The organism is Shewanella sp. 2_MG-2023 (assembly GCF_030548905.1).
In the GTDB taxonomy this organism is placed as follows: Bacteria; Pseudomonadota; Gammaproteobacteria; order Enterobacterales; family Shewanellaceae; genus Shewanella; species Shewanella electrodiphila.
On the sequence record NZ_JAUOSO010000026.1, the window covers coordinates 1 to 44,737 of the forward strand.

The window sequence follows — 44,737 nt, forward strand, 5'->3', positions numbered from 1 at the left end:
AACATCAAATTCAGCAACACAAACACACAAGTTGCCGGTCTACCAAACATCAAGTTTAGCAACACAAACACACAAGTAGCTGGCCTACCAAACATCAAATTCAGCAACACAAACACACAAGTTGCCGGTCTACCAAACATCAAGTTTAGCAACACAAACACACAAGTTGCCGGTCTGCCAAACATCAAATTTAGCAACACAAACACTCAAGTAGCTGGCTTGCCAAACATTAAATTTGCAGAAACTAATATACATGTAGCAGGTTTACCAAACATTAAATTCAGCAACACAAGCATTGCTTAAGGAAATCATTATGTTTAATTCATTAAAGAAAGCCCTTGGTATTGCTCAACCACAACGTAAAAAGGTAAAGCTACCTGAAGGTTTAGAACATTTAGAAGTCATTAAAGCTAAAGCTTGGTGGAGTTAAATTTGCGTAATTTAACAATCAACTATAGCCAATAAAAAAGGGAGCAAATGCTCCCTTTTTTATTGGTGTTACCAATTCAGAAATGATTGGTCTGCTCACTCTCAATAGAGAGCTTTCTAAGCAATAAGTATTTGTGACTATTAAATAACGGATACGCTAATGGCCCCATTAACAATCCCGCCAATGACCACCTTTTAACAGCCATACCGTTACTAAAAGCCTGGTTACCTAGGTAATAGCCTGATGCACACGATAATAAGATAAGTAGAAATATCACTGAAACCTCTATAATTCATTCAGTTAACATCATTCCTTAATGTATGGGTAAATTAATATGTATTGTCATCACCCTCAACGCTCAGATTATAACCAAACCTAAGCGTATTTACTAATAGCCTTTAAAAGCAATAATCAATCAAATACACAAACGGGCTATTTTTTAGGCAAATAACTGCCACTTTCGCATGAAAAAGCGGCACAGTGTTGCCGCTTTGTAAAATTATCAATAGCAAAAAGTATTAATTAAGGCTAATAAAAATTAGTCCCCTCTTCCGCCATTTGAATTAATTTGTCACATGGTGTGAAACGTTCACCATGTTGTTGTTCATATTGACGTAACTTTGACACTAGTGTCGCGATGCCCATTGAGTCCATATAACGGAATGGACCACCTAAAAATGGTGGAAAACCGATACCAAAAATAGCGCCAATATCACCGTCGCGAGGGTTTGCAATTATTCCTTCATCTAAACAGCGCACCGCTTCGTTCAACATGAGTACAACGCAGCGCATCGCAATGTCACTTGCTGAGCCTGTTGTTTGATTGCTGACACCCAGTACTTGGTAGACAGTCTCGTCCACTAATTTAGCTTTAGACTTTTTATTGCCATATTGATAGAAACCTTTGCCATTTTTACGTCCCTTACGGTCATCAGCAAGTAACTTATCAAACGCATCTGGCGCTCTAAAACGTTCACCTAATTCTTGCGTTAAGATTGGCGCAATCTTAGCGCCTACATCTATCCCCACTTCATCAAGTAGTGTTATAGGTCCGACAGGGAAACCGAATTTAACCAAGGCTTTATCAAGGCTTTCTACTTTCTCGCCAGATAATAAAACTTGAGCGGCTTCATTCATGTAAGGAGCAAGAATACGGTTAACATAAAAACCTGCGCCATCCTGAACAACAATAGGCGTTTTGCCTTGCTTACGCGCAAAAGCAACTGTGGTAGCAATGGTTTCAGGTGATGTAGTTTTATGTGCAATAACTTCAACTAACGGCATTTTTTCTACAGGAGAAAAATAATGTAAACCGATGACATTTTCAGGTCTTTGCGCCGCTTCTGCAATCTGACCAATAGGTAAAGATGAAGTGTTAGATGCAAAAATTGTGTTTTCATGACATTCGCGCTCTACATCTTTCACCATCTGATGCTTGAGTGCTAAATCTTCAAATACCGCTTCAACGACGATATCCGCATCTTTAACGCCTTTATATTCTGTTGTCGTCGTCATTAACGCCATTAAATTATCTCTAACAGCGGGTGTCATATGACGTCGCTTGACCCCTTTCGCCAATAATTTATAGGCATAAGCTAATGCGTTGCTTAAGCCTTTGTCATTAATGTCTTTCACTCGAGCAGGAATTTTAGCTTTAGTGGTTGTAACAGAAGCGATACCGCCACCCATCAAGCCACCACCAATAACGAGAGCTTTATTCACTTTGCGCGGCTCAGCACCTTCTGCTCCAGTTTCTTTTTTCATTTCAGTCGTTGCAAAAAAGATGCTGCGAAGTGATTCAGATTCAGGAGACATGACGAGTTCTGCAAAATGGCTTGCTTCAACCTCAAGCCCTTTAATCATGCCTTTATTCATCCCTTGCTTAACACAGTCGATGATTTTAGCTGGTGCAGGATAATTACCCAGTGTTTTCTTTTGTACTTGTTTTGCGGCTTGATCGAAGATGATATCGCGAGTGGTACTTGTGGCTTCAAGCACCTTATTTAGTGCGCTCTTCTTGGCAACTTTAGCCGCAGACTTTCCTTTCTTGGCCATTGCAATGGCGGTGTCCAACAAAATTGACTCAGGAACAACATCATCAACAAGCGCCATTTTAAGTGCTTGCTTAGGACGGATTTGCTTACCCGTTAGCATCATATCAAGTGCAGTTGTGATGCCTACTTTTCTAGGCAAACGTTGCGTACCGCCACCACCTGGCAATAAACCAAGCTGAACTTCAGGTACACCCATGATAGTTTTCTTATCATCAGTACACACACGTAAATGACACGCTAAAGCTAACTCTAAACCACCACCTAAACAGGCACCATTAATTGCAGCAACAACAGGTATTGATAGTTTCTCAAGTTCATTGAAAACGACATGCCCTTGTTGTGATAATTCTTTCGCAGCTGACACACTGGTACATGCGTCAAGCATACTAATATCAGCACCTGCGACAAAAGAATCTGATTTCCCTGAAATAACCACTAAGCCTTTTACACTCGCGTCGTGTTTAATTTCAGCTAAAATTTCGCTTATTTCAGGGCCAAACTCTGCTTTTAAGGTGTTCATGGTTTCACCAGGAACATCCATAGTCAAAATAGCAATACCGTCTTCGCGGCGAGATAAATTAAATGTCTTTTCCATCAGAATTACTCCACTTCAACTATCATTGCTGCGCCAAGACCACCAGCAGCACAAGCTGTTGCTAGACCAGTACCACCACCACGTCGTTTTAATTCACGACACACTTGAGTGATTAAACGTGTACCAGTAGCTGCAAATGGATGTCCATAAGCCAACGAGCCACCTAAAACGTTAAATTTACTCATATCGATTTCACCGATTGCGCGGTTTCTACCAAGCTTTTCTTCGGCAAACTTTTTAGAACCAAACATTTGCATATTCGCTAGTGTTTGCGCAGCAAACGCTTCATGCATTTCAATAAGGGTTAGATCTTCAAGCTCCATTCCTGCTCGTTTTAATGCAAGCGGCGTAGCGTAAGACGGTCCCATTAACATGTCTTGCCAAACATCAATGGCAGTAAATGCATAACTCTTAATGTAACCAATAGGCTGATAACCTAACGCTTTAGCTCTGCCTTCACTCATTAGAATAATGGCTGAAGCACCATCAGTTAATGGCGTACTATTAGCTGCAGTAACAGAACCATGTTTACGGTCAAAAGCAGGACGTAATTTTGCGTAAGACTCAAGCACTGAGTTTTCGCGGATATTATTATCACGGTCAATGAATTGCTTATAAGGAGGTACGTGAGCGGTCATGACTTCGTCACGTAAGTTACCTGTGTTCCAGGTTTCTGTAGCCAATGTGTGCGAGCGATGCGCCAATGCATCTTGATCAGCACGGCTAATGCCATAGGTCTTTGCCATTTGCTCAGCTGTTTGCCCCATAGAAAGGCCAGTTGAGTACTCAGCTACCGCTGGCGGTACAGGCATTAAATCTTTAAGACCTAAGCGGCGAGCTATCGCGAATTTTTGCTTGAAGGTACGCGCTTTATTTAAATCAACCAGAGCATGTGCTAATTTTTTTGAAACGCCAATTGGCAATACAGAAGAAGAGTCAGCACCACCTGCGATACCAATTTCAACATTGCCTGTCATGATAGATTCAGCCACATTTACAGCAGACTGAAAACTTGTAGCACAAGCTCGGGTCACACTGTAAGCATCGGTTGAAACATCCATGCCTGTGCCCAACACAATTTCACGGGCGATATTCGGCGCGGCTGGCATTTGCACCACTTGACCATACACAAGTTGCTCAATAGTTTTAGGGTCTAACTCTGAACGCGATAGCAATTCATTAACCACCATTTTGCCCATATCTAATGCTGATACGCCATGAAATGCGGTAGCTTGTTTTGCGAATGGGGTACGTAAGCCCGCCACGATTGCAATGCGCTCTCCGCGGGCGTTGGTTACTTGTTGTCTATCACTCATTGTTCACCCTCTTGTAATTGTTTAGCCTTTAACTGGCTTATCAGTGAATATCGATTAATGTCAGACAGATCTGGTCTGACCATAAAAGTGTGATCTGATTCTAACTTTTAATTGCGAAGTTTTAAACATCTGTATGAAAATAAGCTCAAATTAAAGGCATACCTTGCCTGAAATACACAATTTATAGTAATAAAATCATCGAATTAAAAATTAGAGCTTTAGCTTTAATTTGTCATTTTTTGTATATATTCACTCATTATTTGCGAACTTAACTCAGTTCACCTTTGCTAATGAATAAATAAAAATGAAAATCTGTTAATCATACTAGCCAAAGGCTAATGAAATTCATTAACATGGGTTTAATTAGAACAAAATTCAGCAAATAATTGAGTATCATCATGCCTTTGAGTCGATTTCATTCCTTACGTGCTTATTTAGATAATGTTATTTTGGGACAGCCTGTATTAACAGAGAACTTACTTATCGCATTAATTGCCGATGGGCATTTACTGGTTGAAGGCCCTCCAGGTCTTGCAAAAACACGCGCTGTAAAGGCCTTGTGTGATGGGGTTGAAGGTGACTTCCACCGTATTCAATTTACTCCCGATTTATTACCTGCCGATTTAACCGGTACAGATATTTATCGTGCGCAAACAGCCACATTTGAATTTGAAGCAGGACCAATATTTCATAACCTTATTTTGGCGGATGAAATCAACCGTGCCCCTGCAAAGGTGCAATCAGCACTACTTGAGGCAATGGCTGAAGGTCAAGTAACCGTAGGTAAAAATAGCTACCCACTTCCAGATTTATTTTTAGTCATGGCGACTCAAAACCCACTAGAGAATGAAGGTACCTACCCGCTACCAGAAGCTCAACTAGACCGCTTTTTAATGCATTTAAATCTCGATTATCCAAGTGCAGATACAGAGCGTAAAATTTTGCGTCAATCGCGAAACGAAGCCGTCACTAAACAGCTACCTACCATTGAACCTGTGGCTCAATCTGATGTGTTTGCTGCCCGCGAACAAGCTATGGGATTGTACTTAGCTGAGCCACTCGAAAGCTATATTGTCGAAATTATCATGGCAACTCGTCAACCTGAACGCTATAGCCCTGAGTTGGCTAAATGGCTTGAATACGGTGTCAGCCCTCGTGCATCTATTTCACTCGAGCGCTGTGCCCGCGCAAGAGCTTGGTTACAAGAGCGAGATTTTGTCTCGCCAGAAGATATACAAGCAGTAGCGCCCAACGTACTGAGGCACAGATTATTACTCAGTTATCAAGCACAGGCTGAAGGCATTAATGCAGACCATGTTATCAACCATATTTTAAGCCAAGTTGCAGTACCTTAAATGGGCGAGCTCGCATTTAAGTACCGTTAATTTTATCGCTTTTAAATTGGAACAATAGCACTATGCCAGTTGAACAAACGCTTGAAAATTCATTGCCATTATTCAGTAATGGCGTGAATTTAACTGAGCAAGAACTCATTAGCTGTCAAAGCACCGCTCGCGCGATGCCGGATAAACGCAGCAGAGCCAAAGCCAGCCAAGCAGGTCATCGCAGTAGCCTGATTAAAGGTCGTGGGATGGAATTTGCCGAAGTACGTCATTATCAAAATGGTGATGATGTCAGAACCATTGACTGGCGAGTCACCGCTCGAACTGGCAAAGCGCACACTAAGCTGTTTGTTGAAGAACGTGAACGCCCCATTATTTTGTTTGTCGACTTTAGCCATAGCTTATTTTTTGGTTCGCGCTTGTTATTGCAATCAGTACAAGTTGCCCACCTTGCTGCAACACTCGGCTGGAATGCGATAAACCATGGCGATCGCCTCGGCGCTTTTATCGCAAGTGAAACTGAACACCTTGAATTAAAACCAAGAAGCCGCCGCCAAGGAATACTGCAACTTACTTCTGCATTAATTAAAGTACATGAAAATCAGTTAAATCATTTTGATGAACTGCCCCAAGACCCACAGCATATTCTTCGTGCCTGTCAACGCCTGCAAAGAATCGCAAAACCAGGCTCCTTAGTATGGATTATTACCGATGGGCAGCACTTTACTCAGGAATGCTTAGCGGCATTAACAGAACTTAAACGTCACTGTGATGTAGGTGCATTTATTATTAGCGACCCACTGAGACAAGGAACACTCACCTTGCCTAAACGTTTTAGTTTACCAGTGAGGGATGGCAAGCAGCAGTTAACACTTACCCGAGACAGCTATGATGCATGGCTGAGTCAGCAACTGGCTAGCCAGCAACAATTTATCGCACTAATGAAAATGATTAAGGTGCCGACTCGATTTATCGATGCCGGAAAAAGTCTTAGTGACCAATTGGAAGTATTACGTTAAATGAATACTGCTCAAACAAACCCTGCACTAATGCAACTGGAAGATATCGTACTACCAGAAAAAATTAGCCAGTTCCCTATTGCACCAGGATTTTGGATACTCGCACTATTCATTATCGCGATCATCATTTTTGCTGTGGTTAAAATAAAGCAGCATCGCCGCTATCATCTCCCGAGAAAAGCAGCATTAGCGGATTTTGAACAACTAGAACCTGCTAATAACCAATATGCAAGTGACATTAATACGCTATTAAAAAGAACCGCGATGAGTTACTTCCCTCGTGAGGATTTTGCTAAGTTAGACGGCGAGCGTTGGTATCAATGGCTAGGGTTACGTTTATCCGCACAAGATGCGATAAACATGGGGCAACTCCTGAAAAAGCGATATCAGAAAGACGGCCTGACTTTAACCGAGTCGACACAGTTACACACTTTTACTGAACAATGGTTAAATAAACGTAGTCGCTTTATCGCACTATCTGATATGCCTGAAAATATCACTCCGACAAGTCATCAATCGGAGGCATCATGTTCTCAATAGCTTGGCCATGGCTGCTTTTATTATTGCCACTGCCCTTTTTACTCAAACAAAAACATCTTGCTAAAAATAGTGGCGGCCAACTGCAACTCCCAGGTATTGGCAGCGCTGAACAACAATTAACAGTCCATCAAGATAAATCAAGCCGCAAAGCCTACTGGTTTATGTGGTTATGCCTATTGTGTGCCTTAGTTCGACCACAATGGTTAGGCGAGCCTATCGAACTGCCTTCAGAAGGCCGAGATGTCATGTTAGCGGTTGATTTATCAGGTAGTATGCAAATAGAAGACATGGTGGTAAATGGCAAAACAGTCGATCGCTTAACCCTCATCAAACACGTCATCGGTGATTTTATTGAAAGACGAAACGGCGATAGGCTCGGCCTGATTTTATTTGCAGATCACGCTTATCTTCAAGCGCCACTCACCCAAGACAGACGCTCTGTTGCCAAGTTTCTTGCCGACAGTGAAATTGGCCTAGTAGGTAAACAAACGGCCATTGGTGAGTCGATAGCACTTGCTGTAAGACGTTTTGATATGGTCAATGACAGCAACCGAGTGTTGATCTTATTAACCGATGGGTCTAATAACGCAGGGAACATTGAACCTGAAGTTGCGGCAAGAATTGCAGCTAAACGAAATGTCACCATTTATACCGTGGGTGTTGGCGCAGAAGTATTGGAACGCCGCAGTATTTTCGGTACCGAACGGGTAAACCCATCGCTTGATTTAGATGAAGAACAACTACAACAACTCGCAGATATGACAAACGGTCATTATTTTAGAGCAAGAAATAGTGAAGAGTTGGCACAAATTTACCAAAAGATTGATGAGTTAGAACCAGTGAGTCGTGATCAATTGACCTATCGTCCCAAAAGTGAACTGTTTTACTGGCCATTATTGTTAGCCTTATTGATGAGTGTGTTTATCAGTTTACGCGGCCAATTAGCTTCTTCATCACCTTTAAACGCTAAAACAACATCTGGAGGGCGATAATGAGTTTACATTTTATTCGTCCAGAATGGCTGCTTGCCTTAATCCCTTTAATCGCAATTGCGTTGTTTTTATGGCGCAGCCAACAGCGTAATTCGGCTTGGCAAAGTTATATTGCACCGCATTTGGCAAACACATTAATCAGTGAAACCAACCAAGTGAAAAAGCAACCTAAGTGGTTACTTATGATATGTTGGTTTATCGCTGTAATCGCGATATCGGGTCCAGCAGTCAATAAACAGAGTTTGCCTGTTTACAGCAACGAGCAAGGTCGAGTGCTGGTCATGGACATGTCCTTGTCTATGTATGCAACCGATCAAAAGCCTAATCGCTTATCCCAAGCTAAATTTAGGGCCACTGATTTTTTAACGAACTTAACTGAAGGTGAAACAGGTTTAATCGCCTTTGCTGGCGATGCCTTTACAATTAGTCCTCTTACCCGAGATAAATCAACACTACTCAACTTATTACCAACACTGACGCCTGATATCATGCCTGTTAGAGGGTCTGATTTATCTGCTGCACTTGAACTCGCTCAGCAATTACTGTCCCAAGGCGGGCATATTACGGGTGATATTATCGTCATGACAGACGGGGTAAACCCACAACAATATGTTGATGCTGCAAAAGTACTTGATGGCAGTCGTTACCGTGTATCAGTGATGGCATTTGGCACACAACAAGGCGCAGCAATACAGTTACCTGATGGTCAATTAATGCGTGATAATCGCGGTGAGATAGTCATAGATAAAACCGATTTTAAACGACTTGAAAACTTAGTTATCCCTACTGGTGGATTAATGATCCCTGCCACTGCAGATGGCAGTTCATTAAGCCGATTAGAGCGCTGGCTTGCTAATGATGGCGACGCTAAAGCCACTGAGCTTGAAGGTGAAAGCTGGCAAGATTTAGGTCCATACATCGCCATGCTGTTGATTATTCCTGTGTTACTCAGCTTTAGATTTACTCTAGTACCAGTATTTACTGCCCTAACCTTAGGTTTATTGTTTCAACCAAGTCCTGTTATGGCTAACACTTGGGATGACTTATGGCAAACTCAAGACCAACAAGCAAGCGACACCTTTAACCAAGCACAATCTGCTGAAGATTATGCCAGCGCCGCCGAGCAATTTAGCCAGCCGTTATGGCAAGCCAGTGCCCAGTACAAAGCGGGTGACTATGAAAATGCACTCGCAGGGTTTGAACAAGATAACTCTGCACAAGGTTTATATAATCAGGCCAATAGCTTAATGCAATTGAATAAATTGGATGATGCTATCGCACGTTATCAAGACGCTTTAAAACAGCAAGCTGACTTCCCTCAAGCACAAAAAAACCTCGAACTTGCTGAAAATATGAAACAGCAACAAGAACAACAATCTGGTGAAGGTTCGGATCAATCTGATCAAAGCGACTCAGACAATAGCGAGTCTGAACAGAATGAAAATAATCCCAGTGAGAATGGCGAAGGCCAATCCCAGCAACAAAACTCCGACCAGAACTCTGAACAAAATGCCGAACAAAACCAATCTGAGCAACAAGATTCAGAACAACAAAACAGCCAGGAAAATAGTGCTGAACAAGACAAACAGCAAAATGAGCAAGAACGTAACGAAGAACGAAACGAAGAAAGTAGCGAAGAAAGTAGCGAAGAAAATCAATCTCAATCAGATACTTCACAAAGTGATAATGCTGAAAGTGAGAATGAACAAACAGAAAATGAAGCTCAAATGCAGGCGGATGCTCAACAAAATAACCAAGCAGAGCCTACACCTGAAGAATTAGAGCAACAAGCACAAGCAAAGGCGGCAGCGGAGCAAGCTGAAGCTGAAAAATCTGACAAACAGCCAGAATCTTCTCAGCCCATTGCTTCATCACAGCTGACTGAAGAACCTCTACCAGCAGATTTAGAACGCGCACTTCGGGCTGTGAGTGAAGATCCGCAAGTGCTTATTAGAAACAAAATGCAACTTGAATATCAAAAGCGTCGCCAAAGCGGCCAACTGCCTAAGGACAAACAACAGTGGTAAATAGAATCGTTATCGGCCTTCTTGCAATTCTTTTTACAGGGCAAGTTTACGCAGTCACTCAAATTCAAGCGACTGTTGACAGAAACCCTGTGATGCAAGGTGAATACTTTGTCTTAAATGTCACCGCAAACGCAGATTTAAATGCGGGTTCTTTAGATACATCTATCTTATTAAAGGATTTCATCGTCGGACGAACCAGTGTCGGCAGAAGTACGCAAATCGTTAACTTTGATTCATCTAAAGAGACTCGTTGGCAAGTGCTGCTATCGGCTAAAAACGCCGGTACAGTGGCAATCCCCGCATTTACCATGGAAGGGGTTAAATCCAATCCTATAAACCTCACCGTCGCTAAAGCGGGCAGCCAACCGCAACAAATGCGCAATTTATTTGTTGAGGGTCAGCTCAGCACCAATGAAGCGTATGTAGGCCAGCTAATTACCTACAAGGTTAAACTGTTTTTAGCAGCCGAGTTACAGCGTGGCGTTATCAGTTCGCCAGAAATAGCTGGAACCGAAATTAAACAAATAGGCGATGACACAGATGCAGTTGAAGTTGTTGATGGTCGCCGCTTTAGAGTGATTGAAAGAACCTATTCAATTATTGCCGACACCCCTGGCACGTTAGCCATTAAAGGCGCAGGATTTTCAGGTGATATCTTAGTCGAAGCGCCAAGACGCGGCGGTATGTTCGGCTTTAATGAAAGCAGACCGATGCAAGCTAAAGCAGAAGACACTCAAATTACCATCAAGCCTATTCCAGATGTATATCAAGGTGATTGGTTGGTGAGTGATTTATTAATTGCGAAAGAGATATGGCCTGATGAGCAAGGTAATGAATTTGAAATAGGAACGCCCATTACCCGAACGATTAATGTCGTGGCATCAAATGCAGATAGTAACAGTTTACCTGATATAAAATTAACCATGCCTGACGGGCTTAAGTCTTACCCAGAAAAACCAGTAAGACAAACTGTGGTACGTGAAAATCAAGTCATCGCTCAATACAGTTTAACCAGCGCGATTGTACCAACAAAACCTGGTACTTTTACTTTGCCTGAAATTATCATTCCTTGGTGGAACCCACATTTGCGGCAGCAGCAATTTGCCACCATACCAGCAAGAACAGTCACCATTACCGGCACAGTGGCGGCTGAGCCTGTTCAAATAATAGAGCAAACTGAAACAAGCAATAACAGTTCAGGTATTTGGCCGTGGCTAACGCTATTATTTGCGACGTTATGGCTTATCACTTTAGCCTTGTGGTTTAATGCTCGTCGTCAACAACACACCACTAAACTTGTTGCAACTACGCCATCAAAAGTGCCGTTGGCACTAGCTGCTAATATGAATGATATTGCTCAAGCTTGTGATAAAAATGATGTCACCTTAGTGATTTCATTACTGCAACACTACTATAGTGCTCAGTTTGCCAAATCGATGACATTGTCTGATATAGCGCAATTATCTACGCTGCTTTCAAAAGCGATTCATCAGTTACAACAAGCTAAATACAGTGAGTCAACGTCAAGTATTGATAAAGGTTTACTACTAAAAGCAATTGAACAAACCCAGATAAATCAACAGCAAACGCCTCCATCAGCGCTAAGTTCACTGAATCCATAAGCATATTTATACTTGCTATTCACAGCTAACCTTTTAAGCTATCGAACATAATATTTAACAATAAGTCATAAAATGTTCGATAGCTTGCGAAATAAAAAGTCCGAACCCACGGTCTTATCTGACATGCTAACTAAACAGCGACGATACGACAGCCTCGTCAGGGCACTTCACACTGATATCTTCCGATACGCCTACTGGTTAATCGGCGATAAGCATATTGCTGAAGACGTCACTCAAGAAACCTTTCTTCGTGCTTGGCGCGCTTTAGATTCGTTAAAAGATGATAAAGCAGCAAAAGCATGGCTAATTACCATATTACGCCGTGAGAATGCACGCAGGTTTGAGCGTAAACAGTTTGACTACAGTGATGTTGAGCAAGAATTGCTTGAAGATGAAAAATCATCGACCAATGAAGAACAAACTGAGCAATATTGGCTACGTAAGCAAATTGGACAACTTGAAGTTGAATATCGTGAACCACTATTACTGCAACTGATTGGCGGTTTTAGCGGTGAAGAAATTGCTGATTTATTAGAGTTAAATAGAAACACCGTCATGACGCGTTTATTTCGCGCCCGTAATCAATTAAAAGACGCTTTAGAGTCTCCTGAAGTTAGAGGTCAATCAAATGGATGATCTAAAATTTCGTCGCCATGCATATGGTGACCCAAACAGCCAAGATGAAGAATTTCTTGCACAAATTTCAGCGTCTGAATCCGATGCAAAACTCGTTAACGAGCTAAAAGCATTAGACAGTAAACTGACCAATGCACTGAATATTGATGTGCCTGATGACTTAGCTGATAAACTGATTTTACGTCAGCAACTCAGCAAGCATCAGCAGCAAAAAAAGCACACTCGCTATTTAATGGCGATGGCCGCGTCAGTTGCCTTAGTGATTGGATTAAGCGTCAGTATGCTTCGTTTTACGCCAGTTGATTTAGCAGAACATGCTCTGGCACATGTTTATCATGAGCCAAAGGCAATGAATGTCGATCAAAATGTTGGCTTTGAAGATGTAAACTTTAAACTGGCTGGTATTGGTGGATTAGAGAACGCCAAGTTCATCCAACAACCAGGTAAAGTGTTTTACACTTCTTACTGTGATTTCCAAGGTGTAAAGAGTTTGCACCTTGTGATGGAAGGTGAGCAAGGGAAAGTTACCCTCTTTATCATCCCCACCGAAAACAGAATGGTCACTGAAGAATCGTTTGCAGATCAGAATTATCATGGTTTAGGTTTTCAAACAGCCGACACCTTCATGTTACTGGTAGGTGAACAAGATGCTGACCTGCAATACGTAAAAAACGAGATTGAGCAAACTTTTATTTAAATTCAAACATTTAGCAAACAAAGCGTTCACAGACCAGCTAGTGAAATTTCATTGGCTGGTCAATAACTCTTCATACTTCCGGTCAAAATTGTGCACTGTGTCAAACATCTGTTAGCATATGCCGCACAATAATGAGAACAATACGGAAGTAGCATGGCAATTGAAGCTCCAATTCTAATTACATTCATTGGTTATCTCGCCCTTATGATAGGCATAGGCTATTGGGCCTATCGCAAAACAGACACAGTAGACGATTACATCCTAGGCGGCCGCAAAATGGGCCCAGCCGTAACAGCACTGAGTGTCGGTGCGTCAGATATGTCAGGTTGGCTATTACTCGGTTTACCTGGCGCGGTTTATTTAGGTGGTTTAGGTGAAGCTTGGATTGGCTTCGGTTTGGTTTTTGGCGCATGGCTTAACTGGTTATTCGTTGCCAGACGCCTTCGTATCTACACCCAAGCGGCAGATAATGCCCTTACCCTACCCGACTTTTTTGAAAAGCGCTTTGAAGACAAGCAAGGCTTTTTAAAGTTAGTTTCTGCTATTACTATCCTAGTGTTTTTCACTTTCTACACTTCATCAGGCATGGTTGGCGGTGCAATCTTATTTGAACAAATCTTTGGTCTCGATTACACCATCGCATTATTGATTGGTTCAATCATCATTGTCGCTTATACCTTTGTTGGTGGCTTTTTTGCTGTGAGCTGGACAGATTTCTTCCAAGGTTGTCTGATGTTGCTTGCACTGTTAATTGTACCAATAACCATTTTCAGCAAACCTGATACGCAAGTGGCTTTAGAAACACTTGACCCGAAAATGCTGTCTTTCTTACACAGTAATATGACTACGATTGGTCTTGTGTCACTACTGGCTTGGGGTTTAGGTTACTTCGGCCAACCACATATTCTTTCTCGCTTTATGGCAATTGGCAGCCCAGATGACATCCCGCTATCACGCCGCATTGCAATGAGCTGGATGCTTGTTGCATTAATCGGCGCATTAGCAACGGGGATAGCCGGTACGATTTATTTTGCTGATGCACCATTGGCTAATTCTGAAACCGTTTTCATTCACTTAGCCCAAGTTGCTTTTAATCCTTGGATTGGCGGTATCTTAATCGCGGCAATTTTATCAGCGATTATGAGCACTATCGATTCACAGCTCCTTGTTTGCTCAAGTGTCATCACTGAAGATTTTTACCGTAAATGGTTACGTCCTGACGCGAAAGACAAAGAGTTAATGCTAGTGGGCCGCTTTGGTGTGTTGGCCATTGCTGTTATCGCAATTGTGATTGCACTTGACCCTGACAGTAAAGTTCTTGAGCTGGTGAGCTATGCATGGGCAGGATTTGGCGCAGCATTTGGACCTGTAGTGTTAATGTCACTATTTTGGCAAGGCTATAGTCGTAATGGTGCTATCGCCACTATTCTTGTTGGTGCGATAACGGTTGTCGTTTGGAAGCAGCTTTCTGGCGGTATCTTCGACTTATACGAAATCTTACCAGGTTTCCTATTCGCCACGGTTGTCGGTGTTGTAGTCAGTAAAATCTCACCACCAGCTGAGTCAATTAAGACGCAATTCGCTAACTTTAAAGCTTCGCTTTAATCTCCAAAAGGTTCGATTACTGGTGTAAAACTGGTAATCGAACCTCTCAGCGTACACTTGTACGCTTTTTTACAAAATAATCTTGTTACCCACTTGTTACCTGTTATTTCGTTATAATATTTCAGCCTCCAGAACCAAATTCACAACTGCCCTACAGCACAGCGTTTATAGAGTATTTACTCAGTTTGACCTAAATACGTCAAAAACAAAAATTAACTTAACAGTAACAATAACTAGCAACTGGTCGGAGTTGTAGAGGTAACAACTGTTACCTAATATGCCCGCAATTACTAAGTTGGTGTTGATTGGGGAGCCCTATGCTAAGCATGGCGCGAATTAATAAACTGACGTACAACGATGAGAGCAAAATGATGACTAAATTCAACAAGACACTTCTTGCAGTAGCGGTAACGCTAGCAAGCACACAATCAATGGCAGCTGGTTTTCAGTTAAACAGCCAATCTGCAACTGGTATTGGCCGTGCGATGGCGGGTGATGCAATCATCGCTGATAACGCGTCAGTATTATCACGTAACCCTGCAGCTATGGCATTGTTTGATGAAAAAACACTTTCGATTGGTGCATCTTATGCTGATGTGAACGTTGAAGTTAGTGATGTCCAATATGGCAATAACCATATCGGAAGTATAGACAATGCAGCTGAAGCTAAGTTAATTCCTAACTTCTACTACATTAGCCCTATCAATGATAAATGGGCTTACGGTGTTGCTGCCTTCTCAAATTACGGCACAGGTACTGATCTTTCATCACTAAATAGCGGTCACGACTTCAATACCCCAATCGATTTATTGGGTAATACTGAAGTAACCACAATTAACTTCAACGCTAGCGTGTCATACCGTATTAACGATTCATTAAGTTTAGGTTTAGGTCTTGATGCTGTATATGGTTCAGGAACATTAACACGTAACGGTAATATAGATATCGGTCTTGGTGACATGCCGCTAAATCTAGTTGACGTTGATGCTGACGGCTGGGCTGTTGGTGGTATCGTCGGTTTAGCTTATGAGTTTAACGAAAATAACAGAATTGGTTTGAGTTACCGTTATAGCCCACAAATGGAAGCTAGTGGCGACATCATGTATAACCCTTCTGTTTTGTTCCCACAAAACTTTGACAGCATTGAAATTCCAATTGCTGATATCGCACAGCTTGCTGGTTTCCATCAGTTAACGGAAAAGTTTGCTGTTCATTATACCGCACAGTGGACTCAGTGGAGTTCATTTGACAACATCAGTGTTGTAGATGGTGATCTTGGCACTGCTAATGATGTTATCAAGCATTATAACTGGAAAGACTCTTGGTTCTTAAGCCTTGGTGCAACATACGATATCAATGAAACTTGGACAGTTCGTGCTGGTATAGCAAGTGATCAAGGCGTAGTTGGCGAAGTATCATCATTGTCAATTCCTGACTCAGACCGCATGTGGTATTCAGCAGGTTTCACTTATAACTTGAGTAATAAATCAAGCATTGATTTCGGTTACACTCTAGTTGCTGGTGAAAAGGTGCATGTTTTAGAAGATAGCGCACTAGTCGGTCAAGTGAGTGCTTATACAGAATCAGGCGCAAACTACTTCTCACTGCAATACAACCACACTTTCTAAATTAATCTATTTAAACGTTTAATTTACTAGTTAAAAGCCGCCAATTTTATTAGGCGGCTTTTTTGTGTCTAAATTCTCTCCAACGATTAATAACACAATCCCTATTAACACAATCCCTATTAATACAACATCCATTAGATTTTCCTCATAAATAGATTGCACAAGACAATAAAGTCTATTAGAATTTTCTTATGGATATTTTTCTATTGTTGGATAAGTTTATGTGGCGCACACGTTCGATGTTAATTACGGTTTTATCAATTTCGCAAATCAGCATTTTTGCCCCATTGGCAATTGCGGCGCCCGAAACCATCCATATCCAACCGCAAAGTCATATTCCTTACCTTCAATTTGATGGGCAGATTGAAGCAATCAAAGCTGCCACGGTTTCTGCGCAAACTGCTGGGCGAATTCTTAAACTTAACTATGATGTAAATGATACTGTCCCAGAAGGCGCTGCTTTACTTGAAATAACCAGTAAAGAGCAAGGCGCTGGACTTGCGGCTGCTGAAGCTGAACTTGCACAAGCCAAAGCGAGAAATATTGAATCTCAAGCCCAGTTCAAGCGTTATCAAGAGCTGTTTCCTAAGGGCGCGATTTCTAAAGGTGCTATGGACGAGGCGACAGCTAACTCTGCCTCAAGTTTACAAGCCGTATCAGCTGCTAAAGCCAAGTTAATTCAAGCCAATGAAACCTTAAACTACACCACGGTTAATGCCCCTTTTAGCGGCCGCGTTACCCAGCGTTTTGTTGAGCAAGGCGAAACCGTCACTGTTGGCCAAGCCCTATATGCTGGTTACTCTACCGACAATATGCGTGCGATCTTTCAACTGCCGCAGCAATATCGACAACTCGTCGATGCTAACGCAAAGATTACCGTTGAGCTCAACTCTGGCTTGCGTATTAGTTCCACTGATATCAATCCATATGTGTTCTTACAAACTGCAAGTCAAAGCTACCAAGTACGTATCAACCTACCACAAACAAACGCCGCTCTCTCGCCAGGTGAATGGGTAAAAGTATTGATTGCCGATACAGCAACAGATCAAATTATCGTACCACATTCTGCGGTCTTTCAACGTGGCGACTACACAGCAGTATTTCGTCAGCAAAATGATAAGTTCGTGCAAACACAAGTTAGATTACGCCAAATCGACAATCAACAATATGTTGTCGAAGCGGGTTTAATTGCGGGTGATAAGATTATTAAGCGCGCCACTAAGTACCTACTCAACACCGAAAAATCAGGCGAGTAATATCATGACTGAACCTACTACTCTTGGCATTTCAGGTAAAATTGCAAAAGCCTTTCAATCAAGTGCTATCACGCCATTGTTGGCTCTTTTAGCGCTTTTATTAGGCTTATTTGCCATCATAGTCACGCCTAAAGAAGAAGAACCACAAATAGACGTCACTTTTGCTGATGTTTATATTCCTTATGTTGGCGCCACACCTGAAGAAGTGTCTAGACAGGTCACATTACCCGCTGAAAAGATTATTTCTGAACTTAAAGGAATAGACACCTTATATTCCTTTTCGATGAATGACGGTGCGCTCATCATCGCAGTATTTGATGTGGGCGTTGCTCGCGATCACGCCATTGTTAATTTATACAACCAACTGCAATCAAACCAAGATAAGTTTAATCAAGCTGCAGGCATTGGCACACCTTTAATCAAACCTCGCGGTATCGATGATGTACCAATTGTAGGTTTAACCCTTTGGTCGAAAGATCCTAATGTGAATGCTGAAGATTTAACCATTGTCGCCACTGAACTTGAAAATGAATTTAAGCGGGTTAAAGGTACTCGAGAAATTTACTCGATGGGACGCCAAGAGCTGGCGGTAAATGTTCGACTTGATCCACTTCAAATGAATCACTATGGCGTGAGTTTTTCAGAGTTAACACATGTCCTCACTGATAATAATCAAATATCCATGCCTGGTGACTTAATCCAGCAGAATCAACTCATTAAGGTTCAAACTGGTCAGTTCCTTCAGAGCATTGAAGATGTGAGCCAATTGATTGTTAAAGTTAGCCAAGTCAATAACCAAGCAAACCCTGTGTATTTATCAGATATTGCTGACATCAGCTTACAAGCTGATACCGCAACCGATAACGTTTGGCATGTTGATTCATCAGGCACCTACCCAGCTGTCACGATTGCCATTGGTAAACAAGGCGGCGAAAACGCGGTGGAGATCACTGAGCAAATCATGACGCGCCTAGCCAAGGTCGATAATCTATTAATTCCAGACAATGTTGAAGTAACGGTTTCAAGAAACTATGGTGAAACAGCTGGTAATAAAGCCAATACGCTCATCCTGAAACTCATGTTTGCCACGATGGCTGTTGTGCTATTGGTATTAATCACCATGGGCAAGCGTGAAGCCCTAGTGGTCGGTATCGCAATTATCGTCACCTTAGCCATGACATTATTTGCATCGTGGGCATGGGGTTTTACCCTTAATCGAATATCCTTATTTGCGTTAATATTTTCCATCGGGATTTTGGTCGACGATGCCATTGTGGTAGTCGAAAATATTCACCGACACATGGCAATGGGGACTAAAGACTTTAAAACACTGATACCTCTTGCAGTTGATGAAGTCGGCGGGCCGACGATTCTAGCCACCTTTACTGTTATTGCTGCACTTATGCCTATGGCGTTCGTTTCTGGTCTTATGGGGCCTTATATGAGCCCTATTCCGATAAATTCCAGTATGGGTATGTTGATCTCATTAGTCGTCGCATTTGTCGTCACACCTTGGTTGAGTTTAAAACTGCTCAGACACAGTCATTCAGGTCAACAAGACAATTCAGATGTTACCGTATCAAGTTCGGCTACATCTGATACAAAACAAGCGGTTCGTCAGACACAATTAAATTCAGGTCAACAAGACAATTCAGGTGTTACCGCATCAAGTTCGGCTACACCTGATACAAAACAAGCGGATCGTCAGACACAATTAAAGCCACAGTCACATAATACAGACGATAAACTACAGGCTTTATTCACACGATTAATGACACCGTTTCTCATAGGTAGCAAAGCGCGTTTAGCCCGCTTTGGCTTAACAGGTGCCATTTTATTATTAATTGCTATCGCTGTAGCATTGCCAGTTGGCCAGGCTGTGATTTTAAAAATGCTGCCATTTGATAATAAGTCTGAGTTTCAAGTGTTGGTGGATATGCCCGAAGGTACCCCAGTGGAGCAAACTCAGCGAGTCCTTAAAGACTTAAGTGACTACTTGCTCAGCGTAGATGAAGTTGAACATCTACAACTTTATGCTGGTACTCACGCACCAATAAACTTCAATGGCCTTGTCAGACATTATTTTATGCGACAAAGCCAAGAGTTGGGTGATATCCAAGTAAACCTTGTCGACAAATCAGATAGAAGTAGAGATAGCCACGAAATCGCAACCTCAGTTCGCAATAAACTGCATGAGATAGCTAAACCCTATCAAGCCAATATTAAAATTGTTGAAGTGCCACCTGGACCACCTGTGTGGTCACCGATTTTGGCAGAGGTTTATGCCCCCACGACTGAATTGCGTGAGCAAACCGCCAAAGCATTAGAGCAACGCTTTAAGCAAACTGAACATGTGGTCGATGTGGATATTTATCTGCCCAGTGATGCGGCGCACTGGCGCTTAAATATTGATAGAAGCAAGGCGCAATTATTGGGTCTTCAATACACTCAAATTGTCAATACCATCGCCACTGCGGTAGAAGGTGCAGATGTGAGTTATTTGCATAATAAAGATTATCAATTACCGATCCCAATTAGATTACAGGCAAGCGAAGAATCTAAGCTTAATTTACAACAGATATTGTCATTAAGATTGACCAATGCCGAGGGCACAAGCATTAGCTTAAGCGACCTTGTATCAATTGAGTACGGCAACATCAATACCCCAATCATCCACAAAAACATGGTGCCGATGATTATGGTGGTTGCTGATATGGCAGGGCCAACAGATAGCCCACTTTACGGCATGTTCAGCATGTTTGCAGGCATAGAAGATGATAATGACTCCGGCGTTAACCCTTACCCAATTAAACAGCATTTGATTAATCAACCCGATGGCTTAGATGAAGTGGCTATTTTATGGGATGGTGAATGGAAAATTACCTATGAAACCTTCAGAGATATGGGAATTGCCTATGCCATTGGGATGATAGCGATTTACTTGTTGGTTGTGGGCCACTTTAAGTCCTATATCGTTCCTTTAGTGATTATGGCGCCTATTCCGCTGACTATTATTGGCGTGATGCCGGGCCATGCTTTATTGGGCGCTCATTTCACCGCCCCGTCAATGATTGGCATGATTGCCCTTGCCGGGATCATCGTACGGAATTCGATTTTACTCGTTGATTTCATCAATTTAGAAACAGCCAAAGGTGTGCCGCTGGAACAAGCAGTTATTCAGTCAGGCGCTGTGCGGGCAAAACCCATTATGTTGACTGCATTTGCAGCCATGATCGGTGCCCTATTTATCATTGATGACCCTATCTTTAATGGTCTAGCTATCAGTCTGATTTTCGGGATTTTTATATCCAGTATTTTAACTCTGGTGGTTATTCCAATTCTGTATTACAGCGTAATGAAAAATAAACAATTTATACAAGAATAAACAAGGTATTTAAGGAGATTCACATGTCTTTAGAAAGAGTTATTATGGCATTTGCCGGTTTTATGGTGTTGTTGTCATTGGCATTAACAGCTTGGCTAGATCATAACTTTATCTGGCTAACCGTGTTTGTTGGCGCTAATCTATTACAAAGTGCCTTCACTGGCTTTTGCCCAGCTGCAATGCTGTTTAAAAAGCTAGGTGTCAAAACGGCCACTGAATTAGCAATTCTACAAAAAGAATAAAAGGAACGCCTGTGCAACAACGACACTCTCGCTTTTTTCATCAAACAGCATTACTGGTTATTGGCAGCTTAGCATTGATGTTTTCAGCTATTTCAAGTGCTGAAGATAAGGTTCCAAGTGTGGCTTGGGATAAAATTAATGCTGGAGCGATACTGCTTGATGTCCGCACTGAACAAGAGTTTGCAGCAGGACATTTAGAAGGGGCTATCAATATCCCTTTTGAAGTGGTGCTAAACAAATTAACCGAGCAAAAGCTGTCAAAAGATACGTCAATCGTACTCTATTGTCGTAGTGGAAGACGCAGTGGCATTGCTACTGCAGAACTGGTCAAAGCAGGTTTTACTCAAAGCTATAATGGCGGTGGATTTGAAATATTGCGCGCACATGAAACTAATTAACCTCGTTAACTGATCCCCACAACGACCTCAATATTGGTATCTATTTGTGACACAAAAAAGCCTCATTGATGAGGCTTTTTTAATGTCTAACTCTTTATCACTCAATACTCGTGAACCCAATTTATTTGTATAACCGAACATAAATGATAGCACTGACGTTAAAGGACTTTAACCATCGGAATACAGGCAAGATCGATCCCTCTAGGAGAATGCCAAACAGACTGATTATGTCCTTCAAAACCACAACTTCTGTAGAATGCGGCTGCATTTAACGTGGCATCCAACCTCAATTCTTTACAGTTTACTCGCCTTGCTTGAGCTTCTAGATGCATAAGCATTCGCTTACCTAAGCCTTTACCGAAAGACTCTGGGCGAACAAATATGGCATCGACCATACCGTTATCAACATCAAGCATACCAACACCAACCACTTTGTTTTCGATTTCAGAAACAAAACCATATTTTGCGAATGCATGAGCAAACTCTGTCGGTAACTCTCCATCTGTCCACTTAGTCAATATATCATCGCTATAGTGGCCTTTGCATTGTGATAAAATCGCCAGATTACGAATTTCAAATGCGTCTGGAGCATCGTCAATGGTTGCCTTTCGAATATGCATAATCACTCCATCTAAAAAGGTTTATTAGACATTAATGATTATACTTTTGAAAAACAACACCAAAGATGATTTGATTTAATCATTTCAGAACAAAACTTCAATGACCTAAGTAACTTCAATAACTGTATGCAATTCACCACATTCAGCTAGCGACTTTTACTTTCTCGATGCTATCGGCTATTTCCATAAAGCTAGGATTAAGGCTCACATCGATCGGGAGTTTTAATTTTCGCACGATATCATTTGCTGAAATAAGTCCCCGAATCACATCTCGTTGCTCATCGACAACCAAACAATGCTGATGCTGAGAATGTTTAAGCGTATCAATCACATCACAAATGCGCGCTTTTGAAAGTTCTTGGTAATCAATGGCTTTTAAGGCATCTTTTGGCAGCATGAAGTCGGACAATAATAACTGCTCCCTTGGGAAGCCTTGTGCGACATGTTTTTGCATTTCTTGGCTATGAAGCATTTGCAAACTGACTAAGCCCATAAAGTGGCCTTTTTCATCAATCACTATTTTGAGCCTAACATGGGATTGTTTCATCAAATGTTCAACATCGACAGCTGCGGTGTTCATTTTAATGACTAAAGGTTTGAGGGTTTTAAAATCGGTGAAAACTGCAGAGGCGGCAGAGAATATATTGATATGCTCAGCCACTTCTGGCCGAGCGAGTAGATCTATTTTTTCAATAGTTTTTAACGATAGCGTCTTCATTGTCACATCCTTCATAGACTGTTCTAGTACAAATCCCAATTTGTTATCGAGTCTATTCTGGTTGCTTCAACATTTACCCGTTAAAACATATCTTGTAAAAAACATATTTTGTAAAAAACATATTTTGTAAAAAACATATTTTGTAAAAACAGAGTCAGTAAATATATTGAAAACTAAATATATAACCTTCTGAAACCGCTGTTTAAAACGGTCACAGCCATAAAAGTTATTATATTAGCCATTTTAAAAATGGCGCACGTCGTTATAACTAAGGCAAGGTTACTAAGACTTGGTAACCTACAAATTATAGTCCATATTTAGTTTGCTGTTACTTTAACTGCTCAGGTTGGATCATCAAACTGTTAGTGTCATCAGACAGCCAAATCTCGCCATCACTAATGCTCACTTGAATCTTCATGCTGCGCGCGACAAACACTTCCATAGCTTTAACACTGTCTTCATCAATATTAAATACTGACAGGTTCTTATAGCGTTGAAGCGCCTGTTCATTTTGCTGCCACCAGATAGGTACACTGCGACCCGCATATGTGATTAATTGCACTTGCTTTGAACGGCCGCACGCTTTGCGTAGCCATTTTTCATCAGCTTGACCAAATTCAATCCAAAGCATGATTTCATCTGAAAGGCTCTTTTCCCATAGCTCTGGCTCATCATCAACACAAAGGCCTTTGCTAAACTGCAAAGCGTCTGAGGCATTCATAATAAACGCAAGAATTCTTACCATCATACGGCTATCAGTTTCTGAAGGATGCTGAGCAATCGTTAATTGATGGTCAGCATAGTAATTTCTGTCCATATCAGCAATTTGAAGTGCAGCTTTAAAGACGGTAGCTTTAGGCGCCATGAGGGTTCCAGTCAAATAAAAAAACCGAGTTTATACTGTTTAACTTCAGTATGAAACTCGGTTTATGATACGCGGTTATCAAACAGACCTTATTTTACCACTCTCGGCATCAATTTTATAAAAATGAACTCAATCACGTTGATATTATAAAGCGCCAGGTTGTAGATGTTTGGCCATAGGAAAATGCGCTTTAAGCTTATTCAGTTTTTCTTGATTGACCACCAGTAGCATCCTATCGCCATGTTGATATTTCTCAGCGATTTCGCTCAATGTAGGAATGCTTTCACGACTGGCATCACGTCTTACTAACTCATTAATATCGGTTAAGCTATGGTGGTTAGCACTAATTGCCTCATGATTAACACCATCTTGAGTCATATCAGAATAAAACGTATCTATTTTTTGTAGTAATGGCATGGCGGCAATAGGAAGCAATCCTGCATTATCATTTTCATTAAATAATAAAATTTCACCTTCGGCGCCATAACTTTCAAATGCATCTTGGTAATGGCTTTGCGTGCCACTATCAAAACGATCATTATTGAGATTAAAAAAACGTTCCCAAAATAATCGTCTGTCTTTACCTGAAGTAATTTTATGCTGCACTTCAATGCGCTTAGAAGCGACGAAATCAAATAATGGACTCAATGATTGAGGTAATAACGTTTCAAGGCGTGAGCGAATGGTACGAGCGAATACAGGCGCAGCACCAGCAGTACTAATCGCGACGACTAATCTTCCTCTGTCGACAATTGACGGGGTAATAAAGCGGCAGAAACTTGGATTATCGACAACATTTACCCAAATTCCTTTTTGAGTGGCCAAAACCGCATAATCCATATTCAGCTGTTCATTAGCCGTCGCCATGTAAATAACATCATAATCAGCAATGTCATCAGCGTGAACTGCACGTTGATAAAGCTTGATACGACCCTTTTGTTCATAAACACGGATTTCGGCAGCAATATCTGGCGCAATAACGTCGATTTCGGCTTCTGTACGAGATAATAAATCTAACTTTCTGGTTGCTACTTCACCAGCACCAACAATTAATACACTTAAATTTTTAGTATCCACAAACAATGGAAAGTATTGCATTGATTCGTCTCGAAATATCACAATGACCTGACTATAACCAATTTAATCAGTGATTGTCCTAGTCAATTTGGCTATCAAAGATAATCAATTAATATGATTTAACTCATTATCTTTGTTTTGGATCATTGGTTATGGCTATTCGCTATTGGTATTCATTATGTATATTAGTTATGAGGTGTACTTTGGGGCGAACTGCATTGCCAACACAATTCAAAACTGCCGTCATTCATTTCATGACAATGTAAACATTGCCATTGAGGACGATCCATATCATGTGATTCAAGAATTGAGCGAGCTTGCTCTAATTGATTTTGGTTAACCCATAGATCGACAGTTTGCATTTCAGTAGGAAGTTCGCCGACTCCCCCTACTAATGCTTCGCCTGTGAGCTCGACCATGATGCCATTTGTTTCCAGTAGTCCTTTCCAAGTGTGTGCCTGGAGCAAGTTTCCACCAGTTAATAGTACTTTTCTATCTTCCATTATTATCCTTACTGCTATTGCTCTGCTGGCAAATTTTTAATTATCCTACTTGCAAATGGTTCTTGCTGTCGAGCATTGATTAAACTTTATACTCAATATATGCTCATGTTAGTTCTAAAAGGAGAACAATATGAATCTTCAAATATCAGGCATCTTTCAAATTACCAGCTGGGATGAAACCACCGATATCCAGCACCCTGATGGCGCGAAACAAACGTCAGCAAGTATTACCCAAATGTATTCTGGTGATCTTGAAGGGGTCAGCCAGCCTAAATACATTATGTGCTATACCGCCGACGGCATGGCAGTATTTTGCGGTTATGAGAACGTTGAAGTGAGTGTTAGTGGTAAATCTGGCAGTTTCGTATTACAGCATGATGGCAAGTTTGAAAATGGCATTGCCAGCAGCCGTTTTATGATTGTGCCTAATTCTGGCCAAGGTGAGTTAGTTAATATTCAAGGACACGGTACTTTTACTTCTGGTGAAAAAGGCCAAGCCCATTATCAAATCGAAGTGACTCAATTATGATCCCATTTACGATTACTCGGTTACATACCAATTTTGGCATTATCAAAGCAAAAGGGCTGTGGGAGGCTCAAGCGGTGGACAGTACCCAGGTTAACGTTTTAGAGCAACTTTCAACGGATGGTTGGGTTGAGCTCGATGTATTACACCCTGCTAATGGCCAGTTTATTGCTGCAATTTCTCCTCTCGTCTTCCAACATTTGTTATCCCAACAAAACGCTTAATTCGCTAAATGACATTCACAAAAAAGCCACTCAATATTGAGTGGCTTTTGGGTTCGCTAATTATTAGCTATTTCCTTAATAAGTTAATCATTAAGGCATAACAGCGTCTTGATCAGCGCCTTCTTTTTCAATCTCAACAGGCATCATATGTTCACGACAGATCCCAAGCTTAATCGCTAAGAAACTTGCAACGTAAATAGATGAATAGGTACCCACAAAGATACCGCACAGCAATGCTGTTGCGAATCCGTGGATCATCGTGCCACCTTTAAGGAACAGTGCAATCACTACCACAAGGGTTGTCCCTGTTGTAATAATGGTACGGCTCATAGTTTGAGTAATTGACTTATTGACGACTTCATTAGGGCCGCCTTTACGCATCTTGAGGAAGTTTTCACGAACACGGTCATATACAACAATCGTATCGTTCAATGAATACCCGACAACGGTCAATAAGCCCGCTAATACAGTCAAATCAAACTCAAGTTGTAAGATTGAGAAAACACCTAAAGTAACGATAACGTCATGAGCAAGTGCCGCAACTGAACCCATTGCTAAGCGCCATTCAAAACGGAATGATACGTAAATCAAAATACAAATTAACGCAACAATAACGGCTAAACCGCCCTGCTCGGCTAACTCTTTACCGACTTGAGGTCCAACAAACTCAACACGCTTTTGAATCACGTTCGAATCAATTGAACGAGCAGCTTCCATAACGGCACTAACTTGGTCATCACTTTTGATTTCTTCTCGTACCGGAAGACGAATTAATACGTCACGGCTTGAGCCAAAGTTTTGAACCACCGCACCTTCTGCTTCATCAGCATCAAGTCCGCTGCGCAGTTGAATCAAATCAACCTGCTGAGAAAACTCAAGTTCAACGACGGTACCGCCAGTAAAATCAAGTCCCCAGTTGATGCCTTTAACCCCTAAAGAGAGTAGAGAACCAACAACAAGAATAACCGATAAAAGACTGATAACCTTCGCATGCTTAAGGAAGTCGATCGCTTTGGTAACTGAAAATATTTGTAACATAGTCGACGTCTCCTTAAATAGACAGTTTCTTAACGCGTTTACCACCCCACATGAGATTCACGATGACACGTGTTCCCACAATAGATGTAAACATAGACGTTGCGATACCTATCATTAGTGTGACTGCGAAACCTTTTACAGCACCAGTACCCACAGCAAATAGAATCAAGGCAGTCATAAAGGTTGTGATGTTCGCATCGGCAATGGTAGAGAATGCATTCGCATACCCTTCATGAATTGCCTGTTGAACACTACGACCTGCTAACAACTCTTCACGAATACGTTCGAAAATAAGCACGTTGCCATCAACAGCCATACCGACTGTTAGTACCATACCTGCGATACCTGGCAGGGTTAATACTGCACCTGGGATCATCGACATTACACCCACAACCATCACTAAGTTAGCAGTTAGCGCTAAGTTTGCGATGACGCCAAATGTACGGTAATAAATAAGCATAAAGATTAAGACAACTATCATGCCCCATATCATCGCCATTTTACCGTTTTCGATATTTTCAGCACCAAGACTTGGACCAATTGTGCGTTCTTCAACAATCGTTACCGGCGCTATCAAAGCACCTGCACGTAGCAGTAACGCTAAACTTTGTGCTTCAGCATGGTCAAGTCCATTAATCACGAAGTTACGGCCAAGACGTGCCTGAATAGTTGCAACTGAAATGACTTCTTCAATCTTAGTCATTTTCACTGTGCCATCTGGGTTACGTTGTCCGCTATCTTTATACTCAATAAATAAAGTCGCCATTGGGTTACCAATGTTGTCTTTAGTCACGTTTGAGAAGATATTACCGCCTTTAGCATCAAGGTTAATTGACACCTGTGGACGACTGTATTCGTCAAATGAAGGTTGAGCACCAGTGATATGATCACCCGTTAGCATCACTTCTTTTTTCAATACAGCAATACCGCCAGAACGACGTGGGTAAACTTCAGATGATGCAGGAACGCGGCCAGCAGCAGCTGCGGCTTGGTCAGCTTTATCATCTACCATGCGAAATTCAATCGATGCGGTTGCACCCAAAATCTCTTTTGCGCGCGCAGTATCTTGAACACCTGGTAACTGAACAATAATACGTTCTGCACCTTGACGTTGTACAACTGGCTCAGCAACACCTAACTCGTTAACACGATTACGAATAGTAGTGATGTTTTGCTGAAGTGCGTCTTCTTTGATTTGACTCAAATAAACATCACTCATGCTTGCGTATAAAGCATAGTTTTCGCCAACGCTACCGTCGGTGAATACCATTTCATTGCTTAACGATTTTAAATAACGTTCAGCTTTAGCAAGATTGTCAGCATCACGGAACTTGATTTCTAAGCCTTTAGCCGTTTTACGAACGCCGGCATAACGGATTTTCTGTTCACGTAATTGGCTTCTGAAATCAGCAATTTTGGCTTCTTCCATCTTACGAATGGCTTCGCCCATATCCACTTCCATTAAGAAATGAACACCGCCACGTAAATCAAGACCCAATTTCATTGGCGTCCCACCCATGGCATCAAGCCATTCAGGGGTAGCTGGCGCTAAGTTTAATGCAACGGTATATTTGTCACCTAAACTTTCTGCAATTGCTTCTCTTGCCAATAATTGCTGTTCAGCATTTTGAACACGGACAATTAATTGTCCATCTTCGAGCTCAGCGCGCTTTACCGCAATGCCTTTACTCTCAAGTAATCCATTTACTGACGATAGTGTTGAAGCTGTTACTTCTGCGCCACGAGTCGCTACGACTTGTACCGCATGATCCTCACCATAAAGGTTTGGAATTGCATAGAAACCACCAATGGTGAGGACAAGCAACACCATGATGTTTTTCCACATTGGGTATTTATTTAACACACCTGAGCCCTCTTGGCTTACAACGACTGGATAGAACCTTTAGGCAATACCGCTGCAACATAATCCTTCTTGATAGTGATTTGACTTGTTTCATTGATGCTCAATAAAAGGTAATCACTGTCTTCGCTGATTTTAGCAATCTTGCCTAAAATGCCGCCGCTTGTTAGCACTTCATCGCCTTTGCTTAATGCTGACATTAGGCTTTTGTGCTCTTTAACGCGCTTTGACTGAGGACGGAAAATCATAAAGTAGAAAATCAAGCCAAAAACTACTAGCATGAAAATCAGTTCCATCGTGCCGCCACCTTGTGGTGCGCCAGCTGCGTTTGCGTATGCATTTGAAATTAACATATTACTCTCTTCTTGTTTTCTAGATTAAAAATCAGTCTTGTAATTCTGGTACTGGTGGGACTTCACGACCCAACTTAGTATAAAAATCCGTAACGAAGGCGTCTAATGTACCCGTCTGAATAGCACCACGCAAACCTTCCATCAAAATTTGATAGTAACGTAGGTTATGAATGGTGTTTAAACGCGCACCTAAGATCTCATTACAGCGATCTAAGTGATATAAATAAGCACGTGAATAATTCTTACAGGTATAACAATCACAGCTTTCATCTAAAGGAGCGGTATCATCGCGATGACGAGCATTACGAATTTTGATGACACCTTCAGAAGTAAATAAGTGACCGTTACGGGCATTACGAGTTGGCATAACACAGTCAAACATGTCTACACCACGGCGAACGCCTTCCACTAAATCTTCTGGTTTACCCACGCCCATTAAGTAACGCGGTTTTTCTTCTGGTAGCTGAGGACAAACATGCTCTAAAATGCGGTGCATGTCTTCTTTTGGCTCACCAACTGCCAAACCACCCACGGCGTAACCATCGAAACCGATGTCAGTTAAGCCTTTAACGCTTTCGTCGCGTAAATCTTCATATACACCACCTTGAACAATACCAAATAAAGAATTTGGATTTTCTAAGCGGTTAAACTCGTCACGTGAACGTTGTGCCCAACGCAGAGACATCTGCATTGATTTACGTGCTTCGTCATGCGTTGCTGGATACGGAGTACATTCGTCAAAAATCATCACGACATCGCTGCCTAATGAGTTTTGGATTTGCATAGACTTTTCAGGGTCTAAGAAAATCTTTTCACCATTAATTGGTGAACGGAAATGTACACCTTCTTCGGTAATTTTACGGATGTCGCCCAAGCTAAATACTTGGAATCCACCTGAATCGGTTAAAATAGGACGTTGCCAGTTCATGAAGTCGTGTAAGTCACCATGCTTGCGCATAATTTCTTCACCAGGACGTAGCCATAAATGGAATGTATTACCCAGTAAAATATCCGCACCCGTCGCACGAACTTCTTCTGGTGTCATACCTTTAACGGTGCCGTAAGTGCCAACTGGCATAAAAGCAGGTGTTTCAACCGTGCCACGTTCAAAAACTAAGCGGCCGCGACGTGCGCGTCCGTCTGTTGTATCAAGTTCAAAATTCATAAATCACCTTGCCAGATAAACAGTCTGACTCGTTGTTGTTGCATAAGACATGAGGGCATAAGTGATAACTTCAAGTAATAAGTTAAAATTAACCCAAAAAAATACCCACCTCTGTGGGCGGGTATTTTAGATCAAAATCAATCGTTACGGGGCTTTTTTCGTTAAAAACATGGCATCGCCATAGCTAAAAAAGCGGTATTTTTGTTCGATCGCGTGTTGATAGGCATTCATTACATTATCAAAACCTGAAAATGCACTAATTAGCATGATCAAAGTTGATTCTGGTAAATGGAAATTAGTCACCATGGCATCAATGACTTTGAACTCGTAACCTGGGAAAATAAAAATATCAGTGTCGCCTTTAAACTCAGCTAATGGATTATCACCACTTGCTTTGGCCGCACTTTCAAGTGAACGAACCGACGTAGTACCCACTGCAATGACTCGATGACCTGCTTGTTTGGTTGCCGCGATTAAATCAACCACTTCTTGAGAGACTTCAGCCCACTCAGAATGCATCACATGCTCATCAATGGTATCAACACGAACAGGTTGAAAAGTCCCAGCCCCGACATGCAAAGTCACAAAAGCAATATTCACGCCTTTGTCTTTTAATGCAGCCAGCATTGCATCATCAAAATGCAAGCCTGCAGTTGGCGCAGCTACTGCGCCAGGAGTTTGATTGTAAACCGTTTGATAACGCTCTTTATCAGCATCTTCGTCAGGACGGTCAATATATGGAGGAAGTGGCATATGACCCACTTCTTCTAGCACTTCAAGAATCGTTTTATCAGAATCCAGTTCTAATTCGAATAGCGCGTCATGACGCTTAAGCATCTTCATTTCATAACCGCCATCTAGGATGACAATTGAATCAACTTTCGGCGATTTTGAACAACGAACGTGAGCAAGAATACGCTTATCATCAAGCATTCTTTCAACAAGAATTTCGAGTTTACCGCCTGAGGCTTTTTGGCCAAATAGACGCGCGGGAATAACACGAGTGTTATTAAACACCATCAAATCGCCACTGTTTACTTTCGACAACACGTCAGTGAATTGCTGATCTGCTAATGCACCGCTATTGCCGTCAAGGGTCAATAATCTTGATGCATTTCGCTCCGCCATTGGGTAGCGGGCAATAAGTTCATCTGGTAAATCAAAAGAAAAATCAGCAACGCGCATATCTATACTCTTTTAAAGACAATAAAAACGGCCGCTAGTCTAGGACTACCGCCCATGAATATCAAGTTTAGACGGTGATTTAATCTTTGGTTTGCCAGCAGCAGGAAACAAATATCTGAATGTGATTGAGTAAAGAATCGATCTACATTGAATGCTGAACCAAATTTCAGTTCAGCTTTTAACCGTTCGGAGGGTTACTTAATATTGGGCGATTTGAATTGATGGATATTGCTATCTAATTCTGCAGCAGATTTTGCTGCATCAGTTTCTTCAGCTAAAGAGTTATTTTCAGGTAGAAAAGATTGCTTTTCGAATCGAAGGTCAACTTCAATTTTGGTACGCTTGCGATTAGGTTGTTGACCCAGTACTGACATTATCCAGTTTTTCATCATCCATGATCCTTAAACCGATTTTTATAATTAGACGTAACATCCCTGAAAAATAATACCAATGACATTTGAGTAGAAATCTATATGATTGAAACTAGACTTAAAAGATGTCAGCAGGCGTTTAACTTTTCACTACGTGGTTAAGCATCATACTGAAAAATTCAAAAAATAAAAGTACAAAATATGAACTTTCTTGCTCACCTACATTTAGCCGATATCAGCAATACTCATTTGGCAGCCAATCTCGCTGGTGACTTTGCAAAAGGCGATATAAAACACTTCCCACAGCATTTACAGCAAGGGATTTGGCTTCATAGGCAGATAGATCAAATAACTGATAGCCATGAATTAATTGTGGACTTAATCAAATTATTCCCAAAATCATCTCGCCGAGTCGCACCAATATTGGTGGATTTAGCCTTTGACCATTACTTGGCCTTTTATTGGGATGAATATCATCAGGAGCCTTTGGCTGACTTTACTCAAAAAGCTTATCGCAGTCTTGAGGACACTTCTGACTTACCGGAAAAGTTGCAACTCATCATTCCCAGCATTATCGAACAAGATTGGCTATCCAGCTATCAAACTAAACAAGGATTGAATAAAGCCATTGAAGGCGTGAGTCGGAGAATTTCAAAACCTGAATTGTTTAACACGGCCATCAAAGATGTAGATACATTATATGTCGATATTGAAATTGCATTTAGAACCTTTTATCCGCAATTAATGGCATACAGTCGAATTTATAGTAGAAAAACACCTGAGCAATACCTGCCATAGTCAGGTCAAGCACCGACGCGTATAATCCACCAGAGCAAGCTAGATTAGACCATTATTGTTATTCGCTGTGCGTTAATCATTACTGCACAGCGAAAACTTTGCTAAAATACCCCACTATTTTGTAAACCGATGCGACTTCATGCAAATTTTTGATTACCAACCACCTAGTATTCCTTGGCTAGATATCCGTTATAAAGACCGCGATATCATTGTCATCAATAAGCCAGCTGGATTACTCGCTAATCCGGGTAAAGCACCTGCGACACATGACTGTGCTATTACACGAGTGCAAAAACTATTTCCTGAAGCCATCTTAGTGCATCGTTTAGACTGTGATACCTCAGGTGTAATGGTATTTGCTCGTAATAAGAAGGCCGAATCTCATTTAAAGACCCAATTTCAAGACCGTAAAACCAAAAAGGTTTATATCGCAGAGGTTAAGGGCCAACTTGAGAGTGACTCAGGCACTGTAGATTTGTCATTAGCAGCCGACAAAACTAACCCGCCTTTTCAGATTGTATCTGAACAAGGAAAAACAGCGGTTACGCATTATGAAGTGATTGAAAGACACCCAGAGCATACTCTGGTTAAACTGATGCCAGAAACAGGTAGAACACATCAACTGCGCGTTCACATGCTAGCACTCAACCATGTGATATTAGGTGATGCATTTTATGCTGATGAGAATACCGTCTCGCTAAGAGATAGATTGAGCCTGCACGCGCAAATGCTAACAATTACCCATCCTTACACGCAAAAGCAGCGAACCTTTTTCAGCAAGCACCCTTTTAGTGACTAAGGTAAAGGGCTAGCAGCTAAGATTTAGTGATTTAGTGATTTAGTGATTTAGTGATTTAGTGATTAGTAATTTGCCCAATGACTAAAATAAAAAAACCGCTCATATGAGCGGTTTTTTTAGCTTGTAAAGTAGTCTTTATTAGCTGTTTTCTTTCGCTTCCGCAGCTTCACATGCTGCAGCAGTGAATACGACATCGGTAGAACTGTTTAATGCTGTTTCAGCAGAGTCCTGAACCACACCAATAATGAAACCAACAGCAACCACTTGCATCGCCACATCATTTGAAATGCCAAATAAGCCACAAGCTAATGGAATTAATAATAGCGAACCGCCAGCAACACCTGACGCACCACAAGCTGATACCGCTGCAACCACACTTAATAACACAGCGGTTAAGAAGTCGACTTGAATACCTAAGGTATTTGCAGCTGCAAGCGTCAGCACTGTAATCGTAATTGCCGCGCCGCCCATGTTAATGGTTGCACCTAATGGAATGGATACTGAGTAAGTATCTTTATGAAGTTTTAACTCTTCACACAATGCCATATTCACTGGAATATTCGCTGCACTTGAGCGCGTAAAGAATGCAGTCACGCCACTTTCACGTAAACATTTCAGTACCAATGGATAAGGGTTACGTCTGATTTTTACGTACACAATAATCGGGTTAACCACTAATGCGATAAACAGCATTGAACCCACTAACACACCCAATAATTGAGCGTATCCCGCTAATGCTTCAAAACCTGTGGCTGCAATTGTGCCAGAAACCAAACCAAAGATACCAATAGGTGCGAAACGAATTACGAAACGAACGATTTTAGTTACGCCGTCACTTAAATCTGACACCACTTTCTTCGTTGAATCACTCGCATGATGTAATGTGATCCCCAGACCCACAGCCCACGCTAAAATACCAATATAGTTACCTGTTAATATGGCATTTACTGGGTTATCTACAATTTTGAATAGCAATGTATTCAATACTTCTGCAATGCCTTGTGGCGGGTTAGACCCTTCAACACCACCTGCAAGTAATAACGTTGTTGGAAATGCAAAACTAAATGCCACAGCCGTTAATGCAGCAGCTAACGTGCCAACCAAATACAAGCCGATAATAGGTCGCATATTGGTTTGGGTGTTTTTCTTTTGATTTGCAATTGATGATGCCACTAAGACAAACACTAAAATAGGTGCAACAGCTTTCAACGCTTCAACAAATAAACTACCTAAAAATGACACTTGAGTAGCTGCTGAGGTTGAAACTGTGGCGAGGATAACACCGAGAACAATACCGACGAGAATTTGTAGCACTAAGCTACCGTTAGCAACCCGCGCTAACAGTGATTGATTTTGATTCATTGCTTGACCTATGATTATTATATTTATGGCTTTTAATAAGCTCTAATATTTGTGCGGCTTTTAATAAGCTCTGATAGGTATATATCGGATGAAATGGCTAAAGTCTAGTCTGAGGGCAAAATGATACGCTAATATTACTCACTAGTTCCAAACAAACTACATTTAGCCAACATGTGACCAATTATAATGCAGTAGGTTAAAACCCTAGCAAAACCACTATTTAGCACCACGTAGCATGGCATCGATTAATTCATGGGCATCAAATTTGGTTAGCGCTTCATTGGCGCCGACTTGCTTAGCTTGACTGACACTTATCTCACTGGAAAGCGAAGTATGCAAAATGATGTACGCGTTCGCTAGCTCAGGATTGTTCTTTACTTCAAATGCTAACTCATAGCCATCAAGTCCTGGCATTTCAATATCACTGACTAAAATATTAATAGGTTTTTGTTGGGCTGCTGCATCACGCATTATTTGCAATGCATCATGACCATCTGAAGTCACATCATATGGAATGTTAATCGAGTCGAGCGCATCGGATAATTGCTTTCTGGCAACCTTGGAATCATCCACCAATAAAATACGCATCGGCTTTAATTGTTCACGCTGAACATCTGTCAGTATTGCGCGGTTTGCAGCTGGATCATGTGGGAATATTTTAGCCATCAGAAGTTCAACATCAAGTAGTTGAACTAATTTATTATCTAAGCGCGTCACCCCAGTTAAAAACACATTATGACCTAGGTTGGACGCTGGCGCTTCAATGTCGCGCCAATTACACTCAATGATTTTATCAATGGCTCTGACTAGAAAACCAATCACCATTCTCTGGCAATCAGTGATAATCACATAACAATCTTTTTGCTCATCTGGCGAAATAGCTTTAAAGCCAATAGCTGCTGCCATATCAATCACGGCAATAGTATTACCGCGAATAGTCGCTGCGCCAAGAATTGATGGGTGAGAACGTGGAATTTTGGATAAATTACTAAATGGGACAATTTCGCGGATCTTCAACGTACCTAAGGCAAATTGCTGAATATGAGAGAGATGAAACAGTAACAGCCCCTGAGATTGGCTCGCTTTGCTCTTCATAAAATCACCCATTAAAATACATTAAATTGAGTTAACCATACCGATAATAACATATCAAATTTAGGCGAAACTAATTGAGTTTTAGGGGTTAAAGTTGTGACTCTATTGGCAATAATGCAAGAAAATCCGCAAAGAATTTGCGCCAAAAACCTGCGCCTGGTTCTGCATAAATAACCTTGCCATCTGTATTGTCTATCCAGACCAAGTCGCCATCTTCGATAGCGAGTTCATAGGCTTTAGAAACGGCTGACTCAGTTAACCCTGCAACCATGTCTTTGGCTAATTGTTGACTTTCAATCGCAATGCCCATTTCGGTATTAATCAATGCTGAACGAGGGTCGAAATTAAAAGAGCCGACAAAGACCATGTCTTCATCAATGACGAATGTCTTAGCGTGCAGGCTGCTACGACTACTGCCCTTCCAGCTGGATTTTTTCTCAGTTGGACTGCCTTTTACTTCGTAAATTTTAACCCCGCCTTCAACCAACTTTTGACGGTACTGCTGATAACCTGCATGAACAGCAAGTACATCCGTCGCCGCTAAGCTGTTTGTAACAATGGTAATGTCTTTACCTTGTTTAACTCCTTTAATAAAAGCATTGGTTGCCGCATCTCCTGGAACAAAATACGGTGACACAATCACTAATCTTTGCTGAGTTTGATTAAAAAAGTAGTTTAGATCATCAAGTAAAATGGGAGTGTCGCTACTCGCTTTGAGCTTATTAGGTGGGTCATAGACAACATCAGCTTTACCCCAGTACCACTGCACAGACTGGTTTTTAAGCCTTTCTAGCAGACTGCTGTTCTCAAGGCGTTTATAGTATTCACTACTCGCTAATGTCGCTTTATAATCTGCCGCTTCTTGGATCAATAGTTCAAGGTTGGTATTTATATCGTTGGCAGGAACAAGTTGTTGAATGCTTTGAACTTGTTTAGAGTTCCAATAGGTATCAAACTGGGTTGAGACGTCATCAACAGCCTCACCGATAGTCAGTACATCTAAGTCACCAAATTCGACATCTTCGTTTGCAGAAAAATATTCAGCGCCAATATTTCTGCCGCCCACAATGCTCACTAAGTTATCTATGGTTAATGACTTATTGTGCATGCGATGATTCATGCGAGTGAAATTAGTAATGAATGCAATGCCACGATAATGTCTTTCATAGGAAGGGTTAAATAGCCTTACAGAAATATTAGGATGATTAGCAATCACCATCCATCCATCATCATAGCTAGCAGTGGTCATATCATCTAATAAAATACGCACTCTCACACCACGCTCAGCTGCTTGATATAAAAACAGCGTGAGCATCTTACCGACATCATCATTGCGATAAATGTAGTACTGCAAATCAATGCTTGTTGTTGCGCTTTCAATCATTGCTAAACGAGCGATGAATGCATCAAGGCCATCAGCTAAGGTTTTAACACCGGTTAATTCTGGTTTTTTATGCGATTCGACATATTCCGCTAACACTGAATCTTTGGGGGGAGCAAGTTTATATTGAGGCTCTAAAGGTTCAAATTCCACCTGAGATGCACAACCGGAAATAAAAAAGGCAAACACAAAACATAAGATAAATATGTATTTATTGTTGTGCATTCACCGATTCCTTTCTCGTTATGGATTTAAACCTTTGATCCTATTCTAGGACAACTCATTCTAGGATAACTAATCTTGCAAAGCATATAGCACGTCAAAAACTAATTGATCCCAGCCTTCTGAACTAAATGCGATATCGCGGATACTGCGCACTTGGCTTACCGCGTGAACAGGGGCAGCGCCATTATCCATCAAATAATACGCCATCATAATACCCGTTCTATCTTTGCCTGAGCGACAATGTATCAACACGGCAATATTATCAGCCTCACATTGACGAATAAATGCCAGCGCTTTTGGCGCTTGTTCAGTGCAAATAGCAACGTCACCTTCCTGTGGCGGAATATTTCTTGAAAAAGGCGTACACAGGTAGCGAATACCTAACGCTGCTAGTTGATCCTCATCGACACCTTCACCGTTATTGAGCGATACAATCGCACCAATACCAGCGGTTTTTAACTCTGCGACATCCCATTCATGTTTATTGGGACCACTTCGACCGGCGATAACGCCATCTACTAACCAAAATAACTGCTTCATATTTAATGGTTACTCTTAAATTTATGATTCGGGTTTATTTATCATTTAACGTAGAATCAATCCCTGAACCTCATAAGCTTCCATTATTCAAATGGTATTATTGAGCACTGTCATCTTTATCGCTATCTTCTTTAGCAATACCAGCCCAAATATCAACATTAACAGGTGCTTGTTTTTTCTTCTTTTTCTTACCCGTACCAGCTGGTTTTGCCATTGGCTTTTCTACAGCATATTCATCGTCAGGCATTTCTTCATCAGGTTCAAAGCCAACAAAGGTTTCACGCTCTAAACGAATTTTGTTCTTTTTTTCGATAATACTGAAATGATGGTAATCAGCATGGGCAATCAAAGATAACGCTAAGCCCACTTCACCAGCACGGCCACTGCGACCAATACGGTGCATATAATCAGCTGGGCTTCGTGGTAAATCAAAATTAATCACCACTGGCAGTTTCTCAATATCTAAACCACGGGCTGCAATATCGGTAGCAATTAACACTTCAATATCGCCTGCTTTAAAGCCCTCTAAAACGCGGTTACGCGCGCCTTGACCTTTATCACCATGAAAGACTTCCGCAGTAATGCCACGCTTTGATAATTTATCGGCTAGATGCTTACAGCTATTTTTCGCATTGACAAAGATAAGCGCTTGGCGCCATTTATTTTGCTTAATTAGTTCAGCAAGAAGCGCAGTTTTCTTTTCACGATTGACCGTGAACACCCGTTGTACTAATGTGCTGGCATCCGCACTCTGCAGTTGGATTTCAACAGGGTCTTGCAGCAGATTATCTGTCAGTGTGCGAACTTCTTCAGGGAACGTCGCAGAGAACAACAAGGTTTGTTTTTTCTGTGGCATTAAGGCAAGCAAAGATGATAACTCTTCAGTAAAGCCAAGACTCAGCATTCGGTCAGCTTCATCAAGCACTAAGGTTTCAACTTTATCTAACTTAATCGCATTGCTCGAAATCAAATCAAGTAAACGCCCAGGAGTTGCCACTAAGACATCTGTGCCGCCACGTAGCGCTAACATTTGCGTATTGGCTGATACACCACCAAACACGGCTGTTGATTTAATTGCACCATTAAAATGAACAGCATAAGACTTCACACTGTCAGCAACTTGTTTTGCAAGCTCTCGTGTAGGCACTAGCACTAATGCCGAAACAAAGTTGCCTTTATCTTTTTTAGCACCTTGTTGGGCTTGATGGATCTTTTGCAGAATAGGTAAAACAAATGTAGCAGTTTTACCTGAACCCGTATTGGCGCCAGCTAATAGATCTTTTCCTGCAATAACACTCGGAATAGCCTGTTCCTGAATAGGTGTTGGCGTTTTATATTCCATTTCCGCAAGACGATTGTTAATAGGTGCAATAAGGCCAAGTTCGGCAAAAGATGTTGCACTTGTCTGCGAAGTAACAGGAGAGTTGTTAGCTGATGTCATTAATTATGGATGCTCAAATAAAATAGAAATTGGATATAGCTTTGAGAGTATTTTAGCTTATTTGAGCAGGTTAAGTTAGCGATATTGCGCATGCTATGCGCATTTAATAAGCTAAATGATACATAGCAGCTAAAAAGTGGACTCAAGCTAGATTAGAAATGATTAAAACTAAAGAAATCCCCTCATCAATAGCTCGCTAATATTTAATGAATGACTTCATTCGCTCTTAGCTTAATCTTAGTGAATCCATCTTTTACAAGTTGACCCCTTCCAAGTTCAATAAAAATTGCTTCATTTCAAGTCCGTAAGCATAACCCGTTAAGCTGCCATCTTTGCCAATCACTCGATGACAAGGCACAATTATCGCAATTGGGTTTGCGCCATTTGCGGCGCCAACAGCCCTAACCGCTTTGGGGCGCTTAATCGTATCGGCAATGGCCGCATAACTACAAATATCGCCAAAGGGCAGCGCCTTTAATGCTTGCCAAACTTGCTGCTGAAACTCAGTTCCTTTGGCTGCTAATTTGACATCAAAATCTTGCCTTTCACCAGAAAAATACTCGCGTAATTCTTCAATAGCTTGAATAACAAAAGCTTTCGCTTGATTGACCTCTCCTGAGTCCGCCTGAGATAACGCATCCAGTGTGGTTGATTCAGCGACCACTTGTAAGTGAGTCAGCCCATGCGTTGATGCTTGTAGTTTCAGATAGCCCACAGGACTAGCAATAACCTGTTGAAACACTGGCGGTTGATTATTAATTTTCATCATTTTTCCATAATTGAAAGGTTAAATAACTGCCCCAAGGGCTGACTTGCTGACTGATTTTCTCTACAAGCTGTTGATAATATTTAGATGTGAAGTCTGTCGTAGTTCCTAAAGTAATGTCTTGCTTTGCTATGAGTGCTTTAAGTCTATTTTTAATCACTAAATCGCCACCTAAAAAGATATTAGGGTCACTTTCTCCGCGCATTCTGGCGTAAGCAATCGTCCACGGGCCTATGCCTTTCACCTCAATCCAGGCTTCGGGTGAGGCTAACGGGTTATCAGCAACGAATTGACCTAAGCCGTTTAATGCACGTTTTCTGGCGCCAGGCATTTTAAACTCATCAAGTCCTGCTGTGGCAACCTGTTCAGCTTTAGGAAAAAACAGCACTTCTCGCTGGCCTATGACTGCTTTATCGCCGTAATTTACTGCTAGCACATTAAGCAATTTACTCGCCTGAATGACGCTCACCTGCTGCCCTAACACAGCTCGGCAACCCGCCTCAAAAACTGATGCTGCCGCGGGGATCCTAAGGCCAGATGATACATGCATCCCCATAGACACTAATGGAGAAAAAGAAGCTTCTATTACATCCATATCAGCGTCTAAATCTAATATTTTTCTTACATATTGAACAACTTGAAATAAATAGCCAATATCTTGCTCACGTTCGAATTGCACATTCAGTAACAACTGGTTTTTTGCGTTAACTTCTGAGATTTCAAATGTGCCTCTAATTGAAATATCATCAAAATCCAGTGAAAAACTACGTCCATATATGAGCGACTGTTCATCAAGCCACTCCATACCTTCAACCGCGCGAACTTTGTAAAATGCCCATAAATCAGACCATAAAAATGGCGGACGGTAATCCAGCAATAAGTTAATCCCATGGGAGAAACTGGCATGTGTATCAAGAGCTGGTTTGTTTTTAATCCCTTTCCTGGCAATAGGATTAGTATTCGTTTTAGCAGACGGTGAACGCCTTAATTGAGATGGCGTCAGTTGCAGTTGCGCTTTAAACACTTCATTAAATCGTCTAATACTATTGAAACCTGCCGCCATGGCCACATCAGTAATAGGTAGCTGTGTTTGATGCAATAATTGTTTAGCAAACATTAACTGGCGGTATAGAGCATATTTTTTGGGCGATGTTCCAAGTTGTTTGTTAAATAATTGACTCAAATAGCGAGAACTTATGCCAAGACGTGCAGACAATTGGGTTAAAGATTCTGCATTCTCACCACTTAAACACCCTGCATCAATCAAGCTAATGGCCCGCAGTAAACTGGTGTTGGTGCCTTTCCAAGCGTTAGATTGCGGCGCACTGTCAGGCCTGCAGCGTAAACAAGGTCTAAGCCCTGCTTCTGCAGCTTTGATCGCTGAATCAAAATAAATCACATTTTGCTCTTTTGGCGGCGATGCTGGACAAATTGAGCGACAAAAGATACCTGTGGTTTTAACCCCAATGAAAAATCGGCCATCAAAACGTGCATCTCGACTTAGTCTTGCTTGTCTGCAGGTATCATCAGGTAAATGGCAATGATTGTAAGCAAGCGAAGACAAACCCACTGGCATCTCGTTTGATTGATGGGTATCCGTTTTATTAATAGTTTTCATGGCGGCGTAAACTAACTCACAATCTTAAAATGTGAATCTACTTTAACCAAAGTTGTCGCCACTCACTAGCGGAAAGCGGAACTCAATGTAGATTTAATGCTGACATCAATTGTCATAATCAATTCAACACTTCGTTCACAAGTTACGGTATCCTATCGTTAACTAATATTTGTTTGAGCTGTTGATGTTTAAATTTTTCGAATCGTTAACCAATCCCCTTCCTCAAGAAGAGCCGTCGCAAGCCCCTAAAGGCGTATATGCTTTCTGCCGTCATTACACTCGCGGGTTTGAAAAGCATCTAATCATTATGTCGATATTAACCGCTATTTTGGCCATTTTAGAGGTGTCATTATTTGGTTTTATGGGCAAATTAGTAGACTGGTTAGTCACTAAAAACCCTGAGACATTATGGCAGGATGAAGGGAACACCCTCATTGGTATGTCCGTAATTGTCTTAGTGGTGATCCCTGCATTGGTCTGGCTGCATGCTTCTATTGTTCATCAGACACTCTTGGGTAACTACCCGATGGCGATACGCTGGCAAGCACACCGTTATTTGCTTAAACAAAGCGTTTCGTTCTATCAGGACGACTTTGCCGGACGTATTGCCACCAAAGTCATGCAAACCTCACTAGCTGTCAGAGAAACCGTGATGAAATTGCTTGATGTACTGATGTACATCATTATTTATTTCACCTCAATGCTAGTGATGATTGCCAGTGCTGATGTGCGTTTAATGCTACCGATGCTAGTGTGGTTATTTGCTTATGTTGCTATTCAGTGGAAACTCGTGCCGAAATTAAAAGCGATTTCTACTAAGCAAGCTGATGCACGCTCGACCATGACAGGACGAATTGTTGACAGTTACACCAATATTTCAACCGTAAAGTTATTCTCGCACACCAAACAAGAAGCAGATTACGCCCAAGACAGCATGATGGGCTTTTTACAGACTGTGTATGGTCAAATGCGTCTAGTAACTATCATTAACGTGCTGGTTCAAGCAATTAACTATTTGTTGGCATTTACCATTGCGGCAGTATCAATTTGGTTATGGGCAGATAACGCCATCACTGTGGGTGCGATTGCTATCGCTGTCAGCTTGGCATTGCGCCTTAATGGCATGTCTCAATGGATCATGTGGGAAATCAGCTCACTGTTCGAGAACATAGGTACAGTAACAGATGGGATGAACACCTTATCAAAACCGATTGAAATTGAAGATAAAACAGATGCGAAAGATATCGTTGTAGACAATGGTAAAATTGATTTCAATGATGTCAGTTTTAATTATGGTGAAGCATCTGGTGTCATTAACGACTTGAACTTGAACATCAAAGCGGGCGAGAAAGTCGGTTTAGTCGGCCGCTCTGGCGCAGGTAAATCTACATTGGTAAATTTGCTAATGCGATTTCATGATGTAGAAAAAGGCCACGTTGCAATTGATGACCAAAAGATCACCGATGTCACTCAGGACTCTTTGCGCTCAATGATTGGCATGGTGACTCAAGATACCTCATTACTGCATCGCTCCATTCGTGAAAACATCCTTTATGGCGATCCAACAGCGTCAGATGAGCAATTACTGGCGGCAATTGAACAGGCTCAAGCCAGTGAGTTCATTAAAGACTTATCAGATCCCTTTGGTAATACTGGGCTTGATGCACAGGTCGGCGAGCGCGGTGTTAAATTATCAGGTGGTCAACGCCAACGTATCGCGATTGCCCGTGTGCTGCTTAAAAACGCGCCAATTTTGTTACTCGATGAGGCAACATCAGCTCTCGATTCTGAAGTAGAAGCAGCGATTCAGGAAAGTTTATATGAATTAATGCAAGGTAAAACTGTGATTGCCATTGCCCATCGTTTATCAACCATCGCAGCAATGGACAGGTTAATTGTCTTGGACAAGGGCAAGATAGTTGAACAAGGTACGCACCAGGAATTGATAAAGTCGGGGGGTATTTATGCGCAGTTATGGGCACACCAAACAGGTGGCTTCCTCGGTATAGATTAATCGCTTAATAAAATAACGATTCGTTTTCCCCTACTAAGCCGTTCAATGCATGTTGAGCGGCTTTTTTAGTGGTTTGATCAAGCTCTAATTAAACGAACCCAGTCAATCACACATGTATTGGGTTACCTGCGAAAACTGAGCATTCCACAAAAAAGGTCAGAGATGTAGAAGGAATTAGAAATAGAAATAGAAATAGAAATAGAAATAGAGACAGAGACAAAAATAGACTTAGATTTATGAAGTAAGTAAAGAAAACACAACGACTTTAAAGTACGAATTTAATATTTGAAATGAAAAATTTTTAGATAGGTAAAACAGGAATAAAAAAGAAATGGTGGTCGATACTGGGCTCGAACCAGTGACCCCCTCCTTGTAAGGGAGGTGCTCTCCCAGCTGAGCTAATCGAC

General features: G+C 41.5%; 39 protein-coding genes and 1 pseudogene. 20 read left to right on the forward strand and 20 right to left on the reverse strand.

The window, feature by feature from the left end; all coding sequences use genetic code 11:
- Nucleotides 1-303: pseudogene (locus tag Q4600_RS19585) on the forward strand (hypothetical protein); the annotation flags it as partial.
- Between the two features lie 655 nt (nucleotides 304-958).
- On the opposite strand, the gene fadJ reads toward Q4600_RS19585, so the two are convergent.
- Nucleotides 959-3,079 (reverse strand): fatty acid oxidation complex subunit alpha FadJ, encoded by a 2,121-nt coding sequence (gene fadJ / locus Q4600_RS19590; protein ID WP_303518171.1) that lies wholly within the window; start codon nucleotides 3,077-3,079, stop codon nucleotides 959-961.
- A gap of 5 nt (nucleotides 3,080-3,084) precedes the next feature.
- A complete protein-coding gene (gene fadI, locus Q4600_RS19595; protein ID WP_229372179.1) occupies nucleotides 3,085-4,395 on the reverse strand; it encodes an acetyl-CoA C-acyltransferase FadI in 1,311 nt (436 codons plus the stop codon).
- 398 nt (nucleotides 4,396-4,793) lie between these two features.
- Here fadI and Q4600_RS19600 point away from each other — a divergent pair, with 398 nt between their 5' ends.
- The 14 genes from Q4600_RS19600 to Q4600_RS19665 all read left to right on the forward strand — a co-directional run bounded on the left by Q4600_RS19600 (nucleotide 4,794) and on the right by Q4600_RS19665 (nucleotide 21,785).
- Nucleotides 4,794-5,750 carry a MoxR family ATPase gene (locus tag Q4600_RS19600; RefSeq protein ID WP_248956906.1) on the forward strand — a complete coding sequence of 319 codons (957 nt, stop codon included), beginning with the start codon at nucleotides 4,794-4,796 and terminating at the stop codon, nucleotides 5,748-5,750.
- A gap of 62 nt (nucleotides 5,751-5,812) precedes the next feature.
- Nucleotides 5,813-6,757: a DUF58 domain-containing protein gene (locus Q4600_RS19605; protein ID WP_102526701.1), complete on the forward strand. Its 945-nt coding sequence runs from the start codon at nucleotides 5,813-5,815 to the stop codon at nucleotides 6,755-6,757.
- Nucleotides 6,758-7,297, forward strand: a complete 540-nt coding sequence (locus tag Q4600_RS19610; protein WP_303518167.1) for a DUF4381 domain-containing protein — start codon at nucleotides 6,758-6,760, stop codon at nucleotides 7,295-7,297.
- Nucleotides 7,285-8,289 (forward strand): VWA domain-containing protein, encoded by a 1,005-nt coding sequence (locus Q4600_RS19615; RefSeq protein WP_303518165.1) that lies wholly within the window; start codon nucleotides 7,285-7,287, stop codon nucleotides 8,287-8,289. Before Q4600_RS19610 ends, Q4600_RS19615 begins: the two co-directional genes overlap by 13 nt.
- Nucleotides 8,289-10,316: a VWA domain-containing protein gene (locus tag Q4600_RS19620; protein WP_303518163.1), complete on the forward strand. Its 2,028-nt coding sequence runs from the start codon at nucleotides 8,289-8,291 to the stop codon at nucleotides 10,314-10,316. Before Q4600_RS19615 ends, Q4600_RS19620 begins: the two co-directional genes overlap by 1 nt.
- On the forward strand, nucleotides 10,310-11,938 hold the full coding sequence (locus Q4600_RS19625) for a BatD family protein (RefSeq protein WP_303518161.1): 1,629 nt from the start codon (nucleotides 10,310-10,312) through the stop codon (nucleotides 11,936-11,938). The genes Q4600_RS19620 and Q4600_RS19625 overlap by 7 nt, the downstream gene beginning before the upstream one ends.
- Nucleotides 11,939-12,010: 72 nt before the next feature.
- Entirely contained in the window at nucleotides 12,011-12,574 is a 564-nt protein-coding gene (locus Q4600_RS19630; protein ID WP_102526697.1) for a sigma-70 family RNA polymerase sigma factor, read from the forward strand.
- Nucleotides 12,567-13,271 (forward strand): DUF3379 domain-containing protein, encoded by a 705-nt coding sequence (locus tag Q4600_RS19635; protein WP_102526696.1) that lies wholly within the window; start codon nucleotides 12,567-12,569, stop codon nucleotides 13,269-13,271. The genes Q4600_RS19630 and Q4600_RS19635 overlap by 8 nt, the downstream gene beginning before the upstream one ends.
- Nucleotides 13,272-13,424: 153 nt before the next feature.
- Nucleotides 13,425-14,876: a sodium/proline symporter PutP gene (gene putP / locus Q4600_RS19640; RefSeq protein WP_303518158.1), complete on the forward strand. Its 1,452-nt coding sequence runs from the start codon at nucleotides 13,425-13,427 to the stop codon at nucleotides 14,874-14,876.
- Between the two features lie 371 nt (nucleotides 14,877-15,247).
- Nucleotides 15,248-16,504: an OmpP1/FadL family transporter gene (locus Q4600_RS19645; protein WP_102526711.1), complete on the forward strand. Its 1,257-nt coding sequence runs from the start codon at nucleotides 15,248-15,250 to the stop codon at nucleotides 16,502-16,504.
- A 221-nt stretch (nucleotides 16,505-16,725) separates the two neighbouring features.
- On the forward strand, nucleotides 16,726-17,760 hold the full coding sequence (locus Q4600_RS19650) for an efflux RND transporter periplasmic adaptor subunit (protein ID WP_303518156.1): 1,035 nt from the start codon (nucleotides 16,726-16,728) through the stop codon (nucleotides 17,758-17,760).
- Between the two features lie 4 nt (nucleotides 17,761-17,764).
- A complete protein-coding gene (locus tag Q4600_RS19655) occupies nucleotides 17,765-21,145 on the forward strand; it encodes an efflux RND transporter permease subunit (protein ID WP_303518153.1) in 3,381 nt (1,126 codons plus the stop codon).
- A 23-nt stretch (nucleotides 21,146-21,168) separates the two neighbouring features.
- Nucleotides 21,169-21,387 carry a DUF2892 domain-containing protein gene (locus Q4600_RS19660; protein WP_229372160.1) on the forward strand — a complete coding sequence of 73 codons (219 nt, stop codon included), beginning with the start codon at nucleotides 21,169-21,171 and terminating at the stop codon, nucleotides 21,385-21,387.
- Between the two features lie 11 nt (nucleotides 21,388-21,398).
- A complete protein-coding gene (locus Q4600_RS19665) occupies nucleotides 21,399-21,785 on the forward strand; it encodes a rhodanese-like domain-containing protein (protein ID WP_368501623.1) in 387 nt (128 codons plus the stop codon).
- A gap of 158 nt (nucleotides 21,786-21,943) precedes the next feature.
- On the opposite strand, the gene Q4600_RS19670 is transcribed toward Q4600_RS19665, so the two are convergent.
- The 5 genes from Q4600_RS19670 to Q4600_RS19690 form a co-directional block, all read right to left on the reverse strand.
- Nucleotides 21,944-22,405, reverse strand: coding sequence for a GNAT family N-acetyltransferase (locus Q4600_RS19670; RefSeq protein ID WP_229372156.1), 462 nt, complete (start codon nucleotides 22,403-22,405; stop codon nucleotides 21,944-21,946).
- A gap of 142 nt (nucleotides 22,406-22,547) precedes the next feature.
- Nucleotides 22,548-23,123, reverse strand: a complete 576-nt coding sequence (locus Q4600_RS19675) for a CBS domain-containing protein (protein WP_102526691.1) — start codon at nucleotides 23,121-23,123, stop codon at nucleotides 22,548-22,550.
- 328 nt (nucleotides 23,124-23,451) lie between these two features.
- Entirely contained in the window at nucleotides 23,452-23,988 is a 537-nt protein-coding gene (locus Q4600_RS19680) for a YaeQ family protein (RefSeq protein ID WP_102526690.1), read from the reverse strand.
- A 144-nt stretch (nucleotides 23,989-24,132) separates the two neighbouring features.
- Entirely contained in the window at nucleotides 24,133-25,086 is a 954-nt protein-coding gene (locus Q4600_RS19685) for a bifunctional precorrin-2 dehydrogenase/sirohydrochlorin ferrochelatase (protein WP_303518145.1), read from the reverse strand.
- 164 nt (nucleotides 25,087-25,250) lie between these two features.
- Nucleotides 25,251-25,568: a DUF2007 domain-containing protein gene (locus tag Q4600_RS19690; RefSeq protein WP_102526688.1), complete on the reverse strand. Its 318-nt coding sequence runs from the start codon at nucleotides 25,566-25,568 to the stop codon at nucleotides 25,251-25,253.
- Between the two features lie 130 nt (nucleotides 25,569-25,698).
- On the opposite strand from Q4600_RS19690, the gene Q4600_RS19695 reads away from it, so the two are divergent.
- Both Q4600_RS19695 and Q4600_RS19700 read left to right on the forward strand, forming a co-directional pair.
- Nucleotides 25,699-26,097 (forward strand): DUF3224 domain-containing protein, encoded by a 399-nt coding sequence (locus Q4600_RS19695; protein WP_102526687.1) that lies wholly within the window; start codon nucleotides 25,699-25,701, stop codon nucleotides 26,095-26,097.
- Nucleotides 26,094-26,318, forward strand: coding sequence for a hypothetical protein (locus Q4600_RS19700; RefSeq protein WP_303518139.1), 225 nt, complete (start codon nucleotides 26,094-26,096; stop codon nucleotides 26,316-26,318). Before Q4600_RS19695 ends, Q4600_RS19700 begins: the two co-directional genes overlap by 4 nt.
- Before the next feature lie 90 nt (nucleotides 26,319-26,408).
- Here Q4600_RS19700 and secF read toward each other — a convergent pair whose 3' ends face one another.
- The 6 genes from secF to Q4600_RS19730 all read right to left on the reverse strand — a co-directional run bounded on the left by secF (nucleotide 26,409) and on the right by Q4600_RS19730 (nucleotide 32,312).
- Nucleotides 26,409-27,356, reverse strand: a complete 948-nt coding sequence (gene secF / locus Q4600_RS19705) for a protein translocase subunit SecF (protein ID WP_102526685.1) — start codon at nucleotides 27,354-27,356, stop codon at nucleotides 26,409-26,411.
- A 13-nt stretch (nucleotides 27,357-27,369) separates the two neighbouring features.
- The gene (gene secD, locus Q4600_RS19710) at nucleotides 27,370-29,220 is read right to left on the reverse strand and encodes a protein translocase subunit SecD (protein ID WP_303518135.1); all 1,851 of its coding nucleotides are present in this window, start codon (nucleotides 29,218-29,220) and stop codon (nucleotides 27,370-27,372) included.
- 17 nt (nucleotides 29,221-29,237) lie between these two features.
- A complete protein-coding gene (gene yajC / locus Q4600_RS19715) occupies nucleotides 29,238-29,570 on the reverse strand; it encodes a preprotein translocase subunit YajC (protein WP_102526683.1) in 333 nt (110 codons plus the stop codon).
- 31 nt (nucleotides 29,571-29,601) lie between these two features.
- A complete protein-coding gene (tgt, locus tag Q4600_RS19720) occupies nucleotides 29,602-30,735 on the reverse strand; it encodes a tRNA guanosine(34) transglycosylase Tgt (RefSeq protein WP_102526682.1) in 1,134 nt (377 codons plus the stop codon).
- A 144-nt stretch (nucleotides 30,736-30,879) separates the two neighbouring features.
- Entirely contained in the window at nucleotides 30,880-31,920 is a 1,041-nt protein-coding gene (gene queA, locus Q4600_RS19725; protein ID WP_102526681.1) for a tRNA preQ1(34) S-adenosylmethionine ribosyltransferase-isomerase QueA, read from the reverse strand.
- Nucleotides 31,921-32,114: 194 nt separating this feature from the next.
- Nucleotides 32,115-32,312 carry a hypothetical protein gene (locus tag Q4600_RS19730; protein WP_102526680.1) on the reverse strand — a complete coding sequence of 66 codons (198 nt, stop codon included), beginning with the start codon at nucleotides 32,310-32,312 and terminating at the stop codon, nucleotides 32,115-32,117.
- Nucleotides 32,313-32,492: 180 nt separating this feature from the next.
- Here Q4600_RS19730 and Q4600_RS19735 point away from each other — a divergent pair, with 180 nt between their 5' ends.
- Together Q4600_RS19735 and Q4600_RS19740 are read left to right on the forward strand one after the other, a co-directional pair.
- Nucleotides 32,493-33,089 (forward strand): ACP phosphodiesterase, encoded by a 597-nt coding sequence (locus Q4600_RS19735; protein WP_102526679.1) that lies wholly within the window; start codon nucleotides 32,493-32,495, stop codon nucleotides 33,087-33,089.
- A 139-nt stretch (nucleotides 33,090-33,228) separates the two neighbouring features.
- Nucleotides 33,229-33,888 carry an RluA family pseudouridine synthase gene (locus Q4600_RS19740; protein ID WP_102526678.1) on the forward strand — a complete coding sequence of 220 codons (660 nt, stop codon included), beginning with the start codon at nucleotides 33,229-33,231 and terminating at the stop codon, nucleotides 33,886-33,888.
- Nucleotides 33,889-34,026: 138 nt separating this feature from the next.
- On the opposite strand, the gene sstT is transcribed toward Q4600_RS19740, so the two are convergent.
- The 7 genes from sstT to Q4600_RS19775 all read right to left on the reverse strand — a co-directional run bounded on the left by sstT (nucleotide 34,027) and on the right by Q4600_RS19775 (nucleotide 42,316).
- Complete coding sequence (gene sstT, locus Q4600_RS19745) at nucleotides 34,027-35,250, reverse strand: serine/threonine transporter SstT (protein ID WP_303518127.1); 1,224 nt, start codon at nucleotides 35,248-35,250, stop codon at nucleotides 34,027-34,029.
- A 216-nt stretch (nucleotides 35,251-35,466) separates the two neighbouring features.
- Nucleotides 35,467-36,345, reverse strand: a complete 879-nt coding sequence (locus Q4600_RS19750; protein ID WP_102526708.1) for a chemotaxis protein CheV — start codon at nucleotides 36,343-36,345, stop codon at nucleotides 35,467-35,469.
- A gap of 88 nt (nucleotides 36,346-36,433) precedes the next feature.
- Nucleotides 36,434-37,951, reverse strand: a complete 1,518-nt coding sequence (locus tag Q4600_RS19755) for a phosphatidylserine/phosphatidylglycerophosphate/cardiolipin synthase family protein (RefSeq protein WP_303518123.1) — start codon at nucleotides 37,949-37,951, stop codon at nucleotides 36,434-36,436.
- A 69-nt stretch (nucleotides 37,952-38,020) separates the two neighbouring features.
- The gene (locus tag Q4600_RS19760; RefSeq protein WP_229372127.1) at nucleotides 38,021-38,491 is read right to left on the reverse strand and encodes a dual specificity protein phosphatase family protein; all 471 of its coding nucleotides are present in this window, start codon (nucleotides 38,489-38,491) and stop codon (nucleotides 38,021-38,023) included.
- Nucleotides 38,492-38,588: 97 nt separating this feature from the next.
- The gene (locus Q4600_RS19765; RefSeq protein ID WP_303518121.1) at nucleotides 38,589-39,932 is read right to left on the reverse strand and encodes a DEAD/DEAH box helicase; all 1,344 of its coding nucleotides are present in this window, start codon (nucleotides 39,930-39,932) and stop codon (nucleotides 38,589-38,591) included.
- Nucleotides 39,933-40,185: 253 nt separating this feature from the next.
- On the reverse strand, nucleotides 40,186-40,698 hold the full coding sequence (locus tag Q4600_RS19770; protein WP_303518119.1) for a methylated-DNA--[protein]-cysteine S-methyltransferase: 513 nt from the start codon (nucleotides 40,696-40,698) through the stop codon (nucleotides 40,186-40,188).
- Entirely contained in the window at nucleotides 40,688-42,316 is a 1,629-nt protein-coding gene (locus Q4600_RS19775) for an Ada metal-binding domain-containing protein (protein WP_303518117.1), read from the reverse strand. Before Q4600_RS19775 ends, Q4600_RS19770 begins: the two co-directional genes overlap by 11 nt.
- A 184-nt stretch (nucleotides 42,317-42,500) precedes the next feature.
- Here Q4600_RS19775 and Q4600_RS19780 point away from each other — a divergent pair, with 184 nt between their 5' ends.
- On the forward strand, nucleotides 42,501-44,330 hold the full coding sequence (locus Q4600_RS19780; RefSeq protein ID WP_229372119.1) for an ABC transporter ATP-binding protein: 1,830 nt from the start codon (nucleotides 42,501-42,503) through the stop codon (nucleotides 44,328-44,330).
- The last annotated feature ends 407 nt before the right edge of the window (nucleotides 44,331-44,737 follow it).

Excerpts from the sequence above, each read along its gene's own strand:
- fadJ (WP_303518171.1), bottom strand. The coding sequence starts at position 3,079 with ATGGAAAAGACATTTAATTTATCTCGCCGCGAAGACGGTATTGCTATT.
- fadI (WP_229372179.1), bottom strand. The coding sequence starts at position 4,395 with ATGAGTGATAGACAACAAGTAACCAACGCCCGCGGAGAGCGCATTGCA.
- Q4600_RS19600 (WP_248956906.1), top strand. The coding sequence starts at position 4,794 with ATGCCTTTGAGTCGATTTCATTCCTTACGTGCTTATTTAGATAATGTT.
- Q4600_RS19605 (WP_102526701.1), top strand. The coding sequence starts at position 5,813 with ATGCCAGTTGAACAAACGCTTGAAAATTCATTGCCATTATTCAGTAAT.
- Q4600_RS19610 (WP_303518167.1), top strand. The coding sequence starts at position 6,758 with ATGAATACTGCTCAAACAAACCCTGCACTAATGCAACTGGAAGATATC.
- Q4600_RS19615 (WP_303518165.1), top strand. The coding sequence starts at position 7,285 with ATGTTCTCAATAGCTTGGCCATGGCTGCTTTTATTATTGCCACTGCCC.
- Q4600_RS19620 (WP_303518163.1), top strand. The coding sequence starts at position 8,289 with ATGAGTTTACATTTTATTCGTCCAGAATGGCTGCTTGCCTTAATCCCT.
- Q4600_RS19630 (WP_102526697.1), top strand. The coding sequence starts at position 12,011 with ATGTTCGATAGCTTGCGAAATAAAAAGTCCGAACCCACGGTCTTATCT.
- Q4600_RS19635 (WP_102526696.1), top strand. The coding sequence starts at position 12,567 with ATGGATGATCTAAAATTTCGTCGCCATGCATATGGTGACCCAAACAGC.
- putP (WP_303518158.1), top strand. The coding sequence starts at position 13,425 with ATGGCAATTGAAGCTCCAATTCTAATTACATTCATTGGTTATCTCGCC.
- Q4600_RS19645 (WP_102526711.1), top strand. The coding sequence starts at position 15,248 with ATGACTAAATTCAACAAGACACTTCTTGCAGTAGCGGTAACGCTAGCA.
- Q4600_RS19650 (WP_303518156.1), top strand. The coding sequence starts at position 16,726 with ATGTGGCGCACACGTTCGATGTTAATTACGGTTTTATCAATTTCGCAA.
- Q4600_RS19655 (WP_303518153.1), top strand. The coding sequence starts at position 17,765 with ATGACTGAACCTACTACTCTTGGCATTTCAGGTAAAATTGCAAAAGCC.
- Q4600_RS19660 (WP_229372160.1), top strand. The coding sequence starts at position 21,169 with ATGTCTTTAGAAAGAGTTATTATGGCATTTGCCGGTTTTATGGTGTTG.
- Q4600_RS19670 (WP_229372156.1), bottom strand. The coding sequence starts at position 22,405 with ATGCATATTCGAAAGGCAACCATTGACGATGCTCCAGACGCATTTGAA.
- Q4600_RS19675 (WP_102526691.1), bottom strand. The coding sequence starts at position 23,123 with ATGAAGACGCTATCGTTAAAAACTATTGAAAAAATAGATCTACTCGCT.
- Q4600_RS19680 (WP_102526690.1), bottom strand. The coding sequence starts at position 23,988 with ATGGCGCCTAAAGCTACCGTCTTTAAAGCTGCACTTCAAATTGCTGAT.
- Q4600_RS19685 (WP_303518145.1), bottom strand. The coding sequence starts at position 25,086 with ATGCAATACTTTCCATTGTTTGTGGATACTAAAAATTTAAGTGTATTA.
- Q4600_RS19690 (WP_102526688.1), bottom strand. The coding sequence starts at position 25,568 with ATGGAAGATAGAAAAGTACTATTAACTGGTGGAAACTTGCTCCAGGCA.
- Q4600_RS19695 (WP_102526687.1), top strand. The coding sequence starts at position 25,699 with ATGAATCTTCAAATATCAGGCATCTTTCAAATTACCAGCTGGGATGAA.
- Q4600_RS19700 (WP_303518139.1), top strand. The coding sequence starts at position 26,094 with ATGATCCCATTTACGATTACTCGGTTACATACCAATTTTGGCATTATC.
- secF (WP_102526685.1), bottom strand. The coding sequence starts at position 27,356 with ATGTTACAAATATTTTCAGTTACCAAAGCGATCGACTTCCTTAAGCAT.
- yajC (WP_102526683.1), bottom strand. The coding sequence starts at position 29,570 with ATGTTAATTTCAAATGCATACGCAAACGCAGCTGGCGCACCACAAGGT.
- tgt (WP_102526682.1), bottom strand. The coding sequence starts at position 30,735 with ATGAATTTTGAACTTGATACAACAGACGGACGCGCACGTCGCGGCCGC.
- queA (WP_102526681.1), bottom strand. The coding sequence starts at position 31,920 with ATGCGCGTTGCTGATTTTTCTTTTGATTTACCAGATGAACTTATTGCC.
- Q4600_RS19730 (WP_102526680.1), bottom strand. The coding sequence starts at position 32,312 with ATGATGAAAAACTGGATAATGTCAGTACTGGGTCAACAACCTAATCGC.
- Q4600_RS19735 (WP_102526679.1), top strand. The coding sequence starts at position 32,493 with ATGAACTTTCTTGCTCACCTACATTTAGCCGATATCAGCAATACTCAT.
- Q4600_RS19740 (WP_102526678.1), top strand. The coding sequence starts at position 33,229 with ATGCAAATTTTTGATTACCAACCACCTAGTATTCCTTGGCTAGATATC.
- sstT (WP_303518127.1), bottom strand. The coding sequence starts at position 35,250 with ATGAATCAAAATCAATCACTGTTAGCGCGGGTTGCTAACGGTAGCTTA.
- Q4600_RS19750 (WP_102526708.1), bottom strand. The coding sequence starts at position 36,345 with ATGAAGAGCAAAGCGAGCCAATCTCAGGGGCTGTTACTGTTTCATCTC.
- Q4600_RS19755 (WP_303518123.1), bottom strand. The coding sequence starts at position 37,951 with ATGCACAACAATAAATACATATTTATCTTATGTTTTGTGTTTGCCTTT.
- Q4600_RS19760 (WP_229372127.1), bottom strand. The coding sequence starts at position 38,491 with ATGAAGCAGTTATTTTGGTTAGTAGATGGCGTTATCGCCGGTCGAAGT.
- Q4600_RS19765 (WP_303518121.1), bottom strand. The coding sequence starts at position 39,932 with ATGACATCAGCTAACAACTCTCCTGTTACTTCGCAGACAAGTGCAACA.
- Q4600_RS19770 (WP_303518119.1), bottom strand. The coding sequence starts at position 40,698 with ATGAAAATTAATAATCAACCGCCAGTGTTTCAACAGGTTATTGCTAGT.
- Q4600_RS19775 (WP_303518117.1), bottom strand. The coding sequence starts at position 42,316 with ATGAAAACTATTAATAAAACGGATACCCATCAATCAAACGAGATGCCA.
- Q4600_RS19780 (WP_229372119.1), top strand. The coding sequence starts at position 42,501 with ATGTTTAAATTTTTCGAATCGTTAACCAATCCCCTTCCTCAAGAAGAG.